The organism is Candidatus Vicinibacter affinis (assembly GCA_016714365.1).
Lineage (GTDB): Bacteria > Bacteroidota > Bacteroidia > Chitinophagales > Saprospiraceae > Vicinibacter > Vicinibacter affinis.
The window spans coordinates 634,385-692,055 of record JADJNH010000007.1 but is presented as its reverse complement, the minus strand read 5'-3'; the positions used below and the strand labels follow the sequence as shown (position 1 = coordinate 692,055).

General features: G+C 36.1%; 47 protein-coding genes and 7 pseudogenes (2 of these 54 running past the window's edge). 48 read left to right on the top strand and 6 right to left on the bottom strand.

All coding sequences use genetic code 11. The features are described from left to right. The 8 genes from IPJ53_17595 to IPJ53_17560 form a co-directional block, all read left to right on the top strand. Nucleotides 1-148 carry the 3' portion of an amidohydrolase family protein gene (locus IPJ53_17595; protein MBK7800912.1) on the top strand. Its footprint begins 1,151 nt before the window's first position, so 148 of the gene's 1,299 nt are visible here — the last part of the coding sequence; its start codon lies off the left edge, out of view; it ends in the stop codon at nt 146-148. Nucleotides 149-410: 262 nt separating this feature from the next. Beyond that, a complete protein-coding gene (locus tag IPJ53_17590; protein ID MBK7800911.1) occupies nt 411-2,240 on the top strand; it encodes a T9SS type A sorting domain-containing protein in 1,830 nt (609 codons plus the stop codon). Nucleotides 2,241-2,509: 269 nt separating this feature from the next. Beyond that, nucleotides 2,510-3,508 (top strand): serine hydrolase, encoded by a 999-nt coding sequence (locus IPJ53_17585; GenBank protein MBK7800910.1) that lies wholly within the window; start codon nt 2,510-2,512, stop codon nt 3,506-3,508. Between the two features lie 191 nt (nt 3,509-3,699). After that, nucleotides 3,700-5,193 (top strand): glycosyltransferase family 39 protein, encoded by a 1,494-nt coding sequence (locus IPJ53_17580; protein ID MBK7800909.1) that lies wholly within the window; start codon nt 3,700-3,702, stop codon nt 5,191-5,193. A gap of 299 nt (nt 5,194-5,492) precedes the next feature. Further along, complete coding sequence (locus IPJ53_17575) at nt 5,493-6,389, top strand: fibrobacter succinogenes major paralogous domain-containing protein (protein ID MBK7800908.1); 897 nt, start codon at nt 5,493-5,495, stop codon at nt 6,387-6,389. A 740-nt stretch (nt 6,390-7,129) separates the two neighbouring features. Further along, entirely contained in the window at nt 7,130-7,564 is a 435-nt protein-coding gene (locus IPJ53_17570; protein ID MBK7800907.1) for an SET domain-containing protein, read from the top strand. Nucleotides 7,565-8,010: 446 nt separating this feature from the next. Beyond that, nucleotides 8,011-8,874 (top strand): CPBP family intramembrane metalloprotease, encoded by an 864-nt coding sequence (locus tag IPJ53_17565; protein MBK7800906.1) that lies wholly within the window; start codon nt 8,011-8,013, stop codon nt 8,872-8,874. 342 nt (nt 8,875-9,216) lie between these two features. Next, complete coding sequence (locus tag IPJ53_17560) at nt 9,217-11,520, top strand: hypothetical protein (protein ID MBK7800905.1); 2,304 nt, start codon at nt 9,217-9,219, stop codon at nt 11,518-11,520. A 132-nt stretch (nt 11,521-11,652) separates the two neighbouring features. Here IPJ53_17560 and IPJ53_17555 read toward each other — a convergent pair. After that, a pseudogene (locus IPJ53_17555) lies at nt 11,653-13,042 on the bottom strand (IS3 family transposase). A gap of 63 nt (nt 13,043-13,105) precedes the next feature. Between IPJ53_17555 and IPJ53_17550 the strand changes: the two are divergent. The 3 genes from IPJ53_17550 to IPJ53_17540 all read left to right on the top strand — a co-directional run bounded on the left by IPJ53_17550 (nt 13,106) and on the right by IPJ53_17540 (nt 15,005). Further along, nucleotides 13,106-13,396, top strand: a complete 291-nt coding sequence (locus tag IPJ53_17550; GenBank protein MBK7800904.1) for a hypothetical protein — start codon at nt 13,106-13,108, stop codon at nt 13,394-13,396. Between the two features lie 143 nt (nt 13,397-13,539). Beyond that, nucleotides 13,540-14,352, top strand: a complete 813-nt coding sequence (locus IPJ53_17545; protein MBK7800903.1) for a hypothetical protein — start codon at nt 13,540-13,542, stop codon at nt 14,350-14,352. A gap of 23 nt (nt 14,353-14,375) precedes the next feature. Continuing rightward, entirely contained in the window at nt 14,376-15,005 is a 630-nt protein-coding gene (locus tag IPJ53_17540; GenBank protein MBK7800902.1) for a response regulator transcription factor, read from the top strand. Nucleotides 15,006-15,069: 64 nt separating this feature from the next. Here IPJ53_17540 and IPJ53_17535 read toward each other — a convergent pair whose 3' ends face one another. After that, nucleotides 15,070-15,249: a hypothetical protein gene (locus IPJ53_17535; protein ID MBK7800901.1), complete on the bottom strand. Its 180-nt coding sequence runs from the start codon at nt 15,247-15,249 to the stop codon at nt 15,070-15,072. Nucleotides 15,250-15,304: 55 nt separating this feature from the next. Between IPJ53_17535 and IPJ53_17530 the strand changes: the two genes are divergently transcribed. From IPJ53_17530 to IPJ53_17350, 37 genes and pseudogenes are all read left to right on the top strand, one after another. Beyond that, a complete protein-coding gene (locus IPJ53_17530; GenBank protein ID MBK7800900.1) occupies nt 15,305-15,883 on the top strand; it encodes a protogloblin ApPgb in 579 nt (192 codons plus the stop codon). Between the two features lie 110 nt (nt 15,884-15,993). Beyond that, nucleotides 15,994-16,257 carry a DUF2024 family protein gene (locus tag IPJ53_17525; GenBank protein MBK7800899.1) on the top strand — a complete coding sequence of 88 codons (264 nt, stop codon included), beginning with the start codon at nt 15,994-15,996 and terminating at the stop codon, nt 16,255-16,257. 2 nt (nt 16,258-16,259) lie between these two features. Continuing rightward, on the top strand, nt 16,260-16,856 hold the full coding sequence (locus IPJ53_17520; GenBank protein MBK7800898.1) for a winged helix-turn-helix transcriptional regulator: 597 nt from the start codon (nt 16,260-16,262) through the stop codon (nt 16,854-16,856). A gap of 262 nt (nt 16,857-17,118) precedes the next feature. Continuing rightward, on the top strand, nt 17,119-18,021 hold the full coding sequence (locus IPJ53_17515) for a T9SS type A sorting domain-containing protein (GenBank protein MBK7800897.1): 903 nt from the start codon (nt 17,119-17,121) through the stop codon (nt 18,019-18,021). A gap of 334 nt (nt 18,022-18,355) precedes the next feature. Further along, complete coding sequence (locus IPJ53_17510; protein MBK7800896.1) at nt 18,356-19,396, top strand: Fic family protein; 1,041 nt, start codon at nt 18,356-18,358, stop codon at nt 19,394-19,396. A 200-nt stretch (nt 19,397-19,596) separates the two neighbouring features. Next, complete coding sequence (locus IPJ53_17505) at nt 19,597-20,427, top strand: hypothetical protein (protein ID MBK7800895.1); 831 nt, start codon at nt 19,597-19,599, stop codon at nt 20,425-20,427. Between the two features lie 208 nt (nt 20,428-20,635). Next, nucleotides 20,636-21,163 (top strand): hypothetical protein, encoded by a 528-nt coding sequence (locus IPJ53_17500; GenBank protein ID MBK7800894.1) that lies wholly within the window; start codon nt 20,636-20,638, stop codon nt 21,161-21,163. 192 nt (nt 21,164-21,355) lie between these two features. Next, on the top strand, nt 21,356-22,060 hold the full coding sequence (locus tag IPJ53_17495; protein MBK7800893.1) for a CPBP family intramembrane metalloprotease: 705 nt from the start codon (nt 21,356-21,358) through the stop codon (nt 22,058-22,060). Between the two features lie 395 nt (nt 22,061-22,455). Beyond that, a pseudogene (locus IPJ53_17490) lies at nt 22,456-22,839 on the top strand (ankyrin repeat domain-containing protein). Nucleotides 22,840-23,501: 662 nt separating this feature from the next. Further along, nucleotides 23,502-24,587 carry a Fic family protein gene (locus IPJ53_17485; protein ID MBK7800892.1) on the top strand — a complete coding sequence of 362 codons (1,086 nt, stop codon included), beginning with the start codon at nt 23,502-23,504 and terminating at the stop codon, nt 24,585-24,587. Nucleotides 24,588-25,661: 1,074 nt separating this feature from the next. Continuing rightward, complete coding sequence (locus tag IPJ53_17480; protein MBK7800891.1) at nt 25,662-26,492, top strand: T9SS type A sorting domain-containing protein; 831 nt, start codon at nt 25,662-25,664, stop codon at nt 26,490-26,492. 336 nt (nt 26,493-26,828) lie between these two features. Further along, complete coding sequence (locus IPJ53_17475) at nt 26,829-27,017, top strand: hypothetical protein (GenBank protein ID MBK7800890.1); 189 nt, start codon at nt 26,829-26,831, stop codon at nt 27,015-27,017. A 6-nt stretch (nt 27,018-27,023) separates the two neighbouring features. Beyond that, nucleotides 27,024-27,692, top strand: coding sequence for a hypothetical protein (locus IPJ53_17470; GenBank protein ID MBK7800889.1), 669 nt, complete (start codon nt 27,024-27,026; stop codon nt 27,690-27,692). 234 nt (nt 27,693-27,926) lie between these two features. Continuing rightward, nucleotides 27,927-28,436 (top strand): RidA family protein, encoded by a 510-nt coding sequence (locus tag IPJ53_17465; GenBank protein ID MBK7800888.1) that lies wholly within the window; start codon nt 27,927-27,929, stop codon nt 28,434-28,436. A 256-nt stretch (nt 28,437-28,692) separates the two neighbouring features. Then, nucleotides 28,693-30,117 (top strand): SDR family oxidoreductase, encoded by a 1,425-nt coding sequence (locus IPJ53_17460; GenBank protein ID MBK7800887.1) that lies wholly within the window; start codon nt 28,693-28,695, stop codon nt 30,115-30,117. A 98-nt stretch (nt 30,118-30,215) separates the two neighbouring features. Further along, the gene (locus IPJ53_17455; GenBank protein MBK7800886.1) at nt 30,216-30,377 is read left to right on the top strand and encodes a hypothetical protein; all 162 of its coding nucleotides are present in this window, start codon (nt 30,216-30,218) and stop codon (nt 30,375-30,377) included. Nucleotides 30,378-30,588: 211 nt separating this feature from the next. Beyond that, nucleotides 30,589-31,122 (top strand): hypothetical protein, encoded by a 534-nt coding sequence (locus tag IPJ53_17450; protein MBK7800885.1) that lies wholly within the window; start codon nt 30,589-30,591, stop codon nt 31,120-31,122. Nucleotides 31,123-31,327: 205 nt separating this feature from the next. Further along, nucleotides 31,328-32,272 (top strand): NAD(P)H-binding protein, encoded by a 945-nt coding sequence (locus tag IPJ53_17445; GenBank protein MBK7800884.1) that lies wholly within the window; start codon nt 31,328-31,330, stop codon nt 32,270-32,272. Nucleotides 32,273-32,502: 230 nt separating this feature from the next. Beyond that, nucleotides 32,503-32,796: a hypothetical protein gene (locus IPJ53_17440; GenBank protein ID MBK7800883.1), complete on the top strand. Its 294-nt coding sequence runs from the start codon at nt 32,503-32,505 to the stop codon at nt 32,794-32,796. A gap of 15 nt (nt 32,797-32,811) precedes the next feature. After that, nucleotides 32,812-33,060, top strand: coding sequence for a zf-TFIIB domain-containing protein (locus tag IPJ53_17435; GenBank protein ID MBK7800882.1), 249 nt, complete (start codon nt 32,812-32,814; stop codon nt 33,058-33,060). Nucleotides 33,061-33,307: 247 nt separating this feature from the next. Then, nucleotides 33,308-34,072: a hypothetical protein gene (locus tag IPJ53_17430; protein ID MBK7800881.1), complete on the top strand. Its 765-nt coding sequence runs from the start codon at nt 33,308-33,310 to the stop codon at nt 34,070-34,072. 332 nt (nt 34,073-34,404) lie between these two features. Continuing rightward, the gene (locus IPJ53_17425) at nt 34,405-34,590 is read left to right on the top strand and encodes a tryptophan-rich sensory protein (GenBank protein ID MBK7800880.1); all 186 of its coding nucleotides are present in this window, start codon (nt 34,405-34,407) and stop codon (nt 34,588-34,590) included. 209 nt (nt 34,591-34,799) lie between these two features. Beyond that, a complete protein-coding gene (locus tag IPJ53_17420; protein MBK7800879.1) occupies nt 34,800-35,000 on the top strand; it encodes a hypothetical protein in 201 nt (66 codons plus the stop codon). Between the two features lie 246 nt (nt 35,001-35,246). Beyond that, entirely contained in the window at nt 35,247-35,726 is a 480-nt protein-coding gene (locus tag IPJ53_17415; GenBank protein MBK7800878.1) for a response regulator, read from the top strand. Between the two features lie 67 nt (nt 35,727-35,793). After that, the gene (locus IPJ53_17410) at nt 35,794-39,267 is read left to right on the top strand and encodes a PAS domain-containing protein (protein ID MBK7800877.1); all 3,474 of its coding nucleotides are present in this window, start codon (nt 35,794-35,796) and stop codon (nt 39,265-39,267) included. A 196-nt stretch (nt 39,268-39,463) separates the two neighbouring features. Continuing rightward, nucleotides 39,464-39,862, top strand: a complete 399-nt coding sequence (locus IPJ53_17405; GenBank protein MBK7800876.1) for a DUF2177 family protein — start codon at nt 39,464-39,466, stop codon at nt 39,860-39,862. After that, nucleotides 39,859-40,638: a DUF1295 domain-containing protein gene (locus tag IPJ53_17400; GenBank protein MBK7800875.1), complete on the top strand. Its 780-nt coding sequence runs from the start codon at nt 39,859-39,861 to the stop codon at nt 40,636-40,638. Before IPJ53_17405 ends, IPJ53_17400 begins: the two co-directional genes overlap by 4 nt. 1,535 nt (nt 40,639-42,173) lie before the next feature. Then, a pseudogene (locus tag IPJ53_17395) lies at nt 42,174-42,729 on the top strand (lipocalin family protein). 393 nt (nt 42,730-43,122) lie between these two features. After that, nucleotides 43,123-43,610: pseudogene (locus IPJ53_17390) on the top strand (DNA starvation/stationary phase protection protein). Nucleotides 43,611-43,880: 270 nt separating this feature from the next. Continuing rightward, nucleotides 43,881-45,032, top strand: a complete 1,152-nt coding sequence (locus IPJ53_17385; GenBank protein ID MBK7800874.1) for a DegT/DnrJ/EryC1/StrS family aminotransferase — start codon at nt 43,881-43,883, stop codon at nt 45,030-45,032. A gap of 430 nt (nt 45,033-45,462) precedes the next feature. Continuing rightward, nucleotides 45,463-46,275, top strand: a complete 813-nt coding sequence (locus IPJ53_17380; protein MBK7800873.1) for a helix-turn-helix transcriptional regulator — start codon at nt 45,463-45,465, stop codon at nt 46,273-46,275. 81 nt (nt 46,276-46,356) lie between these two features. Then, a complete protein-coding gene (locus IPJ53_17375) occupies nt 46,357-47,394 on the top strand; it encodes a methyltransferase (protein ID MBK7800872.1) in 1,038 nt (345 codons plus the stop codon). A 345-nt stretch (nt 47,395-47,739) separates the two neighbouring features. After that, nucleotides 47,740-48,132 (top strand): annotated as a pseudogene (locus IPJ53_17370) (DUF1801 domain-containing protein). A 31-nt stretch (nt 48,133-48,163) separates the two neighbouring features. After that, nucleotides 48,164-48,574, top strand: a pseudogene (locus tag IPJ53_17365) (SRPBCC family protein). 75 nt (nt 48,575-48,649) lie between these two features. Beyond that, nucleotides 48,650-49,051, top strand: coding sequence for an SRPBCC domain-containing protein (locus tag IPJ53_17360; protein ID MBK7800871.1), 402 nt, complete (start codon nt 48,650-48,652; stop codon nt 49,049-49,051). Between the two features lie 408 nt (nt 49,052-49,459). Then, nucleotides 49,460-50,413: a PD40 domain-containing protein gene (locus IPJ53_17355; protein MBK7800870.1), complete on the top strand. Its 954-nt coding sequence runs from the start codon at nt 49,460-49,462 to the stop codon at nt 50,411-50,413. Nucleotides 50,414-50,933: 520 nt separating this feature from the next. After that, nucleotides 50,934-51,605 carry a hypothetical protein gene (locus tag IPJ53_17350; GenBank protein MBK7800869.1) on the top strand — a complete coding sequence of 224 codons (672 nt, stop codon included), beginning with the start codon at nt 50,934-50,936 and terminating at the stop codon, nt 51,603-51,605. Nucleotides 51,606-52,223: 618 nt separating this feature from the next. Here the strand turns inward: IPJ53_17350 and IPJ53_17345 are convergent. The 4 genes and pseudogenes from IPJ53_17345 to IPJ53_17330 all read right to left on the bottom strand — a co-directional run. Then, complete coding sequence (locus IPJ53_17345; GenBank protein ID MBK7800868.1) at nt 52,224-52,529, bottom strand: helix-turn-helix transcriptional regulator; 306 nt, start codon at nt 52,527-52,529, stop codon at nt 52,224-52,226. After that, nucleotides 52,513-52,859 (bottom strand): annotated as a pseudogene (locus IPJ53_17340) (type II toxin-antitoxin system RelE/ParE family toxin). Before IPJ53_17340 ends, IPJ53_17345 begins: the two are co-directional and overlap by 17 nt. Before the next feature lie 180 nt (nt 52,860-53,039). After that, nucleotides 53,040-57,422, bottom strand: coding sequence for a gliding motility-associated C-terminal domain-containing protein (locus IPJ53_17335; protein ID MBK7800867.1), 4,383 nt, complete (start codon nt 57,420-57,422; stop codon nt 53,040-53,042). After that, a protein-coding gene (locus IPJ53_17330; GenBank protein MBK7800866.1) for a hypothetical protein crosses the window boundary here: on the bottom strand, nt 57,419-57,671 show its 3' portion. The gene runs 206 nt beyond the window's last position; only the last 253 of its 459 coding nucleotides appear in the window; its start codon lies beyond the right edge, outside the window; its stop codon occupies nt 57,419-57,421. Before IPJ53_17330 ends, IPJ53_17335 begins: the two co-directional genes overlap by 4 nt.

Genomic DNA, 57,671 nt, shown 5'->3' with positions numbered 1-57,671 from the left:
GAAAGAACGAACAGGTTCCATAACCAAAGGAAAACTTGCCGACATAATTGCTGTTGAAAGCAATCCACTTGATGACATCACCAAACTTGAACATGTAAAGTTTGTTATGAAGGATGGAATAGTTTACAAAAACGAAATCAAGAAATGACCTTGTGATTGAATAAACATTTGTATGAACTTAGAAAGAACAGTTCCGAATGGACAGCAAAACGGCTGATAACAGCGGGTTTAAGAAATTGGCGGTGACGTTCTTAAATGAACATTTGTTCTTCGAATCAAGAGCATTGTTACCAGACAGTTTAATGCTCCGAAATCGCCAACTTCTTAAACCCACAAAACGTTATGCATCATTCAAATAATAACCACTGAAAAAAGTTGGCAAAAATAAATCTTAACAAAAAACAATTTAAATGAAAATTGGAAAAGAAATCAGAAAAATATTTTCAGGCGTAATTGCATTTGCAGTATTTATTTCAACTTTCGCTACAAATATTTGCAATGCACAAGTGGCAACCATTACTGTGAACAATGTAAATACAAATGTAATGACGAACACTAAATTGTTATTTGGATTAACTTTTGATTCAAGAACAAGTTTAATGGGAAATATTACCACTGGACTAATTGGATATTATGACTCAAGTGGAGTTGTTATTCCACAAGTAGATTCTATTTTCAATGATTTCCCTATGAGTACACTGCGATATCCTGGGAATGGCATTGGGGTAGGTTTTAATTGGAAAAAATCTATAGGTCCAGTTTATCTAAGACCCAATCAAAACTTAATGGGAACACAAGGTTCTCCTCAGCCTGTTAAATTTGGTTTCGATGAATTTATGGCTATGACAGCGGCAAAAGGTGTCCCCCCTTCTGAAATACAAATAATGGTTCCTATTTATGACTCAATAGCGACAGGACTTACTTTAGCACAATCAAGTGCGGTGGTGCCAAATGTTATTAGTCATAATGCCGACTGGGTTGAATACTGTAATGCGCCCAATGACTCCAATATTAGTAATCCTGGAGGTGGAATAGATTGGGCTGAAATTAGAGCTGCCAATGGACATCCAACACCTTATGGTATTAAAATATGGAATATTGGAAATGAGCCGTGGGCTTCAGGTGAGTATGGTGGTACCGCAGCCGGTTGTAAAGCCTATTTGGCAATTGCTACACCAATTATTGACGCAATGTTGGCAATAGACCCTACTATAAAAATAACGATGCCTGCCAACGGAAATCCCACTCCAGGAAATTGGTCGTATGCACTCATTAACTCAACACTTGCACAACAGGGGAAAATATACTCACTTTCGCAACACTTTTTTGGTGATGAAAATCCAGCAACTCCTTCACCGAGTATTTTAGCATTAAACACACAACTTAATAGCTTAATTTCTGCTGCTGCCGCAAAAAATATAAAAGTTTTTATTGGTGATTACGCACATCGAATTCCTGAAAATCCAAACGCAGCACAAAAAGATTCAGCTATGCAATGGTTAGGCGCAAATCTAGAGGCTGACTTTTTGGTTCTGCTTTCGCAAAAATCAACAATTGAAAGAGCCAATTTTTGGGTCTATGGTAATGCTACAGCCACATGGCATCCCATTCGAAAAAATACAGCAGGAAATTATAGTATACTGCCTGCGGCAGAAATATATAAACTATTATTCCCAGCATTCTTAGATAATTCATTTCAGGTAACGAGCACATCTCCTCTAGCAAGTGATGGAATTTCGGGGAGTTATTCTGTTCGTTCAAACGCATTCATATCTGATGACTTGAATTATCTAAATATTGTGGCAGTAAATAGAGATAGAAATAACACAGTGCCTTTACAAACGATTGGGTTAACTGGTTATACTTTGAACAATCAAAGACTACTCTCTGCTACGTCAAATACTTCGGAAACAATAATTGAAACAACTGCAACAACTGATGTTTCAGGTAATTTTGTTATGCCACCTATGAGTGTTTTAATTTTGGAATATGCCGATGCTACCGTTGGAATTAATAAAATAGATTTTAATAATTCAACTATCCAATTATATCCAAATCCAACAGATAATGTGTTGACATTTTCGGAAACGCTTGAAAACATAGAGGTTTATAATTCTTATGGGCAATTAGTAATAAATAGAATTGATAGTACCAACTATATTTTAGTTGCCCATCTAACCACAGGAATTTATTTTGTAAAGTCAGATAAAGGTGTTATGAAATTTATAGTAAAGGATTGATGAAAAAAATAGTTAATACAAAAATGCACGAATACATAACAAAGGCTATATGTAATAAAGGTTTCTGTGGTGATTCAAACGTTCTCACCCGCTTAAACATCGGTGTCAGTGGACAGGAAAGCAGCCCGCAGTCCCTTACTGCACATAGCCTCAACCGTTAGTAGGTGAGGCGGCAAAACTATATTAACTATCTAAATAACGCTACTTATATAGAGTGAGACAATAAAGACAGATATATAATACTCGCAGCCGTCATTAATTTGAAGCAAATGAACAATATAATTTTATCGTTATTATTACTATTAGTAGGACAGCCCTTTCTATTTGCCCAAAAGATAAATTATGAAAAACTTAAAATGCTACTTGAATTTTGTAATTCTTCAAAAGCAGATGAAATTATTATAAGCGCTGAAGGGAATATAATATCTCACTGGAAAAGAATGGACTTTTCTAATCTTCAAATAGACTCCAATCTTCTATCCAATTGCTATTCACCTTACATGGGAACTGCCTCAATGGTAAAATCCTGGACTGGTTTACTAATAGGAATTTTGATAGACAAAAACTACATAGAAAATGTCAATGATAATGTATGTAAATATTTACCAGATTGGCAATTAGGTTGTCAAAATAATATTACAATTAAACATTTATTAACTATGACCGGGGGTTTTAGAAGACTTGGTGCTAGAGGAATATTAGCGCAATCAGACATGAATAAATTTGCGTTAACATTAAAGCCTGATACGCTTCCAGATATAAAATTTTCGTATTCCAATGAATCTGTTCAATTACTTGGAATACTTGCCGAACGAGTTACTAAACTAAAAGGAGATGAAATATTTAATAAATATTTAATTAAACCTTTAGAAATGGATTCAACCAGCTTTTCTAAAGATTCAGTCGGCAATACTATTTTCTTTGGCGGTTGCACCACTACAGTAATAAATGCATATAAAGTTGGGCAATTAATGCTAAATAAGGGTAAGTGGAAAGGTAAACAAATCGTTTCAGAGCATTGGGTGAAAGAATCAACTACAACGAGCCGATTAGCTCCTTATTATGGATACCTCTGGTGGATAGATAAAAACTCAAAACACTGGAACTATGCTGCCACAGGAGATTTGGGACAAATGACCATTGTTTTTCCTGAATTAAATATAGTGTTTATCAGAAAACAATCATGCGATTTATCTCAATCAAGTGTGAATATGAGTTGGATGGGACCAAAATTTCTAGAGCTCATCCAAGGAATCATTGACGAATAATCTAATTTCTAAGACAACTATAGTATATAACAATCCGCCCTACGTACAACAAGGGTTTTGCGCCAGGCGGGGTGACGTAAAAACTTGGAGCTTGTGGTACTATTCAAGTGTGGTGCTGGTTGACGGGTGATGCTCCGAAACCCGCCCGAACGCAAAGCCCGAAACCGTTGGTGGCAATTAATACGAACTGAATGAATAATCTACCTTATTCCATACCGACAATCATTTTATGTGCGATAGGATATTATTTCTCATGGCGACTTTACTCAAAGGACAACTTTGCAATAGCTATCTTCCTACTGATAGTTTGCGGACTTGCGCTTCGGATTTACACTTCCTCTGACTTTTTCTTGCACACTTGGGACGAAAGGTACCATGCACTTGTAGCTAAGAATCTTATTCATCATCCATTGACACCGACACTTTACGACAATCCGATTCTTCCATACGATTACAAGAACTGGACATCCAATCATATATGGGTTCATAAACAACCGTTACCACTTTGGACAATGGCTGCAAGCATGTGGCTGTTTGGTGTTAATGAAATTGCGTTGCGACTTCCTTCAATCATCCTCACGACAATAGGAATTTGGCTTTCCTTTTTTATTGGCAGTTATTTCTTCAATAAAAAAGTCGGCTACCTGACAGCTTTCTTTTTTTCCATCAATGGTTTGATAATAGAATTAACGGGGGGCAGAGTAGCAACAGACCACATTGATATTTTCTTTTTGTTCTTCGTGGAGTTAGCAATTGTTTTCAGCATCCTATTCGCACAGGAACAGAAAGCGGTTTTCAATATTCTTGCTGGAGTTAGCATTGGTGCTGCAATTTTATCCAAGTGGCTACCTGCATTAATTGTTGTTCCAATTTGGCTTTTGATTGTAATGGACTCAGGAAAATTTAAACCCAAAGAAATCCTTCTTCAGTTAATCGTTTTGCTGACAACTTGCATTTTGATTTTTCTTCCCTGGCAACTTTACATTTACAAAGCATTTCCTGTTGAAGCAACTTGGGAAGCCAGTTTCAATTTCAAACACATCACCGAAGTTCTTGAAGAAAGAACGGGAACTTTTTATTATTTCATTGACAGAATCAGAATAAATTATGGAGAGTTGATTTATCTGCCATTGATTTGGTTTCTATGGATGTCATTGAAAAACATTAAAGACAAGAAACGATTAGCAATTTCTATTTGGGTTTTAGTTCCGCTTCTGTTTTTCTCAATCGCAAAAACGAAAATGCAAGCATATATTCTTTTCATTTCCCCTGCACTATTTCTAATGAATGCCGAATTTTTCTTTATGCTATGTGCTTACAAGAAGAACCACAACTTTAAATGGCTTTTCAATTTGCTTCTATTTTTGTTAATTGCATTACCCATTCGCTACATGATTGAAAGAGTAAAACCATTTGAGCAAAGCAACAGAAGCCCTGATTGGTCAATTGAATTGCGAAAACTCAACGACAGAAAAATATATAATGGTGTGTTGTTCAACTACGACAAACCGATTGAAGCAATGTTTTATACCAACCTCACAGCTTATCCAAATATTCCTGACAGGAATAAAATTACCGACTTGATAGCAGAGGGATACACAGTAATAATTAATGACGATGGAAAACTACCTAAAGAAATCAAAACAATTAAAGGCATCTTGATTGAAAGATTTAACTGCCGCTAACAAGGGCTTAAAAGAAATGGCGGGTGAAGTGGTAAATTAAAGATTTGTGCTCCTAATAATCGGTTGTAGTAGGTTGACAGTTCGTGCTTCGATCCGCCGCAGCAAACGCCCAATGCGCTAAGGCCCAATTCTTAACGCCAATGATAGCACACTTACGGACTCATGCCTAAAGGATGACATGCTTGACCATGTTTTTAGGGAATACGGATACTAAAAATGACTTTTTTGTAAATATTTTTTTAAATTTACCTTCGTTTAAAAAGTAAATTGTTTATTATCTACTTTCAAATAAAACGTCCATGCAAAAGAACTTGAAAATCATTTTTACTCTCTTGCCTGTTTACCTTTCAATAGGTAGTTGTAATAATTCAGACGACAAAGACCCTTGTTCATTAACTGTTGAATTAAAGAGTAGTATTCATTCATCAACATTTGATGTTACATATGAAGCTGTGGTTTCTGGTGGCCTGCCTCCATACGAGTTTAAGTGGACTGGAGGTGATGATCTCGCTAATTTTGATGATTCTTGGCGAATTGCTGGAATTTATGATAAAATTTCTGTGATTGTCATTGATGCCCTGGGCTGTGAAGCCTTTGATTCTTATTTGCCTTTATCAAATTGCGGGATAGGCGATTCTGTTATTGATCCTGATGGGAACAAATACGGAGTAATTTCCATTGGAACCCAATGTTGGATTGCATCAAATCTGAGGGCAAGCACAGGTATTTCTCAAGTCACTGACAGCGCGTCTTGGATTACAACCACATCACCTGCATGGTGTTATTACAACAACGATCCCGCCAATGTTACTTATGGAAAAATTTACAACTGGTATGCTGTACAACAAGGCAACCTTTGCCCCTCAGGTTGGCGTATTCCTACACAGGCCGACTGGCAAGAATTGGAAAACTTTCTTGGCAACGAACCGGCAGGAAAAATGAAATCAACCACCGGATGGCAAAGCCCCAATACGGGCGCAATCAATAGCAGTAAATTCAACGCAATTCCAGCTGGTTATCGGATTTGGCTATCCAGTCGTTTTGAAGGGTTGGGACAAACTGCAGGATTCTGGTCTGCTACACAAGCCTCAGACTCTACCGCATTCAGCCGTGCGCTAACTTATGATAGTCCCTGGCTTACAAATCTTCCAGTCAAAAAAAGGCATGGCTATTCATGCCGGTGTATTAAAAACTAAGCATTAAAAAAAAATGCTTAATTGATTGAACGGGAGGCAGCATGACGGGATGACATGGGCTTAGCGGAAATTGCGGTTGTAAACTCTATCCATTTTTGAGCGGCTTTACTTGCACACAAATTGTCTGGCGATTTGACCGGGGGTCGATCTGCCGCGGCGGACCGCCACTTCTTTAAGCCCCGAACCGCTAGCAAACATTAAAAAACAGAGAACGTCGAGCATTTAGAAAATTTATTTAAATGAAAGGATTCAAAAGTAAATACTAATAATATCGATATGAGTGGCTACTGGGAATTGATGAAGACTGATTTTAATTGTTTTGTGAGTTACTGCAAAGATTGAGGCTTTTTTTGAGAAGCAAATGAATTTTGGAGAATTAATTAGTTCAAATTCATGACAATTTTATATGAATCACAGGACAATATCTTTTGGATAAATTTTAATTTTCCCAATTTAAATTGCTGATTCGATTTCATTTGTTGAAAGCAAATAGATGTGGAGAAACTAACAATCAAAGTGGATTTTCCGATTCTTTATTAGTTCAAACTTATTAACTAAAAGCAAACAGGTTGAATAAAAGCTTGGACATTTGAAATCATATCGTTTTCAAGAGCTGACCTTGTTCGGAGATAAATTCCGAGACTCAAATGCTTACAACCTTTCTTATTCACATCAAAAATGAACTATCTTTGCAATTTATCCAGAAAAAGGTTTATTTATAAAAATGAAACCAGCTTACTATGATATATTCAATTGAATCACCTGACAAAATTGATGCGAAAGAATCTGATTACTTGTATATAAAGGAATCACAAATACCAGACGCAGGCAAAGGTCTATTCACATCCGTATTAATTTATAAGAATGAAATTATATCAGTTTTCAAGGGTGAAATATTATCGGTAGAAGAAGCGGGCATTAGGGCAAGGAATGGAATGGACAGATATTTTATTAACATGTTGGATGGAACAATTATGGATTCGATGAAAGTAAAATGTTTTGCCAAATACGCAAATGATTCGGAGGGCTTAGTAAAAACAAATTTTAAAATTAATTCTACCATAACTTTGGATGATGATAATAATGTTTGTCTCGTTGCAATTCGCGATATAAATATTGAAGAAGAGATATTCTGTAGTTATGGAAATAAATATTGGAGAAAATTCATAAAGTAACTCATGCCTGATTTCAACGTTATTACTTTAGACAGTGTAAAGATTCCTAAGATAAATATTAGAGTGTTTAGTAAAAACTTTGACTATGCTTCCACATTCATATGAAATATGGAAATTAAATATAAAGAAGCGTTAAATCTACTTATTTATCAAATAATTCTTGTTAAGAATTGACAGTAGTTAAATTAGTGGTTTAATTTAATTGTTACGAAAGAGTTTGATAATATTACTAGGATGACAACATTAAAAAATGAATAAAAACGGTTGCCAACACAAGCCATATGCCATAAGGGTTTTAGAAGGTTGGCGACAATTCGTACTGCATCGTGGTTTGACACCGGGATTGTGAGGCTGCTTCATAATCCCTTACGGCACATGGCGTTGACCGTTAACTGTCATTGTAAAACGGCATCGTAGAAATTAGAAACCTTAAACGAAAATAAAAAATGGACAAAAAAAGCATTGGACAAAAAATTCTTCATTTCCCACTAACTAAAATAATAATTGGACTTTTAGTTTGTGGCGTAATAGTTAGCGTAGGACAATTTTTGGTTGGCAAACTTTTAGACCTAACTGTATTAGACAAGGATATAAAAAATTTAATAGCGGGAATTGTGGTTGCAATTCTTGCAATAGTTTCGTATATATACTTATACACATTTTACGAAAAGAGAGAAATTACAGAATTCACCAAAAATGGAATTATCAAAAGTTTGACAATAGGAATTATTTTAGGTGTTGTGCTTCAATCCCTAACAATTCTTGTGATTTATTTGAAAGGCGGTTATTCAATTGTTACTATAAATCCAATTCTTTTTTTAGTTCCACCTTTGACAATGGCATTTACTTCTGCGATTTTTGAGGAAACTTTAATGAGAGGTATTATATTTAGAATTACTGAGGAGAAATTAGGTAGTTATTTTGGACTAATAATTTCAGCCGTAATATTTGGTGCAATGCACCTTGCCAATCCTAATAGTTCAATGACAGCGGCTATTGGACTTGCAATTCAAGCAGGACTTTTACTTGCATCTGCATATATTTATGCACGAAATTTATGGTTTCCAATTGCTATTCATTTTGCGTGGAATTTTACACAATCTGCAATATTCGGAGCAAATGTTTCAGGAAATACAATTTCAAAAACATTGGTAACTTCAAAAATAGAAGGTGCTGAATGGTTTACAGGTGGACAGTTTGGACCAGAGGGTTCAATTCAAGCGACAACTTTCTGTTTCATAGCGACAGTTATTCTCTTAATTTTAAGTCACAAAGAAGGGAAAATCATAAGTCCATATTGGAAGAAATAATATTGAATAAAAACAACGAACAGCTAACATCGGTTTGGCAATATAGCGACTGAAGTGCTTCTATGAAACATTTTTGTATAGTTCAACATCAGGAATTCTATTGAACTTTTGTACTAAAAATCCGCCACATCGCCAAGCGCCAAATCGATTTCAGGCAACAATTATTCGTCGCCAAAAAGTTCAAGAACTTAAAGCAACACGTTTTTTGTTTCCGTTTTATTGGCCGCAATTGTGAGAACCTTTATACAAAAAAACGGTGCGTCGAATCCGGAGTTTTGTTATCTTGTTGTACATTTGCATACTTCACGCACACAAGTTTGATAGCCACTATTCCAAAACTTTATGACAATCAACAATCTATTTAGAGTGCTCGTTGTTCTTGCACTTTTCTTTCTTTCTTTTTCGGTTACTGTACGTGCACAAGGCAATTGCGAAGCCACAACGTTAGATCAATTTTATGAATGTTATGGTGGGAAGAGTGCGTTTAGTGCTCACTCAGTAAAAGCGTTAACCACGTTTATTCAGGCAGAGGATGCAATAAAGGCGGACAACTACAGTCAGGCAAAGTTATTGATTGATGATTTGTACAAAATATACCCTGTCGGCCATAATGCATGGTGGAACGTGTGGACTGCTCCGAATGGTGCTAATGTAGGCACACCACATGGGTATTATGGCTTGCGAATGATGGAGGATATCATTGCGTATGGGCTCAACCCTAATCCTAATGCTAAGGTAAAAAAAGTTAACATGAATATTGTATTAGTGGGTTGCTCCAAAGGTATTCAGCCAACTACAAAATCCGAATTGCAAAATGGTACGGGAACATTTGTTACTCATTCATTAAACCCTAAGCTTAAAGAAAATAACTACCGGATAATACGGCAGTCCTTGGATTTATTTACCCGATATGTAAAAGCTATAACGAATGGAGCATTGGAATTACAGATAGGATTTATTGAAATTGACACGCTGTGCCTTCCGGTAAAAGTAACCACAACAAAGCCCTATTTAGCGTATGATAATATAGAACCGGTATGGGGAGCATTAACCGACGCAGCCAAAGATAGCACTGATTGGTTTATGATTAATTATCCATCACACGTACCTGATTTTCCGGTGTTTGATGACGAGTCGTTTATTACAGGTGGTATGGGAGCGGACAGTAAAGGCGGTCCGGTGTTTATTGCCGATGATAAGTGGGTAATGCGCAAACCGGCACATCTTGGGAAAGGAAATTACACCGATATAGAAAGAAGAGTTTATTTACCACAATGGCTTCAGCATGAGTTCTTCCACCATCTGTATCGTATTTATCCGGAACTGAAATTAGAAGTAAAGGGACATGATTGGTTTGATAGAAGTTTTTGGCCATCAAACTTTGTTGGACAATTTGAAACAGATTACTATTCAGAGACATTGCATAAGAAACTACAACCTCAATGTACTCCTTTGGCAACCAAACTAATTACCAGAATTGATAACAGTATAAAAAATGAATATACTCGTCTTAGCATGGATGAATTGGTTGGTCCGTATTCATTAGATGTTATCCAGAACACTTGGCACGAAGGAAATATCATTATTGAAAATGGTGAGTACTACTGGAAAAACAAAGCCAATGTTCAATGGCAAGTTACTCCAAGCTTTACGGAAGGCAAACTGAAAACCGGAAATGATTGTCCGTATCCGGGACAGCATTTCTTTTTAGAACTATTCAGGACTGTTGAAGGTGATGTGTACCCGGGAGTTGTTTCTCTAAAATTCGGAGGTGAGTATTACAAAAAAAGATTTGGCTTGATGCGTAATGCAGTTCCTATAGAGATAGCATTAGGTAGGTATGAACGAGTACCAAATACAAGTGTACAGCATACAGGTGCTATGATAAAAACACAGGGCGAAATTGTGTGGAAGAATAGCGCAAGTGACTCCTTAACACTTATTCCAACTGCGAAGGATGAATATCTAACTACTACTCAAAACAGTTCACCTCCAAATGAAAAATTCCAACTGATTAATGTTAATGCCGATTGTGGTGTATTTACCTTAGGTTTTAAATACATGAATTATTATTACTGGAAGCCTAAAAGAGTATTAACTGATGAATCTCCGAAAGTAGTTAAAGCTATTTACGATGTTGAATTAGCCAAAGGGTTTGGAACTCATACTATAAACTTGCCTGAAGTATTTGCAGATAGTAAAGGCGACTCGTTATTGTTGTTTGTAACAAGTAACGATACAACTCTTATCAACGCAAAAATTGAGAATCAAAAACTCATACTTACGGGTAGTAAAGAAGGGCGAACTGCAGTGTATGTTATGGCATTAGATAAAAATGGTGGCTTGGCTGTGGATGAATTTGATGTTCTAGTTAAAAGTACAGTATCAACCGTTGAAACGCTTACTCCAAATTTCAATATCAACGTGTGGCCAAGCATAACCAACGATGTTATACAAGTATCGGGGTTAACAACTAACTGCCTACTTACACTAACTTCTGCAATTAATGGGTATCAAAAGTCCATTCCAATCACAGAAGGTATAGCAACTATTGATGTACGTCACGTGCCGAGCGGTATCTACCTGATAATTGTTACCGATAAAACCACCGGAGAAGTGCAGTGGAGAAAAGTGGCAAAGTACTAAGCCAACATATTATTGATAGTGCTTCTAGTGCAGAGATACAAAGTTTTTTTGATACTGGCGCCTGATAACAGCACATTTGCAAGTTGTATGTCGTCAAAGTAATTTGAACATTTCACTAAGTAGTGTTTCAATTTAAATCAAAGCTAATTCTTTTTGTTTATAGTTATTAATATCATTAGGAAATAATTTTTCATACTCAATTTTTCTATCTCTAATACATTGTAGTTTAATTCTTTGCCTTTCTTTTAAAATGAGGTCTCCACGGCCAAAATACACATCTGCAGGAGTTAAATTTTCTAATGATTCATGATATCTTTCATTGTTATAAGTTTCTACAAATTTTTCTAAAGCTCTTTCCAATTCCTCAGGACAATAATAATTATCAAGTTTTACAACGTTTTTCATTGTCCTATGATAGCGTTCAATTTTACCTTGCGTTTGAGGATGGAATGGTCTTCCATGTATCTGGTCCATATCATAGCTATTTTTCAAATAATCTTTTAAATCAGAAGCTATATAGCAAGAGCCATTATCGGACAATAATTTAGGTCGTTGTTTGGTGACAATTTTAGCTTTTATAATAGCTCTATCAACGGTTCTTTTCACGTCTTCCACTTTCATGCCTTTGCAGAGTTCCCAGTGGACAATATATCTGCTGTAATCATCTAAAACGGTACTCAAGTAATACCAACCCCAGCCTAAGATTTTGAAGTAAGTAAAGTCTGTTTGCCACATCTGATTTACGAAAGCTGTCTTTTTACTAAATTCATCTGCTGCTGTGATAAAAATATGTGCAGGAGCCGTGATCAATCCTCTTTCTTTTAGAATTCTATAAACGCTTGATTCTGACATAAATATTTGTTGTTCGTCAGTAAGTTTAAAAGCAAGTTCCCTGGATGATAAATGAGGAAACTCCAACGCAAGTATGACCACAAGATTTTTTGCTCTTGTGGTATGCTGTTCCATTGCCTTCTGCTAGTGCGTTTACTTGGAGCTAAACCATCCACCCCATGATCTGAATAAGCCTTATACCAGTTATAAAAAGTACTTTTATTAAGCCCAATCTCTCGTAGAGTTTTGTTGACACCAAATTGTGAGCCAACTACAATATTGATTAACTCTTGTTTTTCCGATGCCGTAAATCTCATATACTTATTGAATTTTACAGTTAATCCAGCACGGACAAGCTTTTTTTTACAATATCATATCGGAGCACCAAATCAGCTACCATCTCTTTTAAGCGCTGATTTTCCTTTCTAAGCTCTGTCACTTCATCACTTGTAGCTTCCCTGGTTGTATCACCAGATAATCGCTTCTTTCCAGCTTCCAAGAACTCTTTATTCCACTTATAAAATTGTGGCTCTTGGATAGAATACTTTCGACAAAGTTCTGCTACTGAGGTCTCTGCCCTCAATGCCTCCATAACAATAGTAATCTTCTGTTCTGAGCTGAAGGTCCTTCTAGTTCGCCTACGAATCTCTTTAATGAAGTTTTCTGTGGTTTGTTTCTTTTTTGTTTCCATGGTTTACAAATTTAATTGATCTTGGAAACACTATCTTATTTTTAATTATATTTGGTCCACTTTATGCTGACGATTTACACTGCTAAATCTTTAGCTTTAAAAGCTTTGACACTATCTAATGAAAGTTTAGATCCTTTCCTCAAATGGCGTATATTAAAAGAACTGAGCTCTATTTATGAACATGAGGGTGATTATAAAAATGCATATGCAACATATGCTCAATTCACAAAACTCAGAGATAGTTTATCCAATGATGAAGTCAAATTAGAAATTAATCGCAAAGAAATCCAGTATGAATTTGATAAAAAAGAAGCAACTTTGGTTTTGAAAAAAAAATTACCATTGCACAACTAGAAAAACAAAATATTCTCTCTGAAAAACAACGACAAGATCTAAAAATTAAAGATCAACTCATCATCATAAGTAATGCTAAAAATAAAATAAGCCACCTAGCCTATTTAAAAGAAAAATCAGAAAAAGCAGAAAAGGAAAATCAATTGCAACTTTCAGAAAAAGATAAACAACTTCAGGTTTCTCAATTAAATATTCTAAATAACGAAAAAAAAATACAGCAACAACATTTAGCCAGTCAAAAATCAACCATTGGGTTCTTACTCGCAGGTTTAATTGTGATTCTATTAAGTTCAATTATATATTATCTTTGGTTACAACACCGGCAATCTCAAAAAGAAGCTATCATACAATCCAAATTTACACAACGGCTTTTCGAATCAACTGAAGACGAACGGGGTCGAATCGCCAGAGATCTACATGATGGTTTAAGTCACGAACTGTTAACCCTAAAAAGAACTTTAGCATCAGAAGGAATTAATAAAGATGCAACAACAAAAATCGATCATATCATTAATGATGTTCGTCAAATTAGTCGAAACCTGCATCCTGTTATGTTAGAAAGTTTAGGCTTAAAAATTTGTCTTGATACGCTTTGTGAACAGTATATGAACAGTGGATCCCTATTTATATCCCATGAAATTAATTATAACCAAAACTTATCTAAGTCATCAGAACTGCAAGTATTTAGAATTATTCAAGAAGCCATAACCAATATCATCAAATATGCTAAAGCTGATGCAGCAAAACTTAGCATCGAAACAAATAATAATGTTACGGAAATTTGTATTCAAGATAATGGAATTGGATTTGATGTTAATACTGTTTTGAATAGTGGCAAATCATTCGGATTAATCAGTATTCAACAACGATCTAAAGCAATAGGAGGAATTGCTCAAATAATATCTAATCAAAATGGAACTCTAATAAATATTAACATACCAAATAATATCAATTAAAAAATTTAATCTTAAGAAACTATATGGCAAGTATATTAATCAGTGAGGATCATCCACTCACTTTGATGGGAACCAAAACTTTTGTCCAAGGTCTTGGACATCATATTTGTGAACTGTGCAGCAACGGAGTAACTGCTTATAATATGATTTTGAAACACAAGCCAGATATCGCCATTTTAGATATTAATATGCCCGGAATGAATGGTATTGAAATTCTTGAAAAATTGGCATTACAATCATTAAGGACCAAGGTCATTCTTGTAACCATGCACAAAGAATATTCCCTTTTTAATAGAGCCAAAGAATTGAATGCCAAAGGCTACTTATTAAAGGAATTTGCAATGGATGTTCTCGAAGAATGCATTAATTCCGTTTTGCGTAATGAAATTTGGTTTTCAAAAGAAATACAAGAAAATCTATATCTAGACACACAATCCTCTAAAACTGATATACTTAATGAGTTAAGCTTTGCAGAAAAGAAAATTGTCCAATTAATTGGAAAACAAAAATCCTCAAAAGAAATTGCAAGTATGTTATTCGTTTCTGAAAAAACGATTGAAAATCATCGACATAGCATAATGAAGAAATTAAATTTGCCTCCAGAAAAAAATGCGCTTTTAGTATGGGCTATTCAAAATAATAGTCAATTTTAAAACAGGTAATTAATACGCTGCAAAAAGTATACGCCTGCAGGGTTTTGGGCTTTGAAAATTTGATTTATTCTATATTGTTAATTCTATGCTTACCCCCTTTAAATTCAAACGCATCCTTTATTTTTTTGGTTAACATAGTCATTGCTAGCGGCGAAGGTTCAGAAATAACCCAAACCTCATGACCTTCAAATGTAATTTTGCCTAAACCTAATGCTACAAAGAATATTTTCACTTTTATTGTCATAGTTAGGAATCCTTACTATATTTGCGTCATCATTCATAAATAAAAAAGTATAAAAATGACAGAACAAATCAAGGGTTACGCCTACGGGCAAGTAGGGCAATCACCTGTAAGCATTGCCGATTTAGACCTTCTCAAAAAAACTGTATTGTTTACAGAAGAAGATGAAAAAAACCTACGCCTTGCAGGAGAAGTGCTAAAAGACCAAACAAACGAAGTGCTTGACCTTTGGTATGGTTTCGTTGGTGGCAATCAACATTTGTTGCACTACTTCGCTAAAAACGAAAAGCCAAACATGGAATACCTGGCTGCGGTTAGAGCAAGGTTTGGACAATGGATTATGGACTTGTGCAACAAGCCTTACGACCAAACTTGGTTAAACTATCAACACGAAATTGCTTTGAGACATCACACAAGCAAGAAAAACAAAACGGATGAAGTAGACACAGTTCCAATAATCCATTACCGCTATATGGTAGCTTTTATTTTTCCAATCACAGCAACCATCAAAGGATTTTTAGCTAAAAAAGGACATGATGCTGAAACTGTTGAAGCAATGTATTCATCTTGGTTCAAGGCAGTAACGCTTACTGTTATTCTGTGGACATACCCTTACATAAACAAAAACGAATTTTAATTGATACCCTGCCTCAAAAAATTTGGAATAGCTGGATTTTTGTTCTTCCTCTTAAAGGGACTAATCTGCCTATTCTTTTTTTCTCTTCATCAAATCAAAAATTTAAAATTATGCAAGTAGCAGTTTGGGACACTTATGTAACTAAAAAAGACGGAAGCGTAATGCATTTTGACATTATTGCTCCCGACCATATAAAAGATGAAAAAATAATTTATACCTTTGGTAAGGATTACTTACAATCTAAAAATCAAGAAAATCAGCCTTTGGCTTCAGAGGAGTGTAGCTTTTGTCACATTGAAAAAGCAACAGATGAAATGGTTTTGAGTATTCAACAAAAAGGCTATTACATTATTGAAATGCAAAACTGTAAATAAAAGTGTCGGTATTTAATTTAGAAAATCAAAATGCAAACCTTGACAATAAAATAGTTGCAGGGTTGGAACGCTTATCGCAAGTGTTCCGTATTTTGCTTTGGGAAAAAGCAAAGGAACATAGTTTAAGCCCTATACAAATTCAGTTACTGATTTTTATTCAGCACCATTCAGCAGACAAAACAACAATAAGTTATTTGGCACAAGAATTTAATTTCACAAAACCTACTATCAGCGATGCGATAAAAGTATTGGAACAAAAAAATCTAATCAAAAAATTTACTGACAGTAATGACACAAGAAGCTATACGATACAACTCACTGCATCAGGAAAAAAAATAGTTACGGAAACAGAAAACTTCGCCAACCCATTGACAGCAATTATTGCAAAGGCTAGCGATGTAGACAAAAAAATATTATGGCCAAACATTTCTAATCTTATAATTCAACTGAATAAATTAGAAGTAATAAGTGTCCAGAGAACTTGCTTTAATTGCAAACATTATGCAATTAAAAACAAAATCCATTTTTGCAATTTGCTTAACCAAAAACTAGACACACAAGACATTAGAATTGACTGTGGAGAATTTGAAGAGGCTTAATCAGCCAACGCTTTTGGTGGCACATTTGTATTTTTCCCTACGCACAGACCAACGTTAAAACATCCAAAAGAGCACCCAAGCCAACGCTCAAAGAAAGTGCAAACTTGACACAGGAGACCTTCGACAGAAAAGAACCACTACGACTAACATAAGGCCGTTATGCGAAACCCAATGGCAGCAGTGCTAATTTTTAGCTTTGTTGCATTGAACAAACTTTTCTATAACAAAAAATAAATTTATATTGCAATTAAAAATTAACAAAATGAAAATAAAACTACTAAAAAAGCTATCTGCATTCATCGTCCTGCTAGCTATCACGATGTTTTCAATAACAGCAATTGCGCAGATAGTTTATACGGATGTAAATCCGGATAGTGTGATTATGTGCACATACACGGGCGGTTGTTCGGCACCATATTCACTTGACTTGAACAAAGACGGTATTAATGATTTTATCCTGGCACCAAGAGATTCATTGTTTGATTGCACATGTAATAAAGAATTAGCTTCTGGCGCAATAGATTCTGCAGTGATAAGTTCAACTTCTCTTAGTTGGATCGCTGACACCTCAGGAGGTTATGCTATAAATACCCTTATTGATTCATCTTTGGGCTGGACTAATGCACATCATCTTTTGGCTCTTAATCCTATGAATTGTGTGCCTACCGTATGTAGGGGAGGTTCCGGATACACTGTAGGACAAACGCCCGCAACGGGTCCCTGGGTTAATGTTTCCGGAAAATACCTCGCTTTAAAAATACATGTGGGACCTGATTTTTTTTATGGTTGGATTAAACTTGGAGTAGCATTAGCCGATTATACAGTTTCAATTACGATAATGGAATACGGTTACAATACCACTCCAAATCAACCCATACTTGCAGGACAAACAGTTGCCACCGGAGTAATAGAAAATTCGTTTGCTTCATCAATTAGTCTTTATCCTAATCCAGCCACCAATCATCTCACTATCGCATTACCAAAAACAATCGAAAAAGTCAAAGTAACTATCACCGATATTTCAGGAAAAATAATTTATTCAACGGCGGCAAGAGATACACAAAAGATAAAAGTGAGCACAAGAGATTTTTCAGAGGGAGTTTATGTTGTACAAATTCAAACGTCAGATTTAATTGGAACAAAAAAACTTGTGGTAGAAAAATAGAGTTAATGTGTAATTCAACCTTTATCTTCGTAAATATAGTCGGCCATTCACATGACAGCAGCTACCCTAAATTGGCGGTTCAGTGGTTAATTGAACATTCTACCTCGGATCAGCATTTGTGGTGGCTTGACACATTTGTTTTAAAAATCCTGCCCATCGCCAATTTGTAAAACTTCAACAGTAAGGCGTGATGAACTCGCGGCGAGAGTAATTAACAACTGAAAAACAATTGAACTTTTCGTATCATAATTGAATATAAACGTATCAAAACGTATCATATTTTGCTTTTAATTTCAGACTATAATCGTATCTTTGCGTATCAAAACGTATCAAATTGAATAACGAAGTATATAATTTCAAACTGAATATTGATTGGAAGCTGATTAACTTAATCAGTGCAATAGACCGCTTTGATGCAAATTGGACAGCAATTGAGAGAAAAGAAGTACAGAGCCTCAAAGAGTTAAAAAGTATTGCCACGGTGCGAAGCGTAGGTGCTTCAAACCGAATTGAAGGCAACAAAATGAGCGATGAAGAGGTAGACGTGTTACTTCAAAAAATTGATATCACAAAACTCACCGACAGAGACTCACAGGAAGTAGTCGGTTATTTTGAAGTAATGGATTTAATTTCGGAATCTTACGAAAACATCATTCTTTCCGAAAGTCACATCAAAAGTTTACACAATAGTCTGATGAAATATAGTGCCAAAGACCAATGGCATAAAGGCAATTCTAAGGCGCATATTAATGCAGTTGAAGCATCATTACCTGACGGGACACAACAAATAATCTTTCAAGCAACTGAAGCTGGGTTTGCTACCGAAGATGCCATAAGAGAATTAATCAATTGGTATAATACCGAAACGTTGGTTCACCCTTTAATCAAAATAGCATCTTTTGTTTATGATTTTTTGAGCGTTCATCCTTTTCAAGACGGAAATGGCTTGTTAAGTCGTTTGATTTCAACGCTATTATTACTTAAAAACGGATATAAATGGATACAATACGTGAGTTTTGAGCACGAAATTGAAAACCGAAAAAGCGAATATTATCAGGTTCTTAGAAGTTGTCAGGCACAACGACCTAAAGAAGATGTTACCATTTGGATGCGGTTCTTTTTGAGTTGCTTGTCAAATATTCAATTGCAACTAATGAAGAAATTGAATAAAAGCGGAATAGAAACACAACTTTCGCCCAAGGAAAAACTAATTTATACGATTATTCAAAATCGCCCAAACATTCAGTCAGGAAAAATTTCCGAGAAACTGGCGATACCATTACCTACCGTAAAACGTATTCTATCAGAATTGATTAATAAAGGATTTATTGAAAAACAAGGTAGCGGACGGAATGTGAGTTATACTATACAATAGATAAAGATAAAAGTTAACCAACAATGACTAAAAAGAATAGAAATCGCCCAGCTACTAACAGCGCCTACACGCAAGCAGGGGTTGTGTGCTTCGTAGGATAGGAAATGCCAAATTTAAAGTTCAGTTATTCGTAGGAAGTTCAGTGCTAAAAATACCTGCCTGCGTTTAGCTGAGAAACAGTAATTTTAAAAGACGACAAAATGAGAAAATTAATATTTACAATACTTTTCGTGACTGCTATTTTTCAAGATAGCATTTCTCAGCAAATTGTATTCCGACAACCATCGTCATATGTTTTAAGTTTTATTGGGAATGATTCTATCACTCTATCCTCAGTCAACTATAAATCGTTCAGAATTTATTATAAAGACAGTTCATACACAGCAAACCATCTTATCGACATTGAAAAAGAATTGGATATTGCCTACCATAAAATTTTATCTGTATTGAATATCCCATCTTATGACAATGGAATTTATTTATTGGCAGTGGACAGCAAAGAAGAGATGCAGAAAGTTATGGGTTACAAAATAAAAGGTGGTGCTGCTAAAGGACACGATCTGGTTTTCTTTGTTTATAATCAAAATATCCGTCCACAATTCAAACACGAAATATTTCACTTAATTTCCTATGAAAGTTGGGGGTTGACTAATTATCGCTTATTAGAGGAAGGTAGTGCAACTTATACCGACAACTATTGCTTTTATGACAACCCCATGTATTCAATAAATGCATATTATCTTCAACAAAAAAAACTATTCCCGCTTGACAGTTTAGTCAACAACTTTGATAATCAATCGAAAAAAAGTGATGTAATTGCATATATCCAAAGTGCAGGAATTTTCAAATATCTTTACGAGAAATACGGAGTAGAAAAAATGAAACTACTTTGGACTGGTGGATTTGAGAACTTCAAGTCGATATATGGTCTCTCAATCGAACAACTTGAAACAGATTGGCTTAATTTTATCAAAACTGTTCCAATTCCGAAAGACTTCGATATTAATAAATTAAAAGAAGGATGTGGATAGAAAAAATAATGCTAACAGCACATTTTCAATAGGCGAGGTTTTCCCGCTAGGTTGGACAAGCTGTTCTCTGCAGAAAGTTTCGGTGTTAAAAGAAGGTCAGGTCTCCGTATCAACATTTGTACTGGAAAGCCCGCCCATCAAAAATATATATACCGATACAAACCATGTCAAGACAACGACAAACCTTGATGACAATTAAGATTAACAAATGACTAAGAACGAAGAAACAAAACTGGAACATCTACTGACAAATTCGCATAAAGCTGAAATGATTGCTTATATGGAATCTCATCCTGGAGATTTTACTGAAGTTATCAAATTAGCCATCGCAGACAAACAACCATACTCTTGGAGAGCTTCATGGCTATTGTGGAGTTGTATGGACAAAAACGACAAACGAGTAAGCAAATATTTAAAGAAAATAATAGACATTTTACCCAAACGAAAGGACAATCAACAGAGAGAGTTATTGATGATTCTGCAAAGGATGGAATTGAATGAAGAATACGAAGGACAATTATTTGACACTTGCACAAAAATTTGGGAACAGGTTGGTAAAAACCCTTCGCTTCGTTGCAATGCATTTAAATTAATGGTATCCATTTCTAAAAAACACCCAGACCTGATCGGTGAAATTAATTCATTGACTGAATCCTATTACACAGACACTTTATCTGATAGTGTAAAGAAATCAATTACCAAGTTGATGTATGACTTAACAAAAACGAATTATTGAAAATACTGCAAAGACAAGATGAAGCACAGCTTATATCAGCACCTACAAGAAATTGGCGGATCATTTGTTCAATGAAGCTTTATGCTTCGTATCAATTTCACTGGTGGCAGACAGTTTAATGCTCCGAAATGGACAATTTCTTGCAGCAGCAAACCGTTTACCTAAATGTAAAGCGCGCTTAAGACAGAAAAAATGAATTCAATAAAAAGACCTTGGACAAATCTGATTTTAGCACCAACTTGGTTTTTAATCATTATTGTTGCTGTTTCAATATACTTTGTCGGAGTAGGTGTAAGTGAAAGGGACATTCCTATAAAAATTGCGGAGAATACTCCATCGCTAATTCTCATTGTTCAAGTTATTTTACTTCTTACTCTTTTGTACACAACCAGAAAAGACAATTTCAATATTTTAAAAGAAGGTTGGAAAATTGATAAAACAAAACTACCAATAGACATTTTTGGAGGAATAGCAACAGGAGTTATTATAGCTATATTTTATTTTTTTATCTTTTCACCATTGCAGTATTATTTACAGATTAATATTGGTGACTATGTTCCGGCTGGTGAAACTATGAACGTACTTGGCAAACAGACAGTTATATTTTTTATTGCTAATGTTCTTTTTGCACCATTTGTTGAAGAAAGTTTATACAGAAACTATACTCTATCAAAATTTTTACAAAAATACGGTCATACCAAGAGCATTATAATTACCGTAATCATGTTTGGATTACTTCATTGGGTTGGCGGAATTTGGTATATGCTTATGACTGGATTCATAGTAGGAATGCCATTTGCTATCATAGCGACAAAGAAGAAAAACATTGTATGGGTATTTGTAGCACATCTGACACTAAACATACTTGAGTTTATTTACATAACTACCAAATCTTAAACTATTGACAAAACAATAAAGGCATTACAGCACCTAAACAAAAGTCGGTGTTTCGTTTTCTATTGACATTTTCGTTATTAATCAAACATTGGTTTTTCAAAGTAAGTATTGTGGTAAAAGTCCCGCCCGAACGCCAAACCGCAGACAGTTAGCGGTCAAGCGAACGTTTCTGAAACAACAACTAACAGCAATAGAACAGACAATGATAAAGAACAATAATTAGCATACTAAAAAACATGAAAAATCAAAATGCATTTTCAAGAAGAGTTTTGGTAAAAAGTTCAATTTTAGGACTTTTGACTTTGCCTATTCAAAATATTATTTATGCAAAAAATATTTTTGACATTGACGAAAGTAATACCAATGATATAAAGGAGCCAAAACGTTATCCAGCCATAACCGAAGAGATAGCAAATGAAGTTGTTGGTGTTTCACATTTTAATTTGGAAAGGTTAAAAGAACTTGTCGATAAAAGACCTGAACTGTCTCGCGCTACCTGGGATTGGGGCTTTGGTGATTGGGAAACAGCAATAGGAGCAGCATCTCATGTAGGTAGAAAGGACATTGTCGAATACTTAATTACAAAGGGTGCAAGACCTGATATTTTCACTTTTGCAATGTTGGGTGCACATGATACGGTAAAATCTATGATTGAATTTATGCCTGGATTGCAACGAACACTAGGTCCGCACGGGATTAGTTTATTGCAACATGTCAGAAATGGTGACAGTAAATCAAAGAATTCAATCCAATTAATTGATTATTTAACAGCATTAGCTGATGCTGATAGCCCAAAATATCATGCTTTGGAGGAAGCTGAAAAACAAAAATATGCTGCCGATTACAAATATGGCGAGGGTGAATTTGATGGCTTTTCTGTAAAAGTGAATAGCCAAAAGCGACTTTTGTTTGGCAAGCTTGGAAAGTTTGGTGGAGGCCTATTGAAAATTGGCGACCATACATTTACCTATAATGGTGCGCCTTCGGTCGAAATTTCTTTTCAATTTGAGAGCGATAGAGTTGTTTCACTTAAAGTTAAAGAGCCTGAATTGATTTTGATGGCAAAAAAAATATGAAAATGGACAATAAGCCCGAGCCGCTCGAAGCACATTTGCAATAGGCGGGGTTTTCCCGTTAGTTGGAACAAGCTTTGCTCCGCAGAAAGTTTAGCGGTAGCTGAAAGTTTTGTGCTCCGCATAAACATTAGTGGTAAAAATCCCGGCCATCACAAATAAGCAAAACTTTGACAGCAAGGCTAATGGACGAATGCGGAACAAACACAAGCTACCGACATAAAAACATCCGGATGAATTGTTGGGCAGAGTAAATGAACTGATAAAAGAACGAGGGCAAATTTTACCTATACCTTTTGAACAAGAGTAAAAATTTAGTAATTTTGCCCTTGTGTTAAGAACGAGCGTAAAGCTTACACTTGAACAAAATGAGCAAATTTGACCGGAAAATACCAAATAACGACCTGCCTTTGCTACCGCCAAAGGCAGATATTGAAACTAAAGAGATACTTCGCAAAACCATTTCGGCGGGTAGGGCTTTAGCTAAACTGAACGGAACTCTGCTCAATTTACCTAACCCAACTTTGTTTTTAGATACGATTTATTTACAAGAAGCAAAAGCAAGTTCAGAAGTTGAAAACATTATTACTACCAATGACGAACTATACAAATCGTTGGTTGCCGACAGAAAAGTAGAAAATTCAGCCACAAAAGAAGTTTTGAGTTACAAGGAAGCACTTTGGATGGGCATGGAACAGTTAAAGAAAAAGCCGTTCATTACTACCAACCTTTGTATAAGCATTCTTCAGAGTATTAAACAAAATAGTGCTTCTATTCGGGTTGCACTTGGAACAACTTTGGCAAACACACAAGGCGAAGTGATTTATACACCGCCGAGCGGAGAAGATATTATCCGTGAAAAATTGGCGAATTTGGAAAAATTTATCAACGAAGATGAAAGTATTGACCCACTTATCAAAATGGCGTTAATGCACTACCAATTTGAAGCAATTCACCCTTTTGTAGACGGTAACGGCAGAACAGGAAGAATTTTATTGTTGTTATATCTCAAACTTTCAGGATTGTTGGATACACCTGCTATATATTTGAGTGAATACATCATCAAACATAAAGCTGATTATTACAAAAATTTGCGAGGTGTAACTGAAAATAACGAATGGGAAAGTTACATCTTATATATGTTGGATATGATTGAAGAGACTTCCGTAAAAGGATTGGAACGCTTAAATAAAATCACAACTGCAATGAACAAAACAGCAGAGGAAATCAAAAAGAAACTGCCAAAAATTTATTCCAAAGACTTAATTGAAATTTTGTTTCGTTTGCCTTACACCAAACGCCAACATTTGATAAATGAAAATATAGGTAATCCAAAAACTGTCGGCAACTACTTACAAACACTGGAAGAAAATGGCTTTTTAAAATCTGTAAAAGTTGGTAAAGAAAAATTGTATTTGAATGAACGGTTATTGAAAATTTTAGAAAGCAAATAAACACAACCAATGACAGACGATAAAATAACAAGTATATTTAAGTGCCAAAACATTGTACCAATCGAAAACTTGACAAACCCTGCTGCCAACAACGGTTGTGCGACAGCCGGGGTTTACATTTTTCACAAGACAAATTCTGCTATATTTGAAATTCGTTTCAAGTGAGTGCTAAAATTCCCACCCGAACGCAAGTCTGCGGAACGTTATGGGTATTTTAAAACGACCATAAAGAAGACAACCATCAAAGGACAAATATTATGAAACTTAAATTTTTTCTACTGACATTCCTTCTTGTGTTTGCAAGAGGTTGCGACTTCTATTCAACGAGTCTTTGGTTTTTTGACAACCCGACAGGCGAACAAAACCCACTATACAAATTTTTTGGTATAGGTTGGACAGGTCTAATTGCTGTCAATGTAATTGTTGTTGGACTAATCATTTATGCTTTTTACTTCTATTCATTTAAGTATAAATCGACAAGACAGACATCATCAAATAATCTACCCGACTTTGTTTCAGAATTATACTTTAATGAGAAAGGACATTTTTTAGAAGTTTTCTATAAAACGCCGAAAAACAGATCGACACTTTTGGCACATACGGGATATGTGTTAGTTAGAGTTGTTATTGTTGCCAGCTTCTTAGTGACATTTCATAATATTTGCCAATTTTATAACATATCTTTTTATAACTCATTCAGAGAAATAGTTGGAAGACCTTTGTATGTAATTTATGTACTAATACTCTTCTCGTTTATGTATTTTTCATATCGACTTTGGAGTAAAGAGTATCGGCTGAAAATTGACAACTATATTATTGAGATGTGAAAGAAAAGCACCCTATAACTGCAACTACAAGAAATTGACTGATCAAAAGTTAAATGAACATTCTGCCTCGCATCAATCCCCAAAGTTTTTGGGGATGGTGTATTGGCAGTTTTGTGCTCCTAAATCTGCCACTTTGGCAATTGCCAAAACGTTACGCGAAACCTGTTGGCGGCAACTGAATTTCAAATAATGAATCTTTGAATGAACAGTTTTAAATCAATTAATCTAATTTCAGAATGATTACAAAATGAAAAAACAACTACTAAAAAAGCTTTCTGGTTTCATCGTTACAGTCTTGATGTTGTCTGTAAGTGCAAATGCACAGATTGTTTACACGGATGTGAACCCGGATACAACCATTGCAAACAGAATTTATTATTTGGATTTGAATAATGACGGGACAACCGATGACTCGATTAGGCTTTTTGTTTCACGTCCTTATATTGGAGAATGCCGTGGAAGTAAGGTTTCAATTTTCGCTATAAACGGTAATACTGTATCAGGTTCAACCTATCCTCTTGCAATGAATATAAAGGACACCATCTCATCAGCACTTACATGGTCTGCTTCCGGAGATTTGCGCTATATACGGTCTGGTGATCCCACATCATGCCCCAATGATACTCTCGGATATTGGACAAACGCTATAGACTATTATTTGGGACTAAAATTAGTTGTCGGAACCTATACCTATTATGGTTGGCTGCGAATGCAAATCACGGTAGATCCACTTTATGCATCAGGCATAATTAAAGATTATGCTTACAACTCCATTCCCAACCAACCCATCCTTGCCGGACAAACCAGTGTCACAGGAATAACGGAAAATATTTCTGCTTCTTCAATATCTCTTTACCCCAATCCCGCAACAAATTATCTTACCATCACTTTACAAGGAGACAACAAAAAAGCCGAAGTAACCATCATGGACATTACAGGAAAAATATTTTACTCAACAACAGAAAATGAAACACAAGAGTTGAAAATAAATACAAAAGATTTTGCAGAGGGAGTTTATTTGGTGCAAGTGAAGTCGGAAGATTTTATGGCGACAAAAAAACTTGTTGTTAAAAAATAGAGTTATTTTGTAATTGATCGATACATTTTCGCATTGAGAGTCGGGTATTCGCTTTACAAGGGCTTAAAAGAAATATCAGGTGAATAGCTTAATCAAACATTTGTGCAACTAATAAACAATCCTAGTAGGTTGACGGGTTGTGGTTATAAACCATCACTTTTTAAACCTTAAACCGTAAGCTGCAAGAAGAAAGATGAAAAACGAACTCCAAATACTAATTGAGGAATTGCAAAGAGAGCATGACTATTTGGAAAACGAATTGAACGCTTGTATTCAAGAATGGGATTTTTGGTGACAGAGAAAAGCGCATTTAAAGAAATTGAAGATTTTGAATAAGTGAAAAATCTACCAATAATCGAACTTCTTTCAAAGATTGGTTTCGAAGTGTTTGGACTGTACGGAAATAAAAATGGAAGAATAAAAATAAAAAATGAATCCGGCAATCAACAACGTGCAGCTGTCCATTGGGGCAAAGGCCCACAAATTCATCTACACAAAATGTTTGCAGCAAAGCTTAATCATTAACCTTATATGAGAATTAAATTTAACCACATTGCAGTGCTAAGTATCCTTTTGTTCACTAATTTTCAATGTGATGAAGATAACTTATGCGATCCAGTAATAAACATTGCTGCTCTCAATGTAGATTTGTCTCCCGAGAAAAAAGAATACTTAATTGGCGATACAATCTTGTTGAAGACTGATTTTAGCACTTTGTTAACCTTGACTAATTCCAATGAAAAATTAATGATTGACAGTGGCATGTGTAATCTTGGATTGTTTGTACTGAAATTGGGAATGCAACCAGACAGTTTGGTTGGATTTTCAGACTTTGATATTGTCAACATAATAGGAGAGTTAAATCAAGATCTGATTTGGGATCAAATAGAAAAGCGTTATAAAGGTATAGTTAACTTCAATTGCAATGACGATAAGTGCGAATTCAAAATTGGTTTAATTCCAAAGGTTAAAGGAAGTTATTGTTTTGCTTTATATATAGGAAGTATAATGATTCAAGATACAACTTTATGCCCTTCACTTAATAAGCTTAATGATAACAAATTCAATGTTAACTCTTATAACCGAGAGATTTATAAAGAACTTGATATTCATTATCCTATATTACTTCCCACCTTTACTGGTGGTGGATATTGGGATATTATTGACAATGATGGGGCATTTGCTTTTAAGGTAAAATGAAATCCTGTTGATACCATTTGCTATTGTCAAAAGCGGATATTTTTTTACCGATATTTTATTATCTTGAGACCGATTAAGGCTACTTAGTAGATGTTAGCATTGAGTCGTCACTGCCCGTATCCTTAAATGTTAGTGATCAGGCATTAAAAACGTTTTTTCCGACAGACCATATTTATTAACACGGGGACGCTGAAATCCGACCAGAGTAAGCACAATCAAAAAATAAAATTAAAAATGTACAATTACAAGAGGTTAACAGCAATGACAATTTTATTGGCATTTTCAGTTTTGGCGACCACATTTCAAAGTTGTGAACAAGAGACAAAGGAAGTCAATGAAGTAGCAATGAAAAGAGAAGAAACAGAATACTTTTTATTGAGACCGGAACTTGAAAAATCGTTTGGTTATTCACACGCAGTTAGAATTGGTGATGACTTGAAAATATCAGGAGCGGTCAGTATGGACGACAAAGGTGTAATTGTGGCACCGGGAAATATGGAAGAGCAAATGAAAAATTGTTATATTGACTTAGAGAAAATCCTGAAACATTACGGTTACACTTTTGACGATGTTGTTGTGGAAAACGTTTACACGACCAATATGAAAGATTTTATTATCGTATCAGGATTTCGTAACTCTATCTACAAAAAACAATTTCCAACAGGAACCTGGCTTGAAGTAAAGGGTCTTGCCATTGAAGGCCAGTTGATTGAAATCGATATGGAAGCAAATAAATCAAAATAGCTGTAGCGGATTTAAAGTCTCAAAAGAGAGCATGACCGTAAAGTTTGACAGGGAATGAAAAGCATGAAGCACTCACATCGGTTTGCCAATATAGCGGCTGAAGTGCTGCTGTTAAGCATTTTTGAAAGAGTCAACAGCAGTAATTCTTCTGAACTTTTGTGTTGCAAATCCGCCACTTCGCCGAGCCAAAAACCATTATAGGCAATTTTAGAAAACAAAACCGTTGCATCAGAAAAGAAAAAGTAAATTATAATTTATGAAAATTTTACTTACTGGAGTGACGGGATATATAGCACAAAGATTATTACCTGTTTTATTAGAAAATCGGCATGAGGTGGTGTGCTGTGTTAGGGATAAAAATAGATTTAATAATAAAAAATATGCGACTTCAAATATCTCGTTAATAGAAGCAGATTTTTTAAACAAGGAAAGCCTACAGCATATTCCTAATGATATTGATTTAGCTTACTACCTCATTCACTCTATGTCAACGCAAATCGGAGATTTTGGAGATATGGAAGAAATTTGTGCCACAAATTTTCATAACCGAATTGAAGAGACAAACGCGAAGCAGGTTATATACCTAAGCGGTATTAGTAATGCCGAAGAGTTATCAAAACATTTATCATCAAGAAAAAATGTTGAGTCCATTTTATCAAGCAACATCTATGCACTTACCACTATTAAAGCTGGAATAATTGTTGGTTCAGGGAGTGCCTCTTTTGAGATCATTCGCGATTTGGTTGAAAAATTACCCTTTATGATTGCACCACGCTGGCTTAATACAAAATGTCAGCCGATTGCCATCCGTAACGTGGTCGAGTTTTTAGTTGGTGTAATTGGTAAAACTGAAACCTTTAACAAAGGTTATGATATTGGAGGTCCTGATATTTTGACTTATAGAGAAATGCTATTGCGCTTTGCAAATGTCCGTGGCTTAAAAAGGCGAATTATTATTGTACCTGTAATGACTCCAAGAATTTCGTCATACTGGCTATATTTTGTAACGTCCACTTCCTATGCATTGGCTAAAAATTTAGTAAACAGCATGAAAGTTGAAGTAATTTGTAAGCCTAATGATTTATCTGCCACACTGGGTATTAAGCTGATTGACTATAACACATCTATACAATTGGCTTTTGATAAAATAGAGCAAAATCAAGTGCTTTCAAGTTGGAAAGATGCGCAAACAAGTGATATATTTAGTAAAGGGTTTTCTAATTTTATTGAAGTACCTATTAACGGATGCTTTAAAGATATTCGTGCACGCAAACTCAAAAACACAATTATTTCTCTTGAGAAAATATGGCGCATTGGAGGGAAAACAGGTTGGTATTACGGAACTTGGCTTTGGGAAGTACGAGGGATTTTAGATCAAATTTTTGGTGGTGTTGGTATGCGTAGGGGTAGAAAAAGTGACACTGAATTAAATACAGGTGATACGCTTGATTTTTGGCGTGTAATGATTGCCAATAGGGAAGAAAAACGCTTACTGTTGTATGCCGAAATGAAACTACCCGGTGAAGCTTGGTTAGAATTTAAAATCGATAAAAGCAATATACTTACACAAACAGCAACCTTTCGGCCGATTGGATTATTGGGTAGATTATATTGGTATTCTGTTTTTCCGTTTCATGGATTTATTTTCAAGGGAATGATAAAGAAACTTGCGGTAACATAAACAGAGTAGTTAATAGAAAAAACAGCCCATAACAGCACATTTTCAATAGGCGGGGTTTTCCCGCTAGGCGGGACAAGCTGTGCTCCGCAGACAGTTTTGTGGTAACCTATTTTAGGACAAGACATGCTTCCAATAACCCGATTTTATTACATGTAGATTACAAGGCAGGTCATGGTGCAAGTGCTGATAAATTTGATGCAATTAGAAACAATGCTAAAAAATGGGCATTTATTTTGGAACATACAGGATATAAAAATTAAGGAAGTAGAATAATATAATAGAAATAACAACAGCAGATAGCAGCAGCTTGGCAAAATGGCTATTTTTGCCAATTCGCCAAGCTGCAAAGCCTTAGCGGCAATCGTAAAAGACTGGATAATGAACAGACATTTATCATTAATAATACTTATAATCTTTACCGTCTCATTCGGACTGATGAGTTGCTCTTCTATTTTAACTGGACTTTATGGCATGAAAAAAATAAAGACTGTTGACGAAAAAACTATTGTTCGATATGCCAAAAAATATAGCATTCCTACTGCTGACAGTTACGAACTTGATACAGCCTATCTTTCGTATCTTTTTTCTCTTGACTCGACTAAATATAGATCAGAAATTAAAAATCACTACCAACCATTGCAATCACTTTATTATGACAATTCGGGATATTTAAAGTCATTTCAAGTAAATTGTTATGCTGGTGGTTTTCCTAATTTAAATTGGAACAGAAATGGAATAATGACCTCTTTTCCACCCAAACAGCAAGCGCCAGTAGACAGTATAGTTTCCCTTGAAACGCAAATGAAATATTTAAAACCACTTTCTCAGACTTCAAAACATATTAATGACAATTATGATTACATTGTGATTGTTTATTGGAATAGATTTATGGGAAGACATAGTAAGAGATTAATTCGTTTTGTTCAAGACAACAGTAAACTTGAAACGGAGAGAAAAGTTAAAATTATCTATGCAAACACAGACAATATTTTCGCACGACAATAAAGAAATGGTAGCAAGTAATAGCACCTTCAAGAAATTGACGGTTCAGTGGTTATATGTATCTTTGTATTTCGCATCAACATTTGTGGTTGCAGACAGTTTCGTGCTTCAAAATCCGATTCTTCGCCAAGGGCCTAAACGTTATACGCAAGCATAGACATGACCAAAAAAGACATAATTTTAAAAATAAAAAGGTAAAAGTAATAAAATGAAACAGACAATATTGGGAGCTGGTGGAGCAATTGGAATTGAACTGGCGAAAGCATTGGCAACGTATACCACCGACATAAGGTTGGTAAGCCGAAATCCGAAGAAAGTAAATCTTAACGATGAACTTTTCCCGGCAGACCTCAACAATCGAGAAGATGTTTTTAAGGCTGTAGAAGGCAGCGAAATAATTTATGTCACTGTGGGTTTTGCTTACAATATTAAGATATGGCAAAAGTTGTGGCCACCATTTATCAAGAATGTTATCGATGCATGTATGCAACACAATGCAAAAATGGTGTTCTTCGACAATATCTATGCAATAGGTGGAGATAATGTAAAACATATCACTGAAGAATCTCCGATGAGTCCTTGTAGTAAAAAGGGGGAAGTAAGAGCCGAAGTTGATAAAATCATTTTGGATGCTATCGAGAATCGGAAACTGAATGCAATCATTGCCCGTTCGCCCGATTTCTTCAGCGAAGTGAAAGCTGCCAGCATGGCTATGAATTTGATTTATGATAATCTGATTAAAGGCAAAAAAGCCCAATGGTTGTGCGATGCAAAAAAAGTGCACAACATGGGTTATACTCCAGACCTTGCCATGGGAACTGCCATACTTGGTAATACCCCGGATGCCTATAATCAGGTATGGAACTTGCCGACAGACTCGGAAAAAATAACCGGTGAAGGCTGGATAAATCTTTTTGCAAAAGAAATGAACACCAGCAATAAATATCAGGTATTGCCTAACTGGCTCATAAAAGTTTTAGGATTGTTTATTCCAATCATGAAGGAATTACCAGAGATGAACTACCAGTATGACAGGGATTATTTTTTCGACAGTTCAAAATTTAATAGTCGGTTCAACTATACCCCGATCAAAAACGCCGTTGCAGTAAAGCAAACGGTTGAATCATTGTCGGAAAAGAATACAAGCGTATAACAGCACATTTGCAATAGGCGGAGTAATTTACTCCGCTGATAGTTTAGCAGTGACCGATACCTTTGTATTCTGCATCAACCTTTTACTGAAAATTCCGAACATCGCAAATTTGTAAATCATTTAAGTAAATGGTAATACCTGATGACCGAAATTAAATCTTAAGCAAAATTTATGATTAATATTTTAACTTGCAGACAAAATGAATTTAACCTCTTTAAAAAAGTAGAGCCATGAAGTATTTTCTGAATAAACTTATTTTAACGATTTTAGCGACGTTTTCCTTGACTTCTTGTGGTAATTTAAGCAAAGAAGTTGAAAACAAACTTAATGATTTAAAAAGAAAAACTGAATCTTTAGATTCTATAATAAATAAAGAAGTTGATAAGGTTCTAACGTTGGACTCTTTAATTAACAGTGAAAGTGACAAATTTAAAAAACTTGATTCATTAATAAATAAAAATTCTTCAAAACTTGATTCTATTTCAAATGAGAAGATTAAACTTTACGAAAGAATTATTAAATAATTAAAGATTGATAATATGAAGTGTCCAAATTGTAATGTAATTCTCATAATGACAGACCGAAACGGTATTGAAATCGACTACTGTCCAGATTGTCGTGGAGTTTGGCTTGACCGCGGCGAACTAGATAAAATTATCGAACGTTCCTCGGAAAAAGTCATAAATGTTCAACACGAAAGTTACTCTGATAAGCAACGACATACAACAGACAAGGAATTTCAATACAAGAAGAAAAAAGGATTATTAGAGGATTTGTTTGATTTCTAAATGACAAATGATAATCTAAACTAAAATTGACCTTAGAAAAAGGACAAAACCCACTATCTAGAATGTGGGTTTTCAAAAGTGGCGGTTCAATGTTCTGCAGAGACATTTGTGATTAATCAAACATTTTTTCTACACATCAGCATTTTGGTCAAAATCGTCATCGGTACCAGGTTTAAAAACCTTGTACTCAAGCCTAAGAAACATTGATAATTAATTATTGAATTCAGAAATAGAAAATAGAAAAAATATGAAAACGTTGATTTATTCAATTTGCATTTTATTACTGACTTTATTCCTCCATAATTCAGTGAATGCACAGGCAGTTGTAGATTTTGAAACAGGTTCTGTATTTACAGGGTACAATGATGTACGCATCCCAGGTGATTCAGGCACACTTTTTTCTCTTAAAGATGATTTAAAAGCCAGTGCAAAAATATTTTATCGATTGAGAGCGAGTTATATATTTAAATCGCGGCACACACTTTCTCTATTGTATGCTCCTCTCGAAACTAAATCAACCGGCAGGTTCGCAAATGATATTTTCTTCGAAGGAGTGATGTTCCCTGCAAATACTGATCTTAACGGCACCTATAAATTTAATTCTTACAGACTGACATACCGATATGATATTGTACAAAAGCCAAGATTTGAGTTTGGGTTTGGATTTACTGCCAAAATCAGGGATGCTAAAATTAGTCTTTCATCGCCAAATTTGTATTCGGAGAAAGCGAATGTAGGATTTGTACCAATTATTAATTTCAGGCTTCTGTGGAAGATTGGTGAGAAATTTGGACTTCTTTTGGATGGCGATGCGCTGGCGGCACCGCAAGGAAGAGCCGAAGATGTTCTGATTGCTGCAACATATAATTTCTCCAAGAATTTTAGTATTCGTGCAGGATACCGTATTCTTGAAGGAGGTGCGGATAATGATAGAGTCTATAATTTTGCATTGTTTCATTACGCTTCTGTTGGCATTTCTTATACTTTTAAAAATAATTCAAAGCCAAATTAATTCTTAAAGGATTTTTTTTGAAAGTAACCCCAACTATTTTGGCTAAGCGCATCACTTGAATTTGCTTTAAGTTAGGTGGGTATGGTAGGTTTATTTAAGGCAAAAGCATTCCTGAATGGTTTGAAACGTTGAACAGGCCATCCTTCAATCCACCTAATTGGTTGTTTGGCCAGTTTGGACAACTATATCGCTACTTATGGGGATTTATTTATTTCTTATTTGGAAACAAAGTGAAACTAAAGAAAGCAACTTAGCAAATTTTATCTTTTTGTTACAGATAGCAAATAACTATTGTTGAAGTTTTTTTCTACTATACTTCGATTAGCTTTACTTTGATTGAAATTTTTGTTTTATGGATATGCATTGTTTGTATTCTTTTTTTGTTCTACAAAATCAAACCCATGGCTGCATATATATATATACCCTATTTATTATGGGGGACTTTTGTACAATACTTAATAGAAGCTATTATTTCCTCAACAGAACTTGATTTTATCACAGAAAATATTATAACTTAGAAACAACTACATTTCTTACTCACAAAGATCAATGGTCAGCGTACAACAGCATGATTAAGAAATTAGTGTTGAAGTACTTATATAAAAAATTTACTACACATCCTTATTTGTGGTGGGTTTAAAGTTTTGTACTCCGCATCAACATTTGTGCTAAACAGTTAATCCATCAACTTTCTGCAAAGTATCATATATTTGTAAAAGAAAAGACCATGACATTAAAGGAATTTATAAGCAAATTTGACAAGGACAATTCGGTTATTCTACTGGAGGGGAAAAGAAATGTTTTGGACAGAGATAAAGGAAAGCTTAGGTCATTAGGGAAGTTGTTAGCCTTGAACACAACAAGGATGAATTTTAGAAGTGGCAAGGCAGAAGGTTCGGACCAACATTTTTCGGAAGGTAGTTCGTAATTTTTAAAAGTCAACTACACATTGTATTTTATAGTTGAAGACATCTCCATTTTAGAAATTAAGTGGGAATGGAAACTAATTTCAAATTGGTAAAAATGCTATTGGTGGCAAAACTAAGGAGTAGCAAGGTCACATGCCATTGCATTCGATTTTCTTCCTATTCTTGTGTTCTTCGCATAATCGCATCGCTTAACATAATTTCTATATTAATTTCAATTGCATGATAAAAATTCTTAACTTCACAGAATGATTTCACAACACATTGAAATACTTCTTGCCGATGACGAGCTAGCTGATTGTCTTCTTTTCAAAGAAGCATTGGAGGAGTTGCCGGTATCCGCGCATCTTACCACCGTGTATAATGGTGAGCAGTTAATGGAAGAAATTACAAAAAAAGGAAAAAAGCTGCCAGATGTTCTGTTTTTAGACCTTAATATGCCTCGAAAAGATGGTTTTGCCTCTTTAGGAGAAATAAAGCGCAGTACCTTTCTGCAGGATCTGCCGGTTATTATATTTTCTACTACCGCTGAGTTGGAATCGGTTAAGAGGGTTTTTAGGGATGCAGCGCACTATTACATCTGCAAGCCAGTTGACTTTTTGCAATTGAAAAAAGTTATATATGAAGCTCTTACTCTTATAACACAGAAAAGTAATCCCTTACCACTCAAAGAAAATTTCATGATTACAGGGGATACCATTATAATTCCTGATTCCGCCGGAAGTTAATTCGAGGCTTAGTAAATCAACCGAGAATATGTTCAATTTCTAAAATCATGATATTACCCGAATGACAATGAAAAAGAACAATTCAAAAACCCCAATACCCAAGTCAACTTCTGTCTCCGGAAACCAGTTTCCTGTAGTTGCCATTGGCGCATCCGCAGGTGGGTTGGAAGCTATGATGGAGTTATTAAAATACCTGCCACCTGATACAGGGATGGCTTTCATTTATGTCCAACACCTCAGTCCGGACCACAAGAGCATGTTGACTGAAATTTTATCAAAGAAGACAAAAATGAAAGTGCAGGAAATTGACGACATGGATAAAATTAAGCCCGACAATGTTTTTGTCATTCCGTATAACAAGGGTATTGAAGTAACTGATGGCCACATAAAATTAATTCAGCGCTCAGAAAGCAGCACAGCAGTGTCAATTGATATTCTCTTCTCCTCTCTTGCACATGCACAAAAGGAAAGAGTTATTGGCATCGTTCTTTCAGGCAGTGCAAGTGATGGTACCGTCGGTATAAAAGACATTAAGCATGAGGGCGGATTAACTTTTGCCCAGGACGATACTGCCAAATTCACCAGCATGCCGCACTCTGCAATTGCCGCTGGTGCGATTGACTTTGTTTTATCACCTAAAGAAATTGCACTCGAATTGGCACGTCTGAGCAACCATCCATTTGTAAAGGTCAAAAATTCAAAAGCGAATAGTGAAGATTTAATTGAAAACAGCAATCCGGATTTAAAAATTATTCTCAGCCAATTATTTAAAACTACTGGTGTTGATTTTAGTGCATATAAAATGAACACTATTAAGAGACGCATCATTCGCAGAATGTTGCTGTATAAAATATCTACCCTTAAAGACTATTCGAAACTTCTTACACAGAAAAACGAGGAAATAGATATTCTTTACCAGGATCTTTTGATTAATGTTACCAGTTTTTTCCGGGACACCGATGTACATAAATATTTAAAAATAACTCTTTTTCCAAAATTGCTGAAAAGGAAGGCGGCAGGAGAGTCGCTTCGTGTTTGGGTCCCGGCGTGTGCAACCGGTGAGGAATCCTATTCCATTGCCATGATGTTTCTGGAGATTAAGGAGAGTCAGGGCTCTGACATACCCATCCAGATTTTTGCAACCGACCTCAGTGAACAGGCAATACGAAAGGCTCGTGGCGGCGTTTACACCAAACAGGAATTGGAAACCGTTTCTCCAAAACGCATCCAGCGTTTCTTTACAAAGGCAGAAGGTCATTTTCGCGTGAATAAAGCTGTACGCGATATGTGTGTATTTGCACAGCATAATTTATTAAATGATCCCCCTTTTTCGCGTTTGGATTTTATCAGTTGCTGCAACCTTCTTATTTATTTTGATATCGGGGCACAAAAAAAAGCATTAAGAACTTTTCATTATTCTTTAAACAATGATGGATATTTAATGCTGGGCAAATCAGAAAACATAAATCAATCAACACAGTTATTTACAAGCGCTAATAAAAAATATAAAATATTTTCACGAAAAATCAATTCGGATGCTCAGCGTTTTCCTGAACTTTCACCCCGCTTTGCGCAGCAGTCTGCATTTGAAAGTAGTTTTCTAACAGTTAATCAAAAAAGAACAACAAAAAATATTTCTATTAATACACAGGGGTTGGACGATGCCATTGATGAAGTGCTTGTTGCAGAATTTATGCCTGCAAGTGTTGTCATCAATCATCAAATGGAAATCGTTCAGTTTCGAGGTACAACGGACTTATTTCTTACGCACCCTAAAGGCAAAGCCACTTTTAACATTTTAAAAATGGCGCGACCTGAAATATCTTTTGAATTACGCAGCGCTATTTCAAAAGTAATTAAAACGAAAGGGCGGGTTCGAAAGGGCGGTATAGAGTTAAAAATAAATTCTCTGATTAAAATTGTAAGTTTCGAAATAGTTCCTCTTAAAATACAGTGGAACGAACCTTTGCTACTTATTCTTTTCACTGAGCATGAACAAGCGGAAATTTATGTGCAGCAAGCTATCGGCAGAAACTATACATCCCCAGTAAAAGACCGGCGGATTTTAAAATTAGAACAACAATTGGCAGCAGCACAGGCAGATGCGCTCTCCTCTGTGCAAGAACACGAGGCATTTGCAGAAGAATTGCAGAGTGCTCACGAAGAAGTGGTTTCGAGTAACGAAGAGCTTCAAACCGTTAATGAAGAATTGGAAACTTCAAAGGAGGAAATAGAATCTGCGAATGAGGAACTCACCACCACCAATCAGGAAATGCAAACACGCATTGATCTTCTCAATGAATCTTATGAATATTCTGATGCCATTATTTCTACTATGCACGAACCCATGCTTGTTTTGGGAAAGGACCTTCGCGTAAAATCGGCCAACAAAGCATTCTACCAGAAATTCGAGGTAGCAGAAGAGGAAACAGTTGGAGTACTTTTATATGATTTGGGTAACAAACAATGGAACATTCCTGCGCTGCGTGAATTACTTGAGGACATTATTCCCAAAAACTCTCAGTTCCTAAATTATGAGGTAAAACACACCTTTCTGAACCTAGGTGAAAAAATCATGTCGCTAAATGCCAGTCGCATTATTCAGAAAGCACACCGTGAGCAATTGATTCTTCTGATTATCGCCGACATCACTGAAGTAAGGCGCCTCCTGATGGAAAAGGAATTAATAGAAAAGGAGTTGCATAAGAAGGAAAACTTCGAGCGCAAGACAGAGAAATTAAAATTAGAGAAAGCTGTCGACACCAGGACTCGTGAATTAAAAGAGGCTAACGTATCTCTCGTAGATAAAAATAAGGAACTTTTGAATATGAACAAAGAACTGGAAGCATTTACTTATATCTCCAGTCATGATATGCAAGAGCCATTAAGGAAGATTCAAATTTTTGCGGGAAGAATTTTAGAAAAGGAAAACGAAAATTTGTCTGAACATGGAAAGAAATATTTTCAGCTTATGCAACTGTCCGCAGAAAGAATGCGACAACTCATTCAAGATTTAATTTCCTTCTCACGACTAAGAGCGGCCGACCGAAAATTTGAAAATGCTGACCTCAGTATAATAGTAGAAGAAGTTAAAAATGAATTTAAGGAGGAAATCGCTGAAAAAAATGCTGTTATTGAGGTGAAGGAAAACTGTGAAGTCCATATTATTCCTTTTCAATTTCGCCAACTCATGCACAATCTTGTTGGAAACGCCCTTAAATTTTCTAATCCACTCAAACCACCTCATATTGTTATAAAGAGTCGGAATGTTAAAGACAATAATTTAAACATAAAAGGGCTTGCACCTCGAAATGAGTACTGCCATATCAGCATCACCGACAATGGAATCGGCTTTGAAAAGGAATTCAGCACCAAAATATTTGAAGTATTTCAAAAGCTGCATGGCCAGGAAGAATACACGGGAACAGGTATTGGTCTGGCGATCGTAAAAAAAATTGTGGACAATCATAACGGTATAATTACTGCAACAGGCAGACTGAATAAAGGAGCAACTTTTGATATCTATATTCCTGTTTCATAAGAGAAATAATTTGTTTTGTTTAAAGAGACAGATCTTCTTTTTCTATTTACCGATTTTGATGAGAAAATATTTTATTTCAGCAAGCTTATTATAATTACAAGTTTGCTCTTTAAATAAAAGAGTGTCGTTGTATTTTTACCATTGTTTGTATTCTTGAGCGGAGGATATTTGATACATGAATTAATAATTAAATTTTATGTTTATAAAACTTTATGCGATTGCGTTTCCTGTTTTTTTTGTGATTGATATGATCTGGCTTGGCTTTGTAGCTAAAGACTTTTATCGAATGCAGATTGGGGTTCTCATGAAGCCCGATGTTAATTGGGTGGCTGCGATTACTTTTTATTTGATTTTCATTGCAGGCATCGTCATCTTTGTCATTGCGCCGGCCATGGAAAGTGGCTCCTGGACGCACGCCCTTTTCTATGGTGCGCTTTTTGGTCTGGTTTGTTATGCCACCTATGACCTGACAAATTTAGCGGTTGCAAAAGATTGGCCACTTTTGGTAACAGTAGTTGATTTGACGTGGGGTGCAATACTCGCAGCTTCTGTCTCTACTATAACATACTTCATCGCCAGAAATCTTGGATTATGAATTATTACTTAACGCTTATTTTATTTTTGTTTGTATACATGAGTTGCTGGTTTTTTATTTCTTTGATAAAAAAAAGAAACGATGTAGCTGATGTGGCCTGGGGTTTAGGATTTGTACTTTTAGCCTGGGTGTCTTTTTTCCTTTCCAGCGATTCCGGTACGCGAGGAATAATTGTAAATAGCTTAGTAAGCATTTGGGGATTGCGTTTAGCTTGGCATATTCATTCGCGAAACAAAAATAAATCAGAAGATTATCGATATCTGACATGGCGCAACGATTGGGGTCAATGGTTCTACGCGCGTTCGTATGTACAGGTATTTCTTCTCCAGGGATTTTTACTATTTCTAATTGTCTTGCCAGTGATTGCGATCAACAAAAGTGATGGGGCATCGCTTGGCTGGTTTGACTTTATTGGTGTCGCAATTTGGCTTTTTGGTTTCTATTTTGAAGTAGTAGGAGATGCACAGTTGGCCAAATTCATTAAAACTCCCGGAAACAAAGGTAAGTTAATGCAGAGCGGTCTTTGGGCCTACACTCGTCATCCAAATTATTTTGGCGAAGTCACACTTTGGTGGGGTGTATGGTTGATGGCGGTTTCCGCGCCGAATGTTTGGTTTACTGTTATTGGACCTTTGACTATAACCATTTTGATTTTAAAAGTTTCAGGAATACCTTTACTTGAGAAGAAGATGGCCGAGAATCCTGAATTTGCTGAATATAAACGCAGGGTAAGTGGATTTTTACCCTTGCCACCTCGTAATATTTTAAGCCAATAAAACTCTTTCATGATGGACTACACTTGGAAAACATCGGTGTCTGAATTTTTTTCCGGGGAGCTAAGGTCAATAGCCGTTTTTATCATATTTTATTAATAATGGTAGGTGAATGAGTAAGTGAAAACAGCTAAAAAAAATGACGTATTTCCATGACAAAAGGAATTGAATTCAATTCCTATAAGCTTATATCTCCTCGCGGTCTGCGGGGGATCGTAATCTATGTATCTGTGCAACTATCCTGCGCTTTTAATTTTGGCGGAAGGGCGGAGTCTAAAACTTCAGATATTTACAGTTACAGCCGATCAGTGATTAGGCACCCTAAAAATTGGGAAACAACTTTGCCTTAATGTTTGAATGAAAGGTAACAGAAAATATATTAAATTAAGAATTGAGATCTATATATTTACCAAAAAATAAATTCAAAATATGTTTAAGAAATTTACAACGGCTGACAAGCTGTTATTTATTGCCGCATTATTATCCTTGATATTTTCCGAGATACTTTATTTTCAAGGAGACAAGCAGTATGGAATTTTTATTGGAATTTGGGTTCCTTCGATTTCAGCTTTTAGAATTTATCTTAAACAAATTAATAATTCAAATAATGATTTAATTTATACCATATTTTGCAGGGTTAATAACGATTCTTTTTGGAATTGGATTCGCTTTATTAATAATTGAGCCAAGCAAGAGGAAAAAATAGATGGTATTTTCAAATGAAATTGTGATTTGATTTATTTTTATTCAAATCATAGGTTATTAGTTTAGATTTATTTTATATAAGCGATGAGCCGTAATATAAAATGAAAAAGAGAAAATCCATTGATACCAAAATGGAAATTTAATCAAGAGAATTAGCACCCGAGTGAAGAATTTTGAATTTAGGTTATCAGGTGATTATCGAGACCATTTTGCTTCCAGAAGGGTTTTATACACACTTTTCTAAGATTAAAAAAAATTTAAAGTATCAAAAACATCATCTCAAACAATTGTCAAAATAGGTTCGGCTCAGGTATCTCATAATTTGAACTTATCTCAAATATGAGTTTGATAGCTCTGTCATCAGGAGTTTTTTTTTCTTTTGAGGATATTCATGGGAATTACCAATAAATGATAGCTCTGATAAAGTGATTTAAGTATAAATATTACTTCTGCATAAATTTTGAATCGCGGTTGATTACCCTTGATTTGATGATGTCTCTTAAATTAAAAGTAATTATTACAAGAAATTTCTCGAATAAGCGGATCGCTTTAGAAGAGATATTAATTTGTCACCAGCATAGGCCGATAATATAAAATTACCGAAGGACTATATTTAATTTTTCTTAATTTCATCCTACTTTTGTCGGAGTTACGGAAATTCAATAGATTCTATCGAGTCTGTTATGGACTTAATTGTTATAAATTTTGCAAATGGAAATTGCTTTATTGAAAGTAATACAAATTTATCAATGGTTTATTTCTTTGAAGAACTAAAAGTTTGAACTTTCCGGAAATTAAGTATATTTTTTTAATTGGTTATAAATTACAGTAAAATGAATACGTTATTATTAAATTGTTGGATTATTGTTCCTTTAGGGATTATCTCACTTTTAGGTTCGTTTTCATTTATAAAAAATTCGAAAAATCCAGATCAAAGTCTGCAAACGGTTCCAAGGGTAGATTTACAAAAGTATGCGGGCAAGTGGTTTGAGATAGCCTCTTTTCCCCAGAGCTTTCAAAAGGGTTGTTACTGCACCACGGCTGAATATACACTTCATGAAAAAGGATATGTTATTGTTGAGAATCGATGCAACAAAGGCAGTGTTGATGGCAAGCAATCCTACATAAGAGGTAAGGCTTTTGTTGAAAAAGGGTTCGGGTAATGCAAAATTGAAAGTGCAGTTCTTTTGGCCCTTTAAAGGAAAATATTGGATTATAGATTTAGCAGATGACTATAGTTACGCAGTTGTGAGTAATCCAAATAGGAAGTATTTATGGATATTATCCAGGACGCCTACAATTGGCGTTACACTTTATGGACAAATTCTTGAAAGGCTTGAATTAAAAGGATTTGACATATCGAAATTGCAAAAGACCACTCATCTATAGCCCTAAAGTTTATCGGCTGTTAATATTTTGAAACTTCAGTAAAGCTACAAGAGATACAAAAAGATATTTCTGTAGGCCTGTCTTTGAATAACATGATGTTAAAATATTTGAAAGTAATTGTCAAATTTGTGGAAATTTAATACCTGCACCTCAGTAGTAAAATGTAACTTAAAATATTTTTACTCATCCGTCGTATAAATTTATTCTTAAAATTTATTAATTTTATGTGATCTGGTGACATAAAGTTGAGGATGAAGGGGAAATCTCAACAATCAGCTATTTGGCCGTGGGGTTAATATTCCTATGCCCGATTGAATTCTTTAGAAGCATTAGGCACATGATTAATTGTAACTTAAAGTGAAATAATATTTTAAAATATAAATATCAAAATAAATGACAACTAAAAATTAAATAGGCCTTGATAAAGGTAAAAGCGAAAAGCTAGCGGACAATTTAAACAATTTACTTGCTGACTACATGATGTTCTACCAGAATACCAGAGGCTTACATTGGAACATTAAGGAGAAAAGTTTTTTGAACTGCATTTAAAATATGAAGAGCTTTATACAAATATTCTTTTGAAAGTGGATGAAATAGCAGAACGTATTTTAACCCTTGGTGTTACTCCCTTACATACTTTTACGGATTACAAAAAAACTGCAAAGATTAAAAGTGTTAAAAATGTTTCTGATGGAAAGGAAGGCGTGCAATCTATTTTGGATGCTTTCGAAATACTTATTGTAAGACAAAGGGAGTTGTTAAATATTTCAGCGGATGCCGGAGATGAGGGAACAAATGCACTAATGAGTGATTATGTTCGAGAACAAGAAAAATTAGTTTGGATGTATTCGGCTTTCTTAAAAAAAAATAAAATAATTTGACACTGTAATAGTCGGCAACAATTTATTTTTATAAACATTTATACTAAAATTATTCTTTTGGTCTTTACATATAGCGGCTAACATACAAATATTGATTTGTATGCAAAACATGGTCATGATGCACTTTAAATTCTTAACAGGTGTGAATGAGGTACTTGTATTATCAAATATCAAATCTTTGAATGATAAATATTGTAATTTCACATTCCAAATTTAACACTGATTTAAAGAGCCATTTGAAGTATTTTGATTGAGCATTAATTCAATAATATGCAAAGAAGAAAATTTATAGAATTGGGTGGTTTACTTGCTGCTGCGGGTGGTCAATTTAATTCTTTTGCGGAGGCAAAATTAGCTAATGATCGGGGTAGTGAACATGAGCGCATTGATTTTATACATGATGGAACAGACTTATCTCCAAAAGAATTTGCTGATCTCCTTATGAAGCTGGTGGATGAGGGAAAGGTGAAGATAGATAGTTATTCCAATGGAGGAATAGTAGAGGAGTTGGAAAATAAATTCGCCGCTTTGTTGGGTAAAGAATCGGCGGTATTCATGCCCACCGGAACCTTGGCAAACCATATTGCAGTGCGAAGACTTGCAAATAAGAATCGCAGAGTCATTGTTCAGGAGCAAAGCCACTTTTATAATGACAGCGGAGATTGTGCAGAAACGCTGAGTGGCTTAAAGCTTATGACTACAGGAGAAAATGCAGTTGATTTTTCTTTAAGCGATGTGATCAATATTGCAAACCAAGCAAAAACGGGCAGGGTTGAGACAAAGATCGGAGTGATCGCAATTGAAACACCGGTAAGGAGAAAGCAAGACCGCATCTTTACATATGATAAAATTAAACCAATAAGCGATTATGCTAGAAATAATGGAGTAAAAATGCATTTGGATGGGGCAAGGCTTTTTGTTCAGTCGGTTCATACGGACATACTGCCTTCTACTTACGGATCACTGTTTGACGCGGTCTACACCTCCATGTATAAATGTTTTAACGCCCCTTCAGGAGCCATTTTGGCTGGAACCAGAGAATTCACTGAATCCTTGTTTCATGAAAGAAGAATGTTTGGAGGTGGGTTGCCTGCAGCCTGGCCATTTGCAGCCGTTGCCCTTTATTATGCTGATCGCTTTATGGATGATTATAAGACAGCGTGGTTAAACGCTCAAAAGTTTTTTTCGTTGCTCAGAAAGGAAGAGAGATTTACTGTTTCCGAATTGGAGAACGGCACTCATGTAGTGAAGCTTGATGTGAAAGGAAAAAATCTTGTCCAGTTTAGAGATACGCTTCATAATCAAAATGTTCAATTAAATGCACCTGTTGAAAATGGATTTTTTTTGAAAATAAATCCAACACTGAACAGAATTCAACCCGAAAAATTGGCTGAAATATTTTTAGAAGCATTGAAGAAATAATATTGAAAAAAGCAGTGAAAAAATGTATTTCATTTTGAAATGATTTACAAGTATGCTGAAAATGATGATCACTCCTTAAAGTTAACATGGATTTATTTTTAAGTTCATGATGTCACATTTAGAACTTTCATACAATACAGTGAAAAGGCCATTATAAATAGAAGATAGTTTTTCACTTATTAGCCAAAGATCACAGATTTGTTTATTTTATTTTGTAAAAAAATATTTGCTATATCAAGATTCACCTAATATTCGATTTGATCTTTTAAATTTGATTCCCCAATAACCGGGAAATTCTCACGAAGCACCCATGATTTGCAATAAATTTAAATGTTCACTTGGATAATTCGACGGTAATTTATAATTTTAACCGGCAATCAATAAATCATCAGTTGTTTTGGCTAAAGGAGGCATATAATAATTATATTGTATGGATAAAAGGACCGACATTCATTTTCCGGCTAATGAATTTGAGAAAATATTCATAAAGTCGATCTGGCGTCTTTCGGAATTTGATGTAAATAAAAAGGTTGAAACAATTCTTCCTAAAGGTACCGTTGAATTAATATTCAATTTTTCAGATCAAATTGACTATGTCAATCCAGCTTTGCAAATTTCAAGAAAGCTACCAACAGTATTTATCAATGGACTGAATTTTAATCCATTCAAATTATTAAAGACAGGGTGTCAGGATTTTTTAGGAGTACAACTTAATGCTCCCGGATTAAAGCTACTTTTCAATATATCTGCTAATGAGTTTAACGACAGGGTTTATGAAGGAAGTATTTTTTGTCCCTGCTTGGACTCTTTGTCTAATGAGCTGTTTGGCAAACAGACCTTTAATGAACAAGTTGAAGCGATCTTAAAATGGGTGCGAAAAAAAGTTTCATTTGTAAATTACGGATATTCGATTGACAGGGTCCAAAGGTTAATGTGTTTGAATTTCTTTCGTGAGCTAACTGTTAAAAAAATTAGTGATGAAATTTGTTTGTCAGAACGTCAGCTCAGAAGATTTTCAACGGAATGGTTAGGTATGAGTACAGAGGAGTTTATACTTTACAATAAATATCTGATTTCTCTACAGCTTTTACATGATTCAAAATGGACACTCACTGAAATTGGATTGAAGGCAGGCTACTATGATCAGTCCCATTTTATAAGAGAATTTAAATCCTACACAGAACTCACTCCCAAAGAATATCGTAAGATCTTCACAGATTTTCCCGGGCATATTTTTGTGTAACACAAAAATGTCCGATTTATACTATTTTATGTTCTCTCTTTCTTGTCATTTTGCAGTTTAAATATTTTAAATGCAAATGTTATGATTTACAAATTTTCATTAATCGAAAAAATACTTTTGTCAAATGACATTATTCCACATCCATTTACAGACGCTGCTTCGTCAGTAGGACTGGGTTTTGCTTTGGGTAGTGCAGTAAAATTGAAAATCGCAGATCAGCTTTCCATGGACCTTAAGGACCTTAAGAGCATCGCCAGGGATGCAAGCGTTAGCGAGGTAGGCGCAGAATTAATTTTGGATTGCTTGGATGCTTTGGGATACGTTATAAAGAAGGAGAATCAATACGCATTTACTAAAAGAGGTTTCAATAATTTGTCACCAAATTCGCCTAATAATTTCCGTCATTTTATTTTGTTTTGTAATTATTTATATAAAGGCTATCTCCAGCTTGATGAAACCATCCGATTAGGTAAAAGATCCCAATCCAGCATGCTGGATGAGATGACTGAATATGAATGGGAGTTATTTTCAAGAGCCATGATTGACATTTCAAAAACTAATTTGAAGGAAGTGGTTCAAAAAATTCCAGTAGCTAAAACGCATACCAAAATGCTGGATTTGGGAGGTTCACATGGTTTGTACAGTATAGAACTTTGCAAACGAAACCCTAACTTAAAATCTGTAATAGTGGACTTACCTCCTGTTAAAATATATGCAGATGAATGTATTGCAAAAAACCATGCAGAAAATAATGTCTCCTTTATGGGTTGTGATTTTATGAAAGATGAACTTCCAAAAAATAGCGATATTATCCTAGGTTTTAATATTATTCATGGATTGAATGCAGCTGAGAACGAAGAATTGGCTAAAAAGGTGTACAACGCTCTTAGTCCCGGAGGTATGTACGTTATACTGGACCAGATAAAAGGTATAGGAGGCAATTCTCAAATGTCAAAGGCAACCACCTCCTATATGGCATTGAATCTTTTGCATCAGGCAGGAGGGAAGACCTATTCAAAAAATGAAATTGATTCATTTGTAAAGAAAATGGGATTTAAGAATACAGAACTTAAAAAATTAAACGCTCCAGGATTCGGGGTTGTGATTTGTCATAAATAGTATTTACCAATTTACTTTTACTCATTTTATTGTCTCCATTTTATTTCAGTGCCAGTTAAGACTAGGTAAAGGATGGTTTCTTTTTTTAGAAATCTTAAATTTATGCAGAAGGTAGTCTTTTAGTAATCTTCCTTTGAGTTGTCCATCCCACGATTTCTCAAGATTTATTTGCAGGAGATTGCCGATTGATTATTTTGTCTTGCAAATGTAATTGATCAAGTACTTTGACCTTTATCAAGGATCCTCCAGCTTATCCTAAATTGTATTTTCTCACTATAAAATTTGAGGGTTAATTCCTAATTTTATCCCGTTGTTAATTTTAGTTTAAACATGGCGAAAAAACCAATTAACATGGAAATTGAAGCTTATAACGGAAGGTAAACCTCAGAAGACCAGAAGATATGTAATTTACTGGCGCGGACCATTGATGAGCATTTACCAGAAGCCGAAAATAAAATTTGGCATGCACACCCGGTCTGGTTTCTTGATGGGAATCCGGTCGTAGGTTACAGTAAGCTCAAGGAGAGTGTCCGACTTTTATTCTGGAGTGGGGCTAGTTTTAATGAAGCAGAGTTGAAAATCAATACCGGAAAATTTAAAGATGCGGGTATTCGTTTTACCTCCGTTGATCAAATAAATTTGGATGATCTGATCAGGTTGCTTGGAAAAGCAAGAGAAATCCAATGGGATTATAAAAACATAGTCAAGAGAAAAGGAGTCCTGGAATACTTAAAGTAAATGTTTCAGAATTTTAAACAATATTTTATTTATGGATAATTCAAAAATAACAATACAAGTAACTATAAACACCGACCAGAAGAAGGCTTGGGAGTATTATACAAATCCTCAGCACATTACTCATTGGAACTTTGCTTCTGATGACTGGCAATGTCCGCATGCCTCCAATGATCTTAAGGTTGGCGGAAAATACATTGCGAGAATGGAGGCCAAGGACGGAAGTTTCGGCTTTGACTTTGAGGCAACTTACGATGAAATAGTGATGGGTGAAAAAATCAAGTATACAATGTCTGATGGAAGACAAGCAATCGTAAATTTTAAGGGTGATGGCACCCATTCTGATGTGACGGTGACTTTTGATGCAGAATCTGAAAATTCGATCGATTTGCAAAGAAGTGGCTGGCAGGCAATACTTAATAACTTTAAAAAATATTGTGAATCTCAAGCCAACTTAAAAACAAAAATTTTGAGTTTTAACATTGTGGTTCATTCTTCGGCTGAGGATGCTTACGATTCTATGTTGGGAATTAAAGACATCAATACTTATCAACATTGGACTTCGGTATTTAACCCTAGTTCAACTTATGTCGGAGATTGGGAGAAGGGAAGTAAAATACTTTTCTTGGGTACTGATGACAATGGAAAGAGAGCAGGTATGATTTCCAGAATTGTAGAAAACATACCCAATCAATTTGTTTCAATTCAACACTATGGAATTTTTGAAGACGAAGTAGAAATTACCGAGGGACCACAAGTAGAAAAATGGGCCGATGGTATAGAGAACTATACGTTTAAAGAACAAGACCATCAAACCACCATAACAGTCGATCTAGGTGTAATAGAGGAATATATTGATTATTTCAATCAAACATATCCTTTAGCCTTAACCAAGCTAAAGGAATTGATTGAAGGATTGTAATTCACATTGACGATGTGGAAATGATCTGTTCCAAACGTGAGTTTCTATTGTAAAATGGATTAATAGGCAACTGTAATCATTTCGAATCATTTTTTATAAATTGCAATTTTCTTATAAGAATTAAAAAGTATAAAGCGGTAAGACCTGATATAATCTTACTGTTACCTGTAACATCTTGTCTTAGTTTTTTACACAAGATTCAAAAAGTTAAGTAAGGATAGGGAATTCGAAATTTGCAAACTTGGATGCTTGCAAATCGACTTCCATTATTAAAGGCTGTTGACATAAAGTATACAAACCAATTGGTATTTTATTTGCAAAATAAAATATGAGTCTGGTTACATGCATAATCTATTTTAATACAGTTAAAGTAGGTCAATTTCTCTACTAATTTATTATTTTTGAACCATGAGGTTCAATTATTATTCGTTTGCATTCTCTGTTTTATTTGGAATTGGTGAAGTGCGTGCACAAGAGGGCATCCAAAAAGTGGAGGGATTTTTACCGGAAATTGTGTCTCAATTTCCTAATGTAAGAGATGCTGCCATATTTGTAAATGGGGATGAAATCTATTTTACTGTTCAAAGTTATTTGGGTGAATTGTCGGCAATAGTGGTTTCCAGCTTTAAAGACGGAGCGTACTCATTTCCGGAGGTCGCCCCATTCTCAGGGAAATACCATGATCTTGAACCATTCTTGTCACCGGATGGATTGCGGTTGTATTTTTCATCCAACCGTCCCCTGGAAGAGAATAGTAATGAAACCAAGGATTATGACATTTGGTTTGTAGAGCGAGTGTCCATTAAGAGCAGCTGGTCAGCTCCATACAACATGGGATATCCAATCAATACCAAAGACAATGAATTTTATCCGGCAGTTTCAAAATTCAATAATCTCTATTTCACCAGTGATGGGGCACAATCAAAAGGAAAGGATGATATATTTGTCAGTATATGGAACTTTGGGAGCTATGATTCACCGGTTTCTCTCAATGATTCCATCAATTCAGATGGGATAGAGTTTAATGCCTTTATAGCACCTGATGAATCATACTTGATTTATACCTGCTACAATCGGGATGGAGGTTACGGTAGTGGCGATCTTTACATCAGCTACCAAACTGATAATGGTCGATGGACTAAAGCCATGAATATGGGTCCTCAGATCAATTCTACTAAAATGGATTATTGTCCTTTTGTAGATCCTAAGAAGGGAATGCTTTATTTTACCAGCAAGAGAAATGCTGTTCAAACAAAATTTAATGATGCACAATCGTTAAAAAAACTTTTAGAAGAGATGACTCAGTATGAAAATGGTTTGAGCAGGCTGTATAAAATAAAGTTTGATCCAAATAGACCTTAGCACTTCTGAAATGATTCAGAACAAACAGACTTTTTACTCTTTTAATATCCGACCTAGTTTCTTGAAAATAAAAATTGATGTGTACTTGAATTTTGAAAGGGTATGCTTAACTTTTAAAGTATGCAAATCCGAATGTAAAAACAACAGATGTTTATGCAATTTCGGTGGATTATATTTATCCTAATCCAGCAAAAGACCAAGTAAATATTGAATTGAATCAATATTGCCCTTAAGTGGGTATAATTTTTTATGATGCAGGAGGGGTGATTTATGAAAAGCGAATTTACCATCATGTAAATGTTATTCACTTAAACTTACCGGATGTTTCCGTCGCCTACCAATTAATTATCAAAAGAATAATTCCAGCAAATCGTACCTGGTGATCAGGAGATAGGATTGTTGATTTAAAGCAGCGATTGAAAAACAAAAATTAACATTCGATTTATTTGAAAACAGGTGTTTCAAATTTTATTTTGCTGGCAACATTGCTTGCTAATTTTTTACCTACTACCTTAGAGCAATGAAAGTAAAGAATTTCCAGGAGGTATTGAGCAACAATCGATTTGAATTTTTGCTTTTCGCCCTCCTCCTGTTGCTCTTTGATAAAATATTTGTACCGGATGTGAATATTTACACCACATACATATGGCCCTTTAACATGATCATATTGGGTTTCGCTGCGGTGGGAATTTTTAAAGAAAGATTTAGGTATATCATATGGATCAAAAATGTACTTTTTATTTTAAGCGTCTTGATACCGTTGTTATTTTTCACCATTGTGAGAAATCCGGTTTTAGTTCAAAGTGCTTTTCTGGTTTATACCTTTTATTATACCTTGATATTTATTGAAGTTTTGTATCAGATTTTTCGCAAAAGTGAAGCGACCATAAGTGTGGTATATGGATCAATAAGCGGGTTCCTACTGCTGATCGTAATTGCACAATTTACTTTTTTGTTGATTGAATACAACAACCCAAATTCTTTCGGCGGGTTGGTGCAGGGAAACATTCCATATATTTACAATCAGTTGTCTTATTTCAGTATGGTTACGATGGCTACTGTGGGATATGGAGACATAACACCTGTTTCTGACGCCGCACGCCTTACAACTATGTTTTTCACCATTGCTGGACAATTTTACATGGTGGCACTTGTCGGTATTATTATCTCCAGATTCAACCCAGTGAAGTAGAACAGAGAATTGAAAAATTATTTATAATAATTTACAAATTTGCGAGATTTTTTAACTTTCACAATATCTTTTCATTCACTTTGTAATGTAATATTTATTTTGCTTAGGTTAAGCTAATCCGTTCATCTTTTTTGGTGAATCAACGCTATTTGATTCAAGATCAGTGTAAAGTTGGATGTCTAAAACAATATAATCACAATAGTTGCTTCATTTATGATTCTCCGCAAGTCGATTCAATTGGGAAGTCTTTAGGCATCATTTTAAATGCATAAATAGGAGGGTAATAGAAATGTAAAATCGAAAGATTTATTATTATTTATAAAAAATTGAAAACCCACTTATTACAAATTCCTAATGAAAATTCTGGATTAATCATTTAAAAAAGAAGAGGAGCATCTGCTCCTCTTCTTTTTTTCTTTTAATATTATTTATTGTATAGTGAATTTATCGTTTTGGCGCTTGGTGAGGTGGCGAATATAAGATCAAAAAACTGTCAATACACCATCCCCAAAAACTTTGGGGATTGATGCGAGGTAGAATGTTCAATTAACGATGTTACCCGCCATTGAGCCAAACGCCTTTTATATGCGGTTTTTCTTTACTCGGTCAATTCGTCCGTTAGATTTTTATATTTAGTTCAAGTCGTCCGCCAAAACCAAGTTCAATAATTTTTTGAAGTGTCGAAATGCGAGCTTCTTTTATGTTGTTCTCAATTTTTGAAATGTAGGATTTAGTTGTTCCAACTTTTTCTGCTAGTTGTTCTTGTGTCATTCCCATTTCAACACGAGTGTCGTGAATCAGAGCACCGATTTTAAATGCTTCATAACCTGCTTCAAGCTCGTCACGTTCCTTTGTACCACGTTTGCCATAGTTTTTTTCTTTGAACTCTTCAAGAGTCATCAAATTTTTATTTTTCGCTTTCATATTCTGCTTTTATTTTAAGTGCCATTTCTATTTCTTTCTTTGGTGTCTTTTGCGTTTTCTTTTGAAATCCGTTCGCCAAAAAAACTAATTGTCCTTGGTCAAAAAAACAGAAAATCCTAAAAATGTCGCTTCCTAATTGAACACGGATTTCATAAAGTCCGTCCGTATTTTCAATGTGATAAAGATAAGTTTCAGGAACTCTTTGTAAGTCTTCAATCAATCAAAAGTCTAAACAATTTTTCCTTTTACTTTCTTGTTTTGTTTGGCAAAGAAGTCTTGGAAGTAGTTTTTGTAAAACGTTATCTTTCTATGTTTCTGATTTTTGTCCAAGGCACAAAATTTACAAATGTTTCACTATAGGGAAACAGAAAAAATATATGAAGGTCGTTTGTTGGGGCTTTAAAAATCGCATATTTCCTTGAGTATGCATAATCCCGATTCAAATAACTTGAAAAGTTTTCATTTATTTGATCTTGGATTAGGACATTATGGGATCATCCCATTTATGTTTTATCTAATAACCGTTACATCACTTTTAAATATTTCCTTTTTCCCCTTGTCCGGATTGAAATATTCAATGACTACTACGTAGACACCTTCTACCACATGCATGCCTCGGAAAGTACCATCCCATTGAGCCATTCCGTCTTTGGAATCAAATACGCGGGCGCCGTTTCGGTCGTAAACAGCCCATTGTAATATATCCACACCGATATGAAAGATCTCAAAAACATCATGTTTGCCATCATTGTTGGGACTGAAGATGCTCGGAATAAAAAGCCGCACCACATTCTTTACACAAACCATGCGTTCGAATTCATCTTCACATCCGATCTCATTGACTACGCGCATTTTGATCAAAAATACACCTGTGTCTGAATACTGATGAACCAGGGCACCCGGCGACCTGAGGTCCACAGGCGGTGAACCATCACCAAAGTCTACAGTTCCTTTCGTGTATCCATAGGAAAGATCGAGGATCTCCACGGAATTTTCCACAATGTCTATGCAGGGTTGGTTGGGCGTGATTCCAAAGTTGGCTGCGAGAGGAGCTGATCCGGGCAGGGTCACAGAAGTTCTTTGTCGGCATCCGGTTGATTTTTCTCGCACCTCCACACCATAAATGCCGGGATCGCCATCCAGCCTGGCACCCTTTTTCTGAGGGCTGGTCTGCCATACAATATCATAATCAGCGGTATCCAACTTTAATTCCACGAAAGTCTTTTCGCCAAAGCAAACCGGGGGACCGTTTAAAATGTCCATTGGAAAGCGAGGATAAACTCTTACAAATACACTGTCCACCAAAGCATCTGAACAGCCGTCGGTAACAGTCACAAGATACCAGCTATCCTGGGTGGGTTCTACTATGTGGCTGCTGCCAAAACCCAGTCCATGATCCCAGGTATAAACCAAACCACCCTGACCGCCAGTGGCGTCAATAGAGATCGTAGTTCGCTGACCAATGCAAATGGAATCATTTTCGCTGGAGGACCTTTTGTTGATAGCAGGCAGGATTTTGATATATGTTTTTTCGGATGAGGCACAATTACCTTCGCCGCGGGTGTAATAGAGTTCCCAAATTCCTGAGCCCAGACGGGCCGGATTGATCACAGGTGGTGACGGTCTTCCGTTAATAAAAAATTCTCCGCCCGGAGGATTCAGTAAAACGGGGATGTCTTGATCTTTGAAGCAATATTGCGGGTCAATCCCACTGATGCGCACCTGTTCCCAGGCTTCTACCTCTACCACCGCCTGAGCCTGACACCCCGCGGGACTGGTATAGCTCACAGGATGAAGGCCAATGCCTGACAGCTCAGGATCAAATAATCCTGCGGATTCATCAAGAAATCCAGTGCCACTCCATTCTCCTCCGGGTGGGACCACACTGAGCAGAGTAGGAGGGCTGCGGTCGCAAAATTTGTAGGTGGAAAAGCTAATAGGAACTTCCACTTCAATTTCTGAAGTATCGTTGCATCCGAAAGCCTTATAGACGAGCTCATGTTTGCCTGGTCCAGCCAACCCCGGTAAAAACTTCCAGAGGCTATCGTAAATAGCCACTCCTGTTCCGGTAAAAATTCCAGGTCCTTCGCTTGGGTTCAGCAAAGTCACAAGATCGATGGTGTCATTTGCAGGACAAAAGAGCCGCGGTCGGGTGGTATCCAGTTTCACATCGTGGATTTGAAGTTTGAATGAATCGCGACAATTTTTAAAACTGATCCTGAAGGAATGAGCACCTGGAGGAAGGGAAGAGATATCAAATGAATTGGTCACAGGATCATACACACCAGGTCCTGACCAGCGTCCTCGTAAAGGCAAACTGAGGGTGTTGATACCGAAGCAAAGAGAAGTGTCTGGTCCGGCGTTCGGTTTGGTGATGAATACGCTGATGCTTTTTTCACAGCCATTTAGGCGGTACCGATAAGTGTTCCATTGATTGGCCATGGCTCTGGCGGCATCCAGCTTTCCTGCGATACTGTCTGTGATACCCGGTCCACTCCATCTGCCTCCGACTGGATTGAACACAAAATTGATGTTTTCCAGGTTGCATAGAGTGTCGATAAGGTTTAGTCCAATACTGTCACCTACGTTAACGGTTTTGGCGGAAATACAGCCATTGGGAGCCTGGTAATTTAAAATAAAGCTGCCACTTTGGACCGGATTAAAAATGCCGATGGAATCGACATTCAAGCCTGTCCAAAATCCACCACCGGGTTTTGCTCCACTCAATGGAAAAGGATTGCTGCCCTGACAGGCGGCCTCGACGAGTCCGGCAAAAATGGGATGGATGTAAAAGGTATCTTTGATGGTACAACCGCCGGGGGCCGTGTAGGTCACAATGTCTCTTTGCGTCTGATTGGCCTGGGACCACCTCCAGAATTCGTATACGCCACTTTTGTTTTGCGCAGCAGGAATAGCTGTAGCAGCATAGGTTCCTCCGGGTAGATTGACCTGGTATTGCCAATTGGCTGCGGATGCACAAACGGTATCTAAAATGGGATTCAGAATGATGGGATTTGCGTTAACCCTTACTGTTTTGTTTGCCAAACATCCATTAGAGGCATGATAGGTCACGGTAAAGCTACCGGTGTCCAATGGATTGAAATTTCCAAGTGAATCTGTGTAAGGACCTGACCAAAATCCCCCCACCGGCGATCCTCCAGTCAATTTAAAAACTGGTGTCAGGTGACATACTGACTGTGTGCTTCCTGCTGAAATCGGGATGATCTGAAAGGTGTCACGCACCTTACAACCGTTGGGATCTATGTAGGTGACTGTATCGCTTCGCAAACTGTCACCGGAGGACAGTCTCCAGAATTCATAAAGGCCTGACTTACGCTGATTTGGCGGGATAACAGTGGAATAAAAATCACCGCCGGGAATGCTGACCTGGTATCGCCAGTCAGCCATGGAAGCACAGACTGTGTCGGGTACAGGATTGAGGATCTTTGGATTGGGATTGACAAAAATCGAGCGGGTATCTTTACAACCGTTGGGTGCTGTATACACAAAATCAAACTTACCCACTGTTGAAGGGTCAAAACTGCCGTTGGGTTGGATTCCGGGCCCGGTCCAATAACCCCCGGCCGGACTGCCCCCACTGATCTGTACAGCAGGTGAGCCAAGACAAAGCTTGATGTCTGCACCGGCATCGATTGGATAAATGTGCACAATATCTGAAACCTTGCAACCATTAGGGGCGACGTAGGTCACCGTATCCGTGCTGACTTTGCTTCCGGCCGCATGTCTCCAGAATTCGTACACCCCCGTTTTACGTTGTTGGTTGGGTATGGTGCGGGAAAAGAAATCACCTCCGGGGATATCTACCTGGTACCTCCAGTCCGCAGCAGAAGCACAAACTGTATCAGGTATGGGATTTAATATTTTTGGCACATCCAGAGGAGTGTATAAGAAATCCGCGGTATCCATAACGCCGGAGGCACTGTCTGTAGCGATGACCGTATATCTGATCGGTACGGTATCGCAAACCCGTATGTTCGGACTGGTTTGGCCACCGGGTATCCACCGGTAGCGGAAGACCTGCTTGGAATTACCCGTTGCCAGAGCCTCCAAATTGGTACAGGCGCCTTTACAGGCTGCTCCATTGGGCATCTGGATCTCAACGGTAAAAGGGCAGTTGTTCAGGCTGAACAAAACGCTGGTATTCAACAAATGCTCCGTCCCACATTCGTCGATGTACTTGTAGGTAAAACTGACCCTATAATTAACAGGTCTGTCCAATGGAGGGTCAAATTGTAGCTTGAACCTGGTTGCCTTTCCGTTAACGCAATCCAGCGCCACCGCAGAGATGATTTTGGACCCTCCAGGACCTAAAAGGCCGAAATTCCCGGGAACGATCTGATCACAGGGTACCGGATAACCAAATTCAAAGGTGAGCTCGGTCAGGGGACAAGCCGTTGGTGCTGTTACTTTCAGGGTCGGGGGGGGCGGTAATACAAATTGAACTTTCCAGTGCATTTTCCAACCATTCGCAGTGATGTTGTCATCGCTTTTAAAATGTATGGTCACGCATTCGCCTTTCACCGTAATGCGGGGTGGTGGAGTCAGAATACCACTGAGCGTTGAAATGACGGGGCCATTTTTATTGGGTCCTTCGTAGATGGTCATTACATCGTAGGTCCTTTCGGTAGCAAAGAATTCAAAGTCTAAAGTAATGGAGGTCGCTCCGGGTACGCATATAGTGAAGGTAAAGTCTTCGTTGTGGTCATAGTTTTTATCTTCTCCAGCTTCACTGTGGGTCAATATCCCTTCACAATCGCGTACCCTTGCATTTTGCATCGGGTAGGTCGGTTGGGCGGAAAGTTCCGATTCTGTTATAAAACCGAATACAAAAGTTAGAAGCGCAAAATTGAGAAGCTTTCGTGCGGACATCATCCTTTCTTTTTAATAATCACTTCCGGCGTAATCAGTTCGTTGCTCTTGTTTCCTTTACGGTCCACCATGTAGATGTAGAATTTGGTCCTTTCCTCTGAGCGGTTTCCAAAAACAAACAGGTCAGGAAATTCCACTTTGAGGTCACCCTGAACGGCGATCAATGCTCCGGGAGGTGCAACCGGCGCCAGGTAAAAGCCATCGTACTTGGTGAGTCTGGCATCCCTTATAAACACTGCATAGGAATCCGGT

Coding starts and splice junctions, on each gene's coding strand:
- IPJ53_17590 (MBK7800911.1), top strand. CDS start 411: ATGAAAATTGGAAAAGAAATCAGAAAAATATTTTCAGGCGTAATTGCA.
- IPJ53_17585 (MBK7800910.1), top strand. CDS start 2,510: ATGAACAATATAATTTTATCGTTATTATTACTATTAGTAGGACAGCCC.
- IPJ53_17580 (MBK7800909.1), top strand. CDS start 3,700: ATGAATAATCTACCTTATTCCATACCGACAATCATTTTATGTGCGATA.
- IPJ53_17575 (MBK7800908.1), top strand. CDS start 5,493: ATGCAAAAGAACTTGAAAATCATTTTTACTCTCTTGCCTGTTTACCTT.
- IPJ53_17570 (MBK7800907.1), top strand. CDS start 7,130: ATGATATATTCAATTGAATCACCTGACAAAATTGATGCGAAAGAATCT.
- IPJ53_17565 (MBK7800906.1), top strand. CDS start 8,011: ATGGACAAAAAAAGCATTGGACAAAAAATTCTTCATTTCCCACTAACT.
- IPJ53_17560 (MBK7800905.1), top strand. CDS start 9,217: ATGACAATCAACAATCTATTTAGAGTGCTCGTTGTTCTTGCACTTTTC.
- IPJ53_17550 (MBK7800904.1), top strand. CDS start 13,106: ATGCTGACGATTTACACTGCTAAATCTTTAGCTTTAAAAGCTTTGACA.
- IPJ53_17540 (MBK7800902.1), top strand. CDS start 14,376: ATGGCAAGTATATTAATCAGTGAGGATCATCCACTCACTTTGATGGGA.
- IPJ53_17535 (MBK7800901.1), bottom strand. CDS start 15,249: ATGACAATAAAAGTGAAAATATTCTTTGTAGCATTAGGTTTAGGCAAA.
- IPJ53_17530 (MBK7800900.1), top strand. CDS start 15,305: ATGACAGAACAAATCAAGGGTTACGCCTACGGGCAAGTAGGGCAATCA.
- IPJ53_17525 (MBK7800899.1), top strand. CDS start 15,994: ATGCAAGTAGCAGTTTGGGACACTTATGTAACTAAAAAAGACGGAAGC.
- IPJ53_17515 (MBK7800897.1), top strand. CDS start 17,119: ATGAAAATAAAACTACTAAAAAAGCTATCTGCATTCATCGTCCTGCTA.
- IPJ53_17505 (MBK7800895.1), top strand. CDS start 19,597: ATGAGAAAATTAATATTTACAATACTTTTCGTGACTGCTATTTTTCAA.
- IPJ53_17500 (MBK7800894.1), top strand. CDS start 20,636: ATGACTAAGAACGAAGAAACAAAACTGGAACATCTACTGACAAATTCG.
- IPJ53_17495 (MBK7800893.1), top strand. CDS start 21,356: ATGAATTCAATAAAAAGACCTTGGACAAATCTGATTTTAGCACCAACT.
- IPJ53_17485 (MBK7800892.1), top strand. CDS start 23,502: ATGAGCAAATTTGACCGGAAAATACCAAATAACGACCTGCCTTTGCTA.
- IPJ53_17480 (MBK7800891.1), top strand. CDS start 25,662: ATGAAAAAACAACTACTAAAAAAGCTTTCTGGTTTCATCGTTACAGTC.
- IPJ53_17470 (MBK7800889.1), top strand. CDS start 27,024: ATGAGAATTAAATTTAACCACATTGCAGTGCTAAGTATCCTTTTGTTC.
- IPJ53_17465 (MBK7800888.1), top strand. CDS start 27,927: ATGTACAATTACAAGAGGTTAACAGCAATGACAATTTTATTGGCATTT.
- IPJ53_17460 (MBK7800887.1), top strand. CDS start 28,693: ATGAAAATTTTACTTACTGGAGTGACGGGATATATAGCACAAAGATTA.
- IPJ53_17450 (MBK7800885.1), top strand. CDS start 30,589: ATGAAAAAAATAAAGACTGTTGACGAAAAAACTATTGTTCGATATGCC.
- IPJ53_17445 (MBK7800884.1), top strand. CDS start 31,328: ATGAAACAGACAATATTGGGAGCTGGTGGAGCAATTGGAATTGAACTG.
- IPJ53_17440 (MBK7800883.1), top strand. CDS start 32,503: ATGAAGTATTTTCTGAATAAACTTATTTTAACGATTTTAGCGACGTTT.
- IPJ53_17435 (MBK7800882.1), top strand. CDS start 32,812: ATGAAGTGTCCAAATTGTAATGTAATTCTCATAATGACAGACCGAAAC.
- IPJ53_17430 (MBK7800881.1), top strand. CDS start 33,308: ATGAAAACGTTGATTTATTCAATTTGCATTTTATTACTGACTTTATTC.
- IPJ53_17420 (MBK7800879.1), top strand. CDS start 34,800: ATGACATTAAAGGAATTTATAAGCAAATTTGACAAGGACAATTCGGTT.
- IPJ53_17415 (MBK7800878.1), top strand. CDS start 35,247: ATGATTTCACAACACATTGAAATACTTCTTGCCGATGACGAGCTAGCT.
- IPJ53_17410 (MBK7800877.1), top strand. CDS start 35,794: ATGAAAAAGAACAATTCAAAAACCCCAATACCCAAGTCAACTTCTGTC.
- IPJ53_17405 (MBK7800876.1), top strand. CDS start 39,464: ATGTTTATAAAACTTTATGCGATTGCGTTTCCTGTTTTTTTTGTGATT.
- IPJ53_17400 (MBK7800875.1), top strand. CDS start 39,859: ATGAATTATTACTTAACGCTTATTTTATTTTTGTTTGTATACATGAGT.
- IPJ53_17385 (MBK7800874.1), top strand. CDS start 43,881: ATGCAAAGAAGAAAATTTATAGAATTGGGTGGTTTACTTGCTGCTGCG.
- IPJ53_17380 (MBK7800873.1), top strand. CDS start 45,463: ATGGATAAAAGGACCGACATTCATTTTCCGGCTAATGAATTTGAGAAA.
- IPJ53_17375 (MBK7800872.1), top strand. CDS start 46,357: ATGATTTACAAATTTTCATTAATCGAAAAAATACTTTTGTCAAATGAC.
- IPJ53_17360 (MBK7800871.1), top strand. CDS start 48,650: ATGTTGGGAATTAAAGACATCAATACTTATCAACATTGGACTTCGGTA.
- IPJ53_17355 (MBK7800870.1), top strand. CDS start 49,460: ATGAGGTTCAATTATTATTCGTTTGCATTCTCTGTTTTATTTGGAATT.
- IPJ53_17350 (MBK7800869.1), top strand. CDS start 50,934: ATGAAAGTAAAGAATTTCCAGGAGGTATTGAGCAACAATCGATTTGAA.
- IPJ53_17345 (MBK7800868.1), bottom strand. CDS start 52,529: ATGAAAGCGAAAAATAAAAATTTGATGACTCTTGAAGAGTTCAAAGAA.
- IPJ53_17335 (MBK7800867.1), bottom strand. CDS start 57,422: ATGATGTCCGCACGAAAGCTTCTCAATTTTGCGCTTCTAACTTTTGTA.